This is a genomic window from Streptomyces sp. NPDC005566 (genome assembly GCF_040605575.1).
GTDB lineage: Bacteria > Actinomycetota > Actinomycetes > Streptomycetales > Streptomycetaceae > Streptomyces.
In genome coordinates this window covers 220,684-273,496 of record NZ_JBEXDB010000011.1, presented here as the reverse complement: position 1 = coordinate 273,496, position 52,813 = coordinate 220,684, and the positions used below count along the sequence as shown (strand labels likewise).

At 69.9% G+C, this 52,813-nt stretch carries 57 protein-coding genes, 1 tRNA gene, 1 pseudogene and 1 riboswitch; of the genes and pseudogenes, 33 read left to right on the top strand and 26 right to left on the bottom strand.

Features of this window, described 5'->3' with window-relative positions; translation table 11 throughout:
* Positions 1–152: 152 nt before the first annotated feature.
* Positions 153–626, bottom strand: coding sequence for a type II toxin-antitoxin system PemK/MazF family toxin (locus ABZS61_RS19855; protein WP_356422496.1), 474 nt, complete (start codon positions 624–626; stop codon positions 153–155).
* 172 nt (positions 627–798) lie between these two features.
* Between ABZS61_RS19855 and ABZS61_RS19850 the strand changes: the two genes are divergently transcribed.
* Positions 799–1,551, top strand: coding sequence for an MBL fold metallo-hydrolase (locus ABZS61_RS19850; protein ID WP_356422493.1), 753 nt, complete (start codon positions 799–801; stop codon positions 1,549–1,551).
* Positions 1,552–1,633: 82 nt separating this feature from the next.
* On the opposite strand, the gene ABZS61_RS19845 is transcribed toward ABZS61_RS19850, so the two are convergent.
* Entirely contained in the window at positions 1,634–2,902 is a 1,269-nt protein-coding gene (locus ABZS61_RS19845) for a PTS transporter subunit EIIC (protein WP_356422490.1), read from the bottom strand.
* Positions 2,903–3,154: 252 nt separating this feature from the next.
* Positions 3,155–4,474: a PTS transporter subunit EIIC gene (locus ABZS61_RS19840; RefSeq protein WP_356422487.1), complete on the bottom strand. Its 1,320-nt coding sequence runs from the start codon at positions 4,472–4,474 to the stop codon at positions 3,155–3,157.
* A gap of 163 nt (positions 4,475–4,637) precedes the next feature.
* Here ABZS61_RS19840 and ABZS61_RS19835 point away from each other — a divergent pair, with 163 nt between their 5' ends.
* The 4 genes from ABZS61_RS19835 (at position 4,638) to rdgB (ending at position 6,931) form a co-directional block, all read left to right on the top strand.
* On the top strand, positions 4,638–4,928 hold the full coding sequence (locus ABZS61_RS19835; RefSeq protein WP_329210569.1) for a PTS glucose/sucrose transporter subunit IIB: 291 nt from the start codon (positions 4,638–4,640) through the stop codon (positions 4,926–4,928).
* 149 nt (positions 4,929–5,077) lie between these two features.
* Positions 5,078–5,815, top strand: a complete 738-nt coding sequence (rph, locus tag ABZS61_RS19830; protein ID WP_329210571.1) for a ribonuclease PH — start codon at positions 5,078–5,080, stop codon at positions 5,813–5,815.
* 102 nt (positions 5,816–5,917) lie between these two features.
* Positions 5,918–6,307: a hypothetical protein gene (locus tag ABZS61_RS19825; RefSeq protein WP_356422483.1), complete on the top strand. Its 390-nt coding sequence runs from the start codon at positions 5,918–5,920 to the stop codon at positions 6,305–6,307.
* 21 nt (positions 6,308–6,328) lie between these two features.
* Complete coding sequence (gene rdgB / locus ABZS61_RS19820) at positions 6,329–6,931, top strand: RdgB/HAM1 family non-canonical purine NTP pyrophosphatase (protein WP_356422480.1); 603 nt, start codon at positions 6,329–6,331, stop codon at positions 6,929–6,931.
* Between the two features lie 59 nt (positions 6,932–6,990).
* On the opposite strand, the gene ABZS61_RS19815 is transcribed toward rdgB, so the two are convergent.
* The 5 genes from ABZS61_RS19815 to bcp all read right to left on the bottom strand — a co-directional run bounded on the left by ABZS61_RS19815 (position 6,991) and on the right by bcp (position 10,688).
* Positions 6,991–7,075: transfer RNA gene (locus ABZS61_RS19815), tRNA-Leu, on the bottom strand.
* Positions 7,076–7,085: 10 nt separating this feature from the next.
* Positions 7,086–7,793: an HNH endonuclease signature motif containing protein gene (locus ABZS61_RS19810; protein ID WP_356422477.1), complete on the bottom strand. Its 708-nt coding sequence runs from the start codon at positions 7,791–7,793 to the stop codon at positions 7,086–7,088.
* Positions 7,790–8,446: an HNH endonuclease signature motif containing protein gene (locus tag ABZS61_RS19805; protein ID WP_356422474.1), complete on the bottom strand. Its 657-nt coding sequence runs from the start codon at positions 8,444–8,446 to the stop codon at positions 7,790–7,792. The genes ABZS61_RS19810 and ABZS61_RS19805 overlap by 4 nt, the downstream gene beginning before the upstream one ends.
* Positions 8,447–8,595: 149 nt before the next feature.
* Positions 8,596–10,092 carry a glycine betaine/L-proline transporter ProP gene (gene proP, locus ABZS61_RS19800; RefSeq protein WP_356422470.1) on the bottom strand — a complete coding sequence of 499 codons (1,497 nt, stop codon included), beginning with the start codon at positions 10,090–10,092 and terminating at the stop codon, positions 8,596–8,598.
* A gap of 128 nt (positions 10,093–10,220) precedes the next feature.
* Positions 10,221–10,688: a thioredoxin-dependent thiol peroxidase gene (bcp, locus tag ABZS61_RS19795; RefSeq protein WP_356422467.1), complete on the bottom strand. Its 468-nt coding sequence runs from the start codon at positions 10,686–10,688 to the stop codon at positions 10,221–10,223.
* A gap of 129 nt (positions 10,689–10,817) precedes the next feature.
* Here bcp and ABZS61_RS19790 point away from each other — a divergent pair, with 129 nt between their 5' ends.
* The 3 genes from ABZS61_RS19790 to ABZS61_RS19780 all read left to right on the top strand — a co-directional run bounded on the left by ABZS61_RS19790 (position 10,818) and on the right by ABZS61_RS19780 (position 12,017).
* Positions 10,818–11,138, top strand: coding sequence for a DUF3618 domain-containing protein (locus tag ABZS61_RS19790; RefSeq protein ID WP_356422464.1), 321 nt, complete (start codon positions 10,818–10,820; stop codon positions 11,136–11,138).
* 62 nt (positions 11,139–11,200) lie between these two features.
* Positions 11,201–11,539, top strand: coding sequence for a co-chaperone GroES (locus ABZS61_RS19785; RefSeq protein ID WP_356422461.1), 339 nt, complete (start codon positions 11,201–11,203; stop codon positions 11,537–11,539).
* Between the two features lie 54 nt (positions 11,540–11,593).
* Positions 11,594–11,660, top strand: a riboswitch (guanidine-III (ykkC-III) riboswitch).
* Positions 11,661–11,696: 36 nt separating this feature from the next.
* Entirely contained in the window at positions 11,697–12,017 is a 321-nt protein-coding gene (locus tag ABZS61_RS19780) for a multidrug efflux SMR transporter (RefSeq protein ID WP_329210587.1), read from the top strand.
* A 3-nt stretch (positions 12,018–12,020) separates the two neighbouring features.
* Here ABZS61_RS19780 and ABZS61_RS19775 read toward each other — a convergent pair whose 3' ends face one another.
* Positions 12,021–14,417 (bottom strand): transglycosylase domain-containing protein, encoded by a 2,397-nt coding sequence (locus tag ABZS61_RS19775; protein WP_356422457.1) that lies wholly within the window; start codon positions 14,415–14,417, stop codon positions 12,021–12,023.
* Positions 14,418–14,571: 154 nt separating this feature from the next.
* Here ABZS61_RS19775 and ABZS61_RS19770 point away from each other — a divergent pair, with 154 nt between their 5' ends.
* From ABZS61_RS19770 to ABZS61_RS19755, 4 genes are read left to right on the top strand one after another with little or no spacing between them, the layout of a single operon-like run.
* A complete protein-coding gene (locus ABZS61_RS19770; RefSeq protein ID WP_356422454.1) occupies positions 14,572–15,372 on the top strand; it encodes an ABC-2 family transporter protein in 801 nt (266 codons plus the stop codon).
* Positions 15,373–15,388: 16 nt separating this feature from the next.
* A complete protein-coding gene (locus ABZS61_RS19765) occupies positions 15,389–16,249 on the top strand; it encodes an ABC transporter permease (protein ID WP_356422520.1) in 861 nt (286 codons plus the stop codon).
* Positions 16,250–16,257: 8 nt separating this feature from the next.
* Complete coding sequence (locus ABZS61_RS19760; RefSeq protein ID WP_356422451.1) at positions 16,258–17,232, top strand: ATP-binding cassette domain-containing protein; 975 nt, start codon at positions 16,258–16,260, stop codon at positions 17,230–17,232.
* A 49-nt stretch (positions 17,233–17,281) separates the two neighbouring features.
* The gene (locus tag ABZS61_RS19755; RefSeq protein WP_356422448.1) at positions 17,282–17,971 is read left to right on the top strand and encodes a DUF1707 domain-containing protein; all 690 of its coding nucleotides are present in this window, start codon (positions 17,282–17,284) and stop codon (positions 17,969–17,971) included.
* A 12-nt stretch (positions 17,972–17,983) separates the two neighbouring features.
* Here ABZS61_RS19755 and ABZS61_RS19750 read toward each other — a convergent pair whose 3' ends face one another.
* A complete protein-coding gene (locus ABZS61_RS19750) occupies positions 17,984–19,237 on the bottom strand; it encodes an SGNH/GDSL hydrolase family protein (RefSeq protein ID WP_356422445.1) in 1,254 nt (417 codons plus the stop codon).
* 141 nt (positions 19,238–19,378) lie between these two features.
* Here ABZS61_RS19750 and ABZS61_RS19745 point away from each other — a divergent pair, with 141 nt between their 5' ends.
* Entirely contained in the window at positions 19,379–20,833 is a 1,455-nt protein-coding gene (locus tag ABZS61_RS19745) for a DUF445 domain-containing protein (protein WP_356422442.1), read from the top strand.
* 186 nt (positions 20,834–21,019) lie between these two features.
* Here ABZS61_RS19745 and ABZS61_RS19740 read toward each other — a convergent pair whose 3' ends face one another.
* The gene (locus tag ABZS61_RS19740; RefSeq protein ID WP_356422439.1) at positions 21,020–21,322 is read right to left on the bottom strand and encodes a hypothetical protein; all 303 of its coding nucleotides are present in this window, start codon (positions 21,320–21,322) and stop codon (positions 21,020–21,022) included.
* A gap of 140 nt (positions 21,323–21,462) precedes the next feature.
* On the opposite strand from ABZS61_RS19740, the gene ABZS61_RS19735 reads away from it, so the two are divergent.
* The 3 genes from ABZS61_RS19735 (at position 21,463) to ABZS61_RS19725 (ending at position 24,108) form a co-directional block, all read left to right on the top strand.
* On the top strand, positions 21,463–22,929 hold the full coding sequence (locus ABZS61_RS19735) for an MFS transporter (RefSeq protein WP_356422436.1): 1,467 nt from the start codon (positions 21,463–21,465) through the stop codon (positions 22,927–22,929).
* Positions 22,926–23,507 (top strand): TetR family transcriptional regulator, encoded by a 582-nt coding sequence (locus ABZS61_RS19730; protein WP_356422433.1) that lies wholly within the window; start codon positions 22,926–22,928, stop codon positions 23,505–23,507. The genes ABZS61_RS19735 and ABZS61_RS19730 overlap by 4 nt, the downstream gene beginning before the upstream one ends.
* A gap of 61 nt (positions 23,508–23,568) precedes the next feature.
* Positions 23,569–24,108, top strand: coding sequence for a hypothetical protein (locus tag ABZS61_RS19725; protein ID WP_356422430.1), 540 nt, complete (start codon positions 23,569–23,571; stop codon positions 24,106–24,108).
* A 95-nt stretch (positions 24,109–24,203) separates the two neighbouring features.
* On the opposite strand, the gene ABZS61_RS19720 is transcribed toward ABZS61_RS19725, so the two are convergent.
* On the bottom strand, positions 24,204–25,040 hold the full coding sequence (locus ABZS61_RS19720; protein ID WP_356422427.1) for an excalibur calcium-binding domain-containing protein: 837 nt from the start codon (positions 25,038–25,040) through the stop codon (positions 24,204–24,206).
* Between the two features lie 463 nt (positions 25,041–25,503).
* Positions 25,504–26,814: a cation:proton antiporter gene (locus ABZS61_RS19715; protein WP_356422424.1), complete on the bottom strand. Its 1,311-nt coding sequence runs from the start codon at positions 26,812–26,814 to the stop codon at positions 25,504–25,506.
* Between the two features lie 361 nt (positions 26,815–27,175).
* On the opposite strand from ABZS61_RS19715, the gene ABZS61_RS19710 reads away from it, so the two are divergent.
* The gene (locus tag ABZS61_RS19710; RefSeq protein WP_356422421.1) at positions 27,176–28,177 is read left to right on the top strand and encodes a Ku protein; all 1,002 of its coding nucleotides are present in this window, start codon (positions 27,176–27,178) and stop codon (positions 28,175–28,177) included.
* A gap of 15 nt (positions 28,178–28,192) precedes the next feature.
* On the opposite strand, the gene ligD is transcribed toward ABZS61_RS19710, so the two are convergent.
* On the bottom strand, positions 28,193–29,155 hold the full coding sequence (ligD, locus tag ABZS61_RS19705; protein ID WP_356422418.1) for a non-homologous end-joining DNA ligase: 963 nt from the start codon (positions 29,153–29,155) through the stop codon (positions 28,193–28,195).
* 124 nt (positions 29,156–29,279) lie between these two features.
* Between ligD and ABZS61_RS19700 the strand changes: the two genes are divergently transcribed.
* Positions 29,280–30,017 carry an NAD(P)H-binding protein gene (locus ABZS61_RS19700; protein WP_356422414.1) on the top strand — a complete coding sequence of 246 codons (738 nt, stop codon included), beginning with the start codon at positions 29,280–29,282 and terminating at the stop codon, positions 30,015–30,017.
* Between the two features lie 64 nt (positions 30,018–30,081).
* On the opposite strand, the gene ABZS61_RS19695 is transcribed toward ABZS61_RS19700, so the two are convergent.
* The 4 genes from ABZS61_RS19695 to ABZS61_RS19680 all read right to left on the bottom strand — a co-directional run bounded on the left by ABZS61_RS19695 (position 30,082) and on the right by ABZS61_RS19680 (position 33,960).
* Entirely contained in the window at positions 30,082–30,909 is an 828-nt protein-coding gene (locus ABZS61_RS19695; RefSeq protein ID WP_356422411.1) for an alpha/beta hydrolase, read from the bottom strand.
* 233 nt (positions 30,910–31,142) lie between these two features.
* Positions 31,143–31,799, bottom strand: a complete 657-nt coding sequence (locus ABZS61_RS19690) for a class I SAM-dependent methyltransferase (RefSeq protein ID WP_356422409.1) — start codon at positions 31,797–31,799, stop codon at positions 31,143–31,145.
* A gap of 22 nt (positions 31,800–31,821) precedes the next feature.
* Positions 31,822–33,165 carry an SGNH/GDSL hydrolase family protein gene (locus tag ABZS61_RS19685; protein WP_356422406.1) on the bottom strand — a complete coding sequence of 448 codons (1,344 nt, stop codon included), beginning with the start codon at positions 33,163–33,165 and terminating at the stop codon, positions 31,822–31,824.
* Between the two features lie 198 nt (positions 33,166–33,363).
* A complete protein-coding gene (locus tag ABZS61_RS19680; RefSeq protein WP_356422404.1) occupies positions 33,364–33,960 on the bottom strand; it encodes an isochorismatase family protein in 597 nt (198 codons plus the stop codon).
* Between the two features lie 126 nt (positions 33,961–34,086).
* Here ABZS61_RS19680 and ABZS61_RS19675 point away from each other — a divergent pair, with 126 nt between their 5' ends.
* The 7 genes from ABZS61_RS19675 to ABZS61_RS19645 all read left to right on the top strand — a co-directional run bounded on the left by ABZS61_RS19675 (position 34,087) and on the right by ABZS61_RS19645 (position 38,913).
* Positions 34,087–34,656: a PadR family transcriptional regulator gene (locus ABZS61_RS19675; RefSeq protein WP_356422401.1), complete on the top strand. Its 570-nt coding sequence runs from the start codon at positions 34,087–34,089 to the stop codon at positions 34,654–34,656.
* Complete coding sequence (locus tag ABZS61_RS19670; protein ID WP_356422398.1) at positions 34,643–35,464, top strand: SGNH/GDSL hydrolase family protein; 822 nt, start codon at positions 34,643–34,645, stop codon at positions 35,462–35,464. The genes ABZS61_RS19675 and ABZS61_RS19670 overlap by 14 nt, the downstream gene beginning before the upstream one ends.
* Positions 35,465–35,556: 92 nt before the next feature.
* Entirely contained in the window at positions 35,557–35,682 is a 126-nt protein-coding gene (locus tag ABZS61_RS19665; protein WP_356422395.1) for a hypothetical protein, read from the top strand.
* 90 nt (positions 35,683–35,772) lie between these two features.
* A complete protein-coding gene (locus ABZS61_RS19660; RefSeq protein WP_356422392.1) occupies positions 35,773–36,378 on the top strand; it encodes a GNAT family N-acetyltransferase in 606 nt (201 codons plus the stop codon).
* A 191-nt stretch (positions 36,379–36,569) separates the two neighbouring features.
* Positions 36,570–36,920 (top strand): YciI family protein, encoded by a 351-nt coding sequence (locus tag ABZS61_RS19655; protein ID WP_351181475.1) that lies wholly within the window; start codon positions 36,570–36,572, stop codon positions 36,918–36,920.
* A 5-nt stretch (positions 36,921–36,925) separates the two neighbouring features.
* Positions 36,926–38,215 carry a DUF6596 domain-containing protein gene (locus tag ABZS61_RS19650; protein ID WP_356422388.1) on the top strand — a complete coding sequence of 430 codons (1,290 nt, stop codon included), beginning with the start codon at positions 36,926–36,928 and terminating at the stop codon, positions 38,213–38,215.
* A gap of 95 nt (positions 38,216–38,310) precedes the next feature.
* On the top strand, positions 38,311–38,913 hold the full coding sequence (locus tag ABZS61_RS19645) for a hypothetical protein (RefSeq protein ID WP_356422385.1): 603 nt from the start codon (positions 38,311–38,313) through the stop codon (positions 38,911–38,913).
* Between the two features lie 63 nt (positions 38,914–38,976).
* Here ABZS61_RS19645 and ABZS61_RS19640 read toward each other — a convergent pair whose 3' ends face one another.
* Complete coding sequence (locus ABZS61_RS19640) at positions 38,977–39,555, bottom strand: TetR/AcrR family transcriptional regulator (protein WP_356422382.1); 579 nt, start codon at positions 39,553–39,555, stop codon at positions 38,977–38,979.
* A 90-nt stretch (positions 39,556–39,645) separates the two neighbouring features.
* On the opposite strand from ABZS61_RS19640, the gene ABZS61_RS19635 reads away from it, so the two are divergent.
* The 6 genes from ABZS61_RS19635 to ABZS61_RS19610 all read left to right on the top strand — a co-directional run bounded on the left by ABZS61_RS19635 (position 39,646) and on the right by ABZS61_RS19610 (position 43,907).
* Positions 39,646–40,089 (top strand): DUF1772 domain-containing protein, encoded by a 444-nt coding sequence (locus ABZS61_RS19635; RefSeq protein WP_356422380.1) that lies wholly within the window; start codon positions 39,646–39,648, stop codon positions 40,087–40,089.
* Between the two features lie 101 nt (positions 40,090–40,190).
* Complete coding sequence (locus ABZS61_RS19630; protein ID WP_356422377.1) at positions 40,191–40,637, top strand: SRPBCC domain-containing protein; 447 nt, start codon at positions 40,191–40,193, stop codon at positions 40,635–40,637.
* On the top strand, positions 40,634–41,002 hold the full coding sequence (locus tag ABZS61_RS19625) for a metalloregulator ArsR/SmtB family transcription factor (RefSeq protein ID WP_356422374.1): 369 nt from the start codon (positions 40,634–40,636) through the stop codon (positions 41,000–41,002). Before ABZS61_RS19630 ends, ABZS61_RS19625 begins: the two co-directional genes overlap by 4 nt.
* Positions 41,003–41,012: 10 nt before the next feature.
* The gene (locus tag ABZS61_RS19620; protein WP_356422371.1) at positions 41,013–41,492 is read left to right on the top strand and encodes a hypothetical protein; all 480 of its coding nucleotides are present in this window, start codon (positions 41,013–41,015) and stop codon (positions 41,490–41,492) included.
* Between the two features lie 188 nt (positions 41,493–41,680).
* On the top strand, positions 41,681–42,550 hold the full coding sequence (locus tag ABZS61_RS19615; RefSeq protein ID WP_356422368.1) for an AraC family transcriptional regulator: 870 nt from the start codon (positions 41,681–41,683) through the stop codon (positions 42,548–42,550).
* A 145-nt stretch (positions 42,551–42,695) separates the two neighbouring features.
* The gene (locus tag ABZS61_RS19610) at positions 42,696–43,907 is read left to right on the top strand and encodes a serine/threonine-protein kinase (RefSeq protein ID WP_356422365.1); all 1,212 of its coding nucleotides are present in this window, start codon (positions 42,696–42,698) and stop codon (positions 43,905–43,907) included.
* A 16-nt stretch (positions 43,908–43,923) separates the two neighbouring features.
* On the opposite strand, the gene ABZS61_RS19605 is transcribed toward ABZS61_RS19610, so the two are convergent.
* The 5 genes from ABZS61_RS19605 to ABZS61_RS19585 form a co-directional block, all read right to left on the bottom strand.
* Positions 43,924–44,979 carry a MarR family transcriptional regulator gene (locus ABZS61_RS19605; RefSeq protein ID WP_356422362.1) on the bottom strand — a complete coding sequence of 352 codons (1,056 nt, stop codon included), beginning with the start codon at positions 44,977–44,979 and terminating at the stop codon, positions 43,924–43,926.
* A 372-nt stretch (positions 44,980–45,351) separates the two neighbouring features.
* On the bottom strand, positions 45,352–46,377 hold the full coding sequence (locus tag ABZS61_RS19600; protein ID WP_356422358.1) for an NlpC/P60 family protein: 1,026 nt from the start codon (positions 46,375–46,377) through the stop codon (positions 45,352–45,354).
* Positions 46,378–46,688: 311 nt separating this feature from the next.
* A complete protein-coding gene (locus ABZS61_RS19595) occupies positions 46,689–47,828 on the bottom strand; it encodes a HAMP domain-containing sensor histidine kinase (RefSeq protein ID WP_356422355.1) in 1,140 nt (379 codons plus the stop codon).
* Entirely contained in the window at positions 47,821–48,516 is a 696-nt protein-coding gene (locus ABZS61_RS19590; RefSeq protein ID WP_356422352.1) for a response regulator transcription factor, read from the bottom strand. The genes ABZS61_RS19595 and ABZS61_RS19590 overlap by 8 nt, the downstream gene beginning before the upstream one ends.
* Positions 48,517–48,584: 68 nt before the next feature.
* Positions 48,585–49,307: a VanZ family protein gene (locus ABZS61_RS19585; protein WP_356422349.1), complete on the bottom strand. Its 723-nt coding sequence runs from the start codon at positions 49,305–49,307 to the stop codon at positions 48,585–48,587.
* A 181-nt stretch (positions 49,308–49,488) separates the two neighbouring features.
* Between ABZS61_RS19585 and ABZS61_RS19580 the strand changes: the two genes are divergently transcribed.
* On the top strand, positions 49,489–50,040 hold the full coding sequence (locus ABZS61_RS19580; RefSeq protein WP_356422346.1) for a hypothetical protein: 552 nt from the start codon (positions 49,489–49,491) through the stop codon (positions 50,038–50,040).
* 228 nt (positions 50,041–50,268) lie between these two features.
* Here ABZS61_RS19580 and ABZS61_RS19575 read toward each other — a convergent pair whose 3' ends face one another.
* Positions 50,269–50,658, bottom strand: coding sequence for a DUF6415 family natural product biosynthesis protein (locus tag ABZS61_RS19575; RefSeq protein WP_356422343.1), 390 nt, complete (start codon positions 50,656–50,658; stop codon positions 50,269–50,271).
* Positions 50,659–50,783: 125 nt separating this feature from the next.
* On the opposite strand from ABZS61_RS19575, the gene ABZS61_RS19570 reads away from it, so the two are divergent.
* A complete protein-coding gene (locus ABZS61_RS19570; protein ID WP_356422340.1) occupies positions 50,784–52,133 on the top strand; it encodes a hypothetical protein in 1,350 nt (449 codons plus the stop codon).
* Positions 52,134–52,535: 402 nt separating this feature from the next.
* Here the strand turns inward: ABZS61_RS19570 and ABZS61_RS19565 are convergent.
* Positions 52,536–52,813: pseudogene (locus ABZS61_RS19565) on the bottom strand (esterase); the annotation flags it as partial.

The following is a 52,813-nucleotide window of genomic DNA, read 5'->3' as shown; positions in this document are numbered from 1 at the left end:
AGTCGTCTCGGACACGGTTGACCGCTGTGAGGCCCCGCCGAGTCCATCCCACAGTTACGCTGCTCGGGGCAGGTGACAGTGAGCAAACCTGGGGCTGGAACCCCCAGCCCGTATCCGGCGCCCATGCACTGCCGGGCAGGCCCCGCACCCCCTCACCCCAGCCCGCGCACCCGGCCCCACACCGCCGGGTCCACCTCGCCCGCCTTCCGGCGGAACCCCGACACCGCCACATCCCGCAGCTCGTCCGTCTCCAGGAAGCTCCGCCGCCCCCGCGCATCGCCCACCGCCCCCGGCGGCAACGCGATCACTCCCGGCCGCTCCTCGTGATGCTTACTGGTGATCTTGGCGACGACCGCCGTGCCACCCCGCACCGACAGCACCAGACACGGCCGGTCCTTCGACCCGGGCCCGTCCTCGTACGGCACCTCCGCCCACCAGATCTCCCCGGGCCGCGGCACCGCACCCGGCCGGGGCCGCCGCTTCCGCTCCGGCACCCGCCCCGGCGGCCGGGTCCGTCCGCCCGGACGCCGCGGCCCACGGCCACCCCGCCCCCGCGCATCGGTGACCGTCACGACGAGAGCAAGCAGGACAACGGCAGCCAGCGCCACCCACCACCACGTGTTCATATCCCGACCGTACCGGCGCCCGGAGACACACGGGCTTCCATCGAACCGGTGACAGCACAGGTGAGTTCCCCCACAACGGCAGGCTGCGGAGGAGCGACCAGCGGTTTCGCGCCTTACGCTCGACGGACCGCACGAACCCTCCCCGTTCCCACGTCTCGGAGGTTCACGCTCCATGAAGCTCACCGTCGTCGGCTGCTCCGGCTCGTTCCCGTCCGCGGGTTCGGCATGCTCGAGCTACCTCGTAGAGGCCGACGGCTTCCGGCTGCTCCTCGACATGGGCAACGGCGCCCTGGGAGAGCTGCAGCGCCATGTAGGTCTGTACGACCTCGACGCCATCTTCCTCAGCCATCTCCATGCCGATCACTGCATCGACATGTGCGCGTACTTCGTCGTCCGCTACTACCCGAACGACGGGGGACGCCCCGCCTCCATCCCCGTGTACGGCCCCGAGGGAACCGAGCAGCGCCTGACCACCGCGCACGCCGACACCCCGTCCGACCACGCGATGGGCGAAGTCTTCGACTTCCACACGCTCAAGTCCGGATCGTTCGAGATCGGCCCCTTCTCGGTCCGTACGGAGAAGCTCTGCCACCCCGTCGACGCCTTCGGCATCAGAGTCGAGCACAACGGCCGCGCGCTCGCGTACTCCGGGGACACGGGCACCTGCGACGCCCTGGCCGAACTCGCCGAGGGCGCGGACCTGTTCCTCTGCGAAGCGTCGTTCGTCGACGGCAAGGAGGACATCCCGGACCTCCACCTCAACGGCCGCGAAGCGGGCGAGTACGCCGCAGCCGCCGGAGCGGGACGGCTCGTCCTCACCCACATCCCGCCGTGGACGGACGCCGAACGCAACCTCTCCGACGCCCGTGAGGTCTACGACGGCCCGGTCGAGCTGGCCGTTCCGGGGGCGGTGTACGAGATCTAGGGTCCCGGCGCCCGGGTACGACGACGCCCCCGTCCCTCCAGCTGGAGGGACGGGGGCGTCGCCGTGGTCGTACGGGCGGGGCCTACTTGGCCTCGGCCTTCTGGAGCTCGGCGAGCTCCTCGTCGGACTCGCGGCCCGGCGTCGGAAGGTTGAACTTGGTGATCGCGAAGCGGAAGATCACGTAGTAGACCACCGCGAAGCAGAGGCCGACCAGCACCAGCAGCCAGGGCTTCGTGGCAATACCCAGGTTCAGCCCGAAGTCGACGAGACCGGCGGAGAAGCCGAAGCCGTCCTTCATGCCGAGCGCCCAGGTCAGGGCCATCGAGACACCGGTCAGGACCGCGTGGATCGCGTACAGCAGCGGGGCGATGAACATGAACGTGAACTCGATCGGCTCGGTCACACCGGTGACGAAGGAGGTCAGCGCGAGGGAGAACATCATGCCGCCGACGACCTTGCGGCGCTCCGGCCGGGCACAGTGGACGATCGCGAGGCAGGCTGCAGGGAGGGCGAACATCATGATCGGGAAGAAGCCGGTCATGAACTGGCCGGCCTGCGGGTCACCGGCAAGGAAGCGCGAGATGTCGCCGTGGGCGCCGTTGTACTCGCCGGCCTGGAACCAGGGGAACGAGTTGAGCAGGTGGTGCATGCCGACCGGGATCAGCGCACGGTTGGCGACACCGAAGATACCCGCGCCGACCGCGCCGGAACCGACCAGCCACTCACCGAAGTTGTGCAGGCCGGCACCGAGCACCGGCCAGATGAGCCCGAAGACGATACCGATGACCAGACCCGCGAAGGCGGAGAGGATCGGGACCAGGCGACGACCGCTGAAGAAGCCCGCCCAGTCCGGCAGCTTCGTCCGGTAGAACTTCTGGTACAGCAGGGCCACGACTATGCCCATCACGACACCGCCGAGCACGCCGGCGTTGACCGGTGCGTCGTTCATGACGATCTTGCCGTCCACGACGCTCGCGACCTGCGGCAGGTTGCTGTCCGTGAAGGTGGCGAGCACCTTCTGGAAGACCAGGTAGCCGGTGACGGCGGCGAGGGCCGTCGAGCCGTCGGACTTCTTTGCGAAGCCGATGGCGATGCCGACTGCGAACAGCAGGGCCATGTTGTCGAGAATCGCGCCACCACCGGCGGCCATGTAACCGGCCAGCTTCGTGATGAACGTCGGGAAGGACTCGCGGCCGAGCATGTCGGCATTGCCGAGCCGGACCAGCAGCGCGGCGGCCGGCAGCACGGCCACCGGCAGCATGAGGCTGCGGCCGATGCGCTGCATGACAGCCATCACGCCTGCGCCCCGCTTCTTCGCGGGTGCCGCCGGGGCGGCGGTATCCGTACTCATCAACTTCCTCCATGGGGCACGGTGCCGCCCAGGTCAGAGATGAGAGGAGGCGGCGACTCGAGGAACGCGGTGGAAAAAACAGCCGCGTGGTCTGGACCACTCAGTGGTGTAGACCAGTTTTAGCACGGTGAGGGTTAGATAAGGAACCTTCAATTTGTGCCGTAGTTCGGCCACCACCCTGGGTGACACGAAAAGGCCCCCGGACCAGCAGGTCCGAGGGCCGTACCGAGCCGGGTCCGAAGCCCGGCGGAACTACTTGGTGAGATCCTTCTCGATCTCCTCCCCCACCTCGTCGGGCTCCCGCCCGGGCGTCTGGAGGTTGAACTTCGTGATCGCGAACCGGAAGATCGCGTAGTAGACGACGGCGAAGGCCAGCCCGATCGGAATGATCAGCCATGGCTTGGTCGCCAGACTCCAGTTGATGACGTAGTCGATCAGGCCCGCCGAGAAACTGAAGCCGTCCTTCGTCCCCAGCGCCCACGTCACCGACATCGAGACGCCGGTGAGGAACGCGTGGATCACGTACAGCAGGGGTGCGACGAAGAGGAACGAGTACTCGATCGGTTCGGTGATGCCGGTGACGAACGACGTCAGGCCGACCGAGACCATCAGCCCGCCGACCGCCTTGCGCCGGTGCGGCTTCGCGCAGTGGGTGATCGCCAGCGCCGCCGCCGGAAGCGCGAACATCATGATCGGGAAGAAGCCCGTGGTGAACTGGCCGGCCGTCGGGTCGCCCGCCAGGAACCGGTTGATGTCACCGTGCACGACCGTGCCGTCGGGCTTGGTGTAGTCGCCGAACTGGAACCAGACGAACGTGTTCAGGAACTGGTGCAGACCGAAGACGAGCAAGGCGCGGTTGGCGATGCCGAAGATGCCGGAGCCCAGCCAGTCCAGGTCGACCAGCCATTCGGAGAAGCTGGTCAGGCCGTCACCGACCGGCTGCCACAGCCAGGCGCACAGGCTTGCGAAGAGCAGGCCGACGAACGCCATGATGATCGGGACGAGCCGGCGGCCGTTGAAGAAGCCCAGCCAGTCGACCAGCTTGACCCGGTGGTACCGCTGCCAGAACCAGGCCGACATCAGCCCCAGCACGATGCCGCCGAACACGCCGGGGTTCTGGTAGGCCGCTGCGGTCACGGTGGTGTCGTCCGCGACACAGACACCGCCCCACGTACCGGCCCCGGCGAAGTCCGAACCCTCCGCACAGTCGACCGGGAACGCGTGCAGGACCGCGTAGTAGACGAGGAATCCCGTGACGGCCGCGAGCGCGGTCGAACCGTCCGCCTTCTTCGCCATCCCGATCGCGACACCGACGCAGAAGAGCAGCGGCAGGCCGAGACCGGAGTCGAGCAGGGCGCCGCCCGCCGCCGCGAAGACCTTGGCGATGTTCGTCCAGCCGAGGCCCTCGTCACCGAAGACGTCCGGCTGGCCGAGCCTGTTGAGGATGCCCGCTGCGGGAAGCACGGCGATCGGCAGCTGGAGGCTGCGACCCATCTTCTGCAGCCCTTGGAAGGCGCTGTTCCACCACTTCTTCTGCGGCACTGCCGCGCCTGCTGCGCTGCTGGAGCTCATCGGCATCCTCCTGGAACACGCCAGGTTTGGCGGTCGTTGCAAACTGGTGTAGACCAGTTGCGATACGGTGCGGAGCCCGCCCGGAAGACAGGGCGCCGGTGATCGTCATCATTGGGGACAGCGCGGTTACCCGCCCGTGAAGTTGGGCCAACCGTGCGTTACCGTGACGAAACGGACCCACGGTGGGCCGCCCCCACACGCACAGACCAGGGAGAAGGACATGGCCAGCAAGGCAGAGAAGATCGTCGCCGGCCTCGGCGGTATCGAGAACATCGACGAGATCGAAGGCTGCATCACCCGCCTCCGCACCGAAGTCCACGACCCCAGCAAGGTCGACGAAGCCGCACTCAAGGCCGCCGGCGCCCACGGCGTCGTCAAGATGGGCACCGCGATCCAGGTCGTCATCGGCACCGACGCCGACCCCATCGCCGCCGACATCGAAGACATGATGTGACCAGCTGACCCCCCGGCCGGCCCCGCCCGGCCCACCCAGGTCCGCCCCGCACCCCGCATGCCCCGCACCCCCGGCCCTCCCCGGCCCCGGAGCGGGGCCTGCGGTGCACCCGAACGGAGCCACCCCCGCCAGCCGATAGGCTCGGCGCCATGTCTCGCATCGACGGCCGCACCCCCGAACAGCTCCGCCCCGTCACCATCGAACGCGGATGGAGCAAGCACGCCGAAGGCTCCGTACTCATCTCCTTCGGCGACACCAAAGTCTTCTGCACCGCCTCCGTCACCGAAGGCGTCCCGCGCTGGCGCAAGGGCAGCGGCGAAGGCTGGGTCACCGCCGAGTACTCCATGCTGCCCCGCTCCACCAACACCCGCGGCGACCGCGAATCCGTACGCGGCAAGATCGGCGGCCGCACCCACGAGATCAGCCGCCTCATCGGCCGCTCCCTGCGCGCGGTCATCGACTACAAGGCCCTCGGCGAGAACACGATCGTCCTGGACTGCGACGTCCTCCAGGCCGACGGAGGCACCCGCACCGCCGCCATCACCGGCGCCTACGTCGCCCTCGCCGACGCCGTCACCTGGGCCCAGGGCAAGAAGATCATCAAGCACGGCCGCAAGCCGCTCACCGGCACCGTCGCGGCGATCAGCGTCGGCATCGTCGACGGCACCCCCCTCCTCGACCTCTGCTACGAGGAGGACGTCCGCGCCGAAACCGACATGAACGTCGTCTGCACCGGCGACGGCCGCTTCGTCGAGGTCCAGGGCACCGCCGAGGCCGAGCCCTTCGACCGCGCCGAGCTCAACGCCCTCCTCGACCTCGCCACGGGCGGCTGCGCCGACCTGACGAAGATCCAGGAAGCGGCACTCGCCCGCACCCTCGGCGAGTAAAGAAGCAACCAAGTACGCACCACACAGCGTCGTAACGGATACGGGCGCACGGGTCGAACCGTGCGTCCGTCCACGTATCCACCCCCGGGGAGGGACCGCTCCATGGCCTCGCGCCGCCACCACCGCACCGCACTCGCCATCACGGCCACACTGCTCACCCTCACCGCAGCAGTCGGCTGCGGAGCCGTCGACAAGGCCCTGGACTGCGTCCGCACCGCCGACGCCATCGCCACCAGCGTCAACAACCTCCAGCAGGCCATCTCCAACGCCTCCAACGACCCGACCCAGGCCTCCGAAGCCCTGGACGAGATCGACAAGGAACTCAAGGACCTCGGCGACACCACGGACAACGCCGACCTCAGCAAGGCGGTCGACGACCTCCAGGCAGGCGTCACCAACGTCCGCGCCTCCATCGAGAAGGGCGACGCGACCCCCGACATCACCCCGGTCACCGATGCCGCGAGCGAGATCGGCAAGGTCTGCTCCCCGTGACCGTACGGCGATAATCGACGCATGACGCGCCTGATCCTCGCCACCCGCAACGCCGGGAAAATCACCGAACTCCACGCGATCCTCGCCGACGCGGGTCTCACCCACGACCTCGTCGGCGCGGACGCGTACCCCGAAATCCCCGACGTCAAGGAAACCGGCGTCACCTTCGCCGAGAACGCCCTCCTCAAGGCCCACGCCCTGGCCCGCGCCACCGGCCACCCGGCCGTCGCCGACGACTCCGGCCTCTGCGTCGACGTACTCGGCGGCGCCCCCGGCATCTTCTCGGCCCGCTGGTCCGGCACCCACGGCGACGACCGCGCCAACCTGGACCTGCTCCTGGCCCAGCTCGGCGACATCGACACCCCGCACCGCGGCGCCTACTTCGCCTGCGCCGCGGCCCTGGCCCTCCCCGACGGCACGGAACGCGTGGTCGAAGGCCGCCTGACCGGCATCCTGCGCCACACCCCGTCGGGCACGCACGGCTTCGGCTACGACCCGATCCTCCAGCCCGACGGCGAGACCCGGACGTGCGCGGAACTGACCCCGGCGGAGAAGAACGCCATCAGCCACCGCGGCAAGGCGTTCCGGGCGCTGGTGCCGGTGGTGCGGGAGTTGATGGGCTGAGAGTGGTTGACACAGAAACGGCCTGCGCATCGATCCTTCGATGCGCAGGCCGTTCTCGGTGCGGCGGAAGGGATTCGAACCCTCAAGCCGTTTCACGGGCCACAGATCCTAAGTCTGCTGTGTCGCCGGTTGCACCACCGCCGCTAGCCGTTTGTCATCGTACCGGCCCGTCGGCTGAGGTGGTGAGCGAGTTTTGAGGGTGCACTGTTCGGCGTGCGCCTCCTCGGCACCACGTGGTGGTGATGGCGTGACAGTTCGGGCACAGGAGCCTCAGATTCTCGGCTCGGTCATCACTCCAGTCACCGTTGATGTGGTCGATCTCCAGGGTGATCGGATTCCCGCGCCAGACCGGGCCACATCCACACCCGTCGCACACCTCGGGTACGCCAACCTCGGCGAGGGCGCGACGCAGAAGTGTGGTCTTGGTGCGGCGCTTCCCGTCATGCCTCACCAAAAGATCCTCCGGGCGCCTGGTGGGCGTCGGGGCGGGTTTGCCGCGCTGGTGTGCCTGACCGAGGAAGTGCGAGGTCGTCACACCTTCTTCCGCGATCCACCGGTGTAGCAGGATGCGTTGATGCCCGTTGTCCCTACGGCCAAGCATGCGCAGCAGCTCCGCCAGTGATCGAGACTTCGCCACAGCCTCACAGAGCTCGTCCCGGGACGGGCGCGATGCGACTGTGTCGGAACCCAGGCGGCGGAAGTGGGAGACGTCGATCCCGAAGTGGGCGAACCGTCGCAACAGGTATCGGCGCAGGTGCCCGTAGGGGTGAGTGCCGAAAAGGGCTATGACCTCGTCGATGTCTGAGCAGTGCTTCGCAGCACTGGTCAGCCGGTCACGGGTGTACTGCTGCCTCTGACTCATCGGCTGTCGCTCCGAGCGCGGCGGCCCTTCGCGCGGCCGCGATATGTATCGGTGGCCGAATGGCAGTTGGGGCAGAGAAGCCGGAGATTCTCGAGGCGATTGTCGCGCCAGTTCCCGTTGATGTGGTCCACCTCAAGTGGGAGCGGATGCCCACGCCAGACCGGGCCCGTCTTGCAGAGGGCGCAGCGTTCTGCAACGCCGAGTGCCGACATGGCCGGCCTGAGGCGGGTGCCCGGAACTCGGCGAGCGTGGGGTGAGGTGTCCTCCACCAGCCACTCCTGCGGGGTGCGGCGACGCTGCTTCATCCCCGCTCTGGGCGGCGGGGTGAAGTGCGAGGTGTTAATGCCGAACGCCCTGATGCGACGGCTGATGTTGGTGTGATGACCGCCCACCGCTTCGAGTCCGAGGCGTTGGAGCACCTCGTACACGCTTGTTGAGGCGGCCACGACGGGCCCCAGGATTTCCCTGGTCCATCGGGCACCCTCGCGCTCAAAGTGCCCAGTGGTAATGCCCATCTTCTTCATGCGCTCTTGAACGTACCGCCGTGTCGGACTTTTCGGGTCGACCCCGAGTTTCAGCAGTGCCTCCGAGAGCGTCCGTGACGACGAGGCCGCCTCCGCGAGGCGCTCGCGCGTGTATGGGCTTGCCTGCATGTCCCCTCCGCATCCGGCCGCGCGTTCGCGGCCTCGTACGGAGCAACGAACCGTTTATCGGATGGTCACGTCCGTAATGCGACGAGATATGGAAGGGCCCGTACCGCTTCGAGTGAAGCGATACGGGGCCCTTACTGCGGGAACGTCTGTCAGAACTTCGGGTCCGGGCTCTGGGCGTGGACCAGTTCAGCCGCTTCTTCCGCCGTTTCCACCGAGGGCGGGGAGCCGGCCAGTGGCTGGTTGGCCGTTTCCTTCATGCAGGCCACGGCGATCACGCCGACCAGGGCAGCCGCCATGGCGTAGTACGCCGGCATCAGGTTCGAGCCGGTCCAGCTGATCAGGGCCGTGATCACCAGCGGGGTCGTACCGCCGAAGAGCGAGGCGGAGATGTTGTAGCCGACCGACAGGGAGCCGTAGCGGACGTTCGTCGGGAACAGGGCCGGGAGTGCCGCGGACATCGTGCCCAGCATGCAGACCAGGGAGAGGCCCATCAGCAGCATGCCGATGGTGATGGCCGGGATGCTGCCCTGGCGGATCAGGAGGAAGGACGGCAGGGACAGGAACAGGAAGCCGAGCATGCCGGTCATCAGGAGCGGTTTGCGGCCGAAGCGGTCGGAGAGCTTGCCGAACCGGCTGATGATCAGCATCAGGAAGACCATGACGGCGAGCAGGATGAGCAGGCCGTGGGTCTCGCTGTAGCCGAGTTCGTCGGAGAGGTAGGTCGGCATGTACGACAGCAGCATGTAGTCGGCGATGTTGTACGCGCCGACCAGGGCGATGCAGAGGATCAGCGTCGGCCAGTACTGGCGGAAGATCTTGGCGAGGTCGCCCTTGGCGGTGGTCTCGACGTGGTCGGCTGCCTCCGTTGCGTGGGCGGTGCCGCCTTCGAGCTTCTGGAACGCGGGGGTCTCGTCGAGGCGCAGTCGCAGGTAGAGGCCGACGAGGCCGAGGGGCCCGGCGACGAGGAACGGGATGCGCCAGCCCCAGGACTCCATCTGCGGGGTGTCCAGGAGGGCGTACAGGGCGGTGACCAGCCCTGCGGCGCCGACGTATCCGGCGAGTGTGCCGAATTCGAGGAAGCTGCCGAAGAAGCCGCGGCGTTTGTCGGGGGCGTACTCGGCGATGAAGGTGGAGGCGCCGCCGTACTCGCCGCCGGTGGAGAAGCCCTGGAGCATCCGGAAGAGGATCAGCAGGGCGGGGGCCCATAGCCCGATGGTGTCGTGGGAGGGGATGATGCCGATCGCGAAGGTGCCGATCGCCATGAGGATCATGGTGAGGGCGAGGACCTTCTTCCGGCCGATCTTGTCGCCCATGGGCCCGAAGAACATTCCGCCGAGTGGCCTGACGAGGAAGGCCACGGCAAAGGTCGCGAAGGAGGAGAGGAGCTGGGTGGTGTCGTTCCCGGAAGGGAAGAAGACGTGCCCGATGGTGACGGCCAGGTAGGAGTAGATACCGAAGTCGAACCACTCCATGGCGTTACCGAGCGATGCCGCCTTCACCGCGCGCTTGACCGCCTGGTCGTCGGTGACGGTGATGTCGGTCCGACGGAGCCGGGGGTTCTGGCGCTTCCTGATGGCGCGGAAGAGCGCGGGGTGGCGTTTGACCGCGTCAGGGTCGGCCGCCTGGTGGGGGTCGGGGGCCGCCATGGCCGGTTCCTTTCCTCGAAGGGTGTTCCAGGAAAGGCTTCTGCGCGGTCATGGCGGTTGCAAACCGAATCCGTGGCCGATTGCGACGTCGCTCACACGTTTTCGGCCGGGTGGCGGGGTGGAACCGGTTAGATGCCGAGGTCCTTGATGATCTTCGCTACGTGACCGGTCGCCTTGACGTTGTAGAGGGCGCGCTCCACTTTGCCGTCCTCGTCGACGACGATCGTGGACCTGATGACGCCTGTCACCACTTTGCCGTAGAGCTTCTTCTCGCCGTAGGCGCCGTACGCCTCCAGGGTCTCCTTGGAGGGGTCTCCGACGAGGGTGACCTTGAGGTTCTCCTTCTCGCGGAACGTGGCGAGCTTCTCCGGCTTGTCGGGGGACACGCCGATGACGTCGTATCCGGCGCCGGTGAGGAGCTCCAGGTTGTCGGTGAAGTCGCAGGCCTGCTTCGTGCAACCGGGGGTAAGTGCGGCGGGGTAGAAGTAGACGATGACCTTGCGGCCCTTGTGGTCCGCGAGCGAGACGTCGTTGCCGTCGGCGTCCGGAAGGGTGAAGGCGGGGGCGGTGTCGCCGGTCTGGAGTCGCTCGCTCATGTTTCTCCTCGAGTGGCACGCGGGCTGTGTGGGACCGAGCGTAATAGGGGGTGCCGCCGGGTGTAGGAGCGGTCGAGCTGACAGACTGTCGATGAAGGTTTACCGGACGACGACCACGGAGGCGGCGCAGTGTCGGATACGAGGACCCCTGCGCAGATCGAGGCGGACATCATCAGCAGGCGTGAGCAGCTTGCGGTGGTGCTGGACGAGATCGGGGTGCGGGTGCATCCGAAGACGATCATCGGTGATGCGAAGGCGAAGGTGGCGTCGACGGTTGACCGGACCGCCGGTCGTGCGTTCGTCGCGGTGAACCGGTCGGTTTCGGATGTGAAGGCGCAGTTCGTGTCGGCGGAGGGTTCGCCCCGGCTGGAGCGGGTGATTCCGGCGGTGCTGCTGGTGGCCGGTGCGGTGACGTTGCTGACGGTTTCGGTGCGGGGCAGGAAGCGCTGAGGGCGGATCCCTGATGGCCCCGGAGGCGTGCGGAGCGGTTCGGGGCAGGTAGGTTTCGGGGCGTGAGCAACGACACCGACGACAAGCTGCCCATCCGGATGCTGCACGACCGTGTGCTGGTCCGGTCCGATTCGCCCGAGGGTGAGCGGCGTTCGGGTGGCGGGATCCTGATTCCTGCCACTGCGGCGGTGGGCCGGCGTCTTGCGTGGGCCGCGGTGGTCGCGGTCGGTCAGAACGTGCGGACGGTGGAGCCGGGGGACCGGGTGCTGTACGACCCCGAGGACCGTGCGGAGGTCGAGGTGCGGGGTGTGGCGTACGTGCTGATGCGGGAGCGTGATCTGCATGCGGTGGCGGCGGACCGGTTCGAGGGTTCGGTGGATTCGACGGGCTTGTATCTGTAGTCCGGCAGGTGTGGTGTGGGGCCTGGTGACCGTTGTCACCAGGCCTTTTGGCTGGGTTTTGCTAGTCTGGGGTGATCCCGACGAGACGCGCCGTACCGGGTTTCCGTAAAGACGACGCACCCGTGTTGTTCGCGTGTTTCGTGTCGGAGGTGCCGTCGTGGCGTGGGTTCTGTTGATTGTTGCCGGTCTGCTGGAAGTGGGCTGGTCGATCGGGATGAAGTACACCGAGGGGTTCACCCGGTTGTGGCCGAGTGTGTTCACGGGCCTCGGGATCGTGGCCAGCATGGTGCTGTTGTCGCATGCGGCGAAGACGCTGCCGATCGGTACGGCGTACGGGGTGTGGGTCGGCATCGGTGCGGCGGGTGCGGCGGTGCTGGGCATGGTGGTGCTGCACGAGCCGGTGACGGCCGCCCGCATCTTCTTCGTGTGTCTGCTGCTGGTGGCCGTGGTGGGTCTGAAGGCGACGTCCGGGCACTGAGTGTCAGCGGCGGGGCAGGCCGTGGCCGCGGGCTCCTTCGATGAAGCCGTCGTCCTCCGGGTTGCCGGGGGCGGGGCGGTCGCCGTCGGGAGTGTCGGGTGTTCGGGCGGCGGAGGTGCGTGAGGGGGCGTCGGCAGGCGTGGCGGTCCTGGGGGCTCGTGGGGCCCGGGAGGTTTCCGTGCCGACGTCGGAGGGGGTGTCGGACTCGGGGTACTCGGGGGAGCCGGTTTCGTTCCGGTCCTCACGGGGTCCGTCCGACTCCTCGTTCCCTTCCTCGTTTCCTTCCTCTTCCGGGTCGGCTTCTTCCGGGCCTTCCTCGGCTTCGAGTTCGAACTGCTGCACGTCGTCGTCCTTGAGTGCGGCGGCGGTGTAGGCGGCCCAGGTCTGTGCGGGTGCGCCGCCGCCGTTGATGCGGGCGAGGCCGAGTGCTCCGTACAGGGGTTTCTGTACGCCGGTGTCGGGGTCCTGGCCCATCACGGCGATGACGGTCGCGAGGTCGGGGGTGTAGCCGGCGAACCAGGCGGCCTTGTCCTCCTCGGCGGTGCCTGTCTTGCCTGCGGCGGGGCGGTTCGCCGCTTGGGCGGCGGTGCCGGTGCCGCCGTCGACGACGCTCCGCAGGACGGAGGTGGTGGTGTCGGCGGCTTCGCGGCTGACGGCCTGCCGGGTGTGCCTGGCGGGGAGTGCGATGGCGGCACCGTTCTTGCTGATCTTGGCGACGAGGGTGTGTTCGCGCTGCTTGCCGTGGTCGGCGAGGGTGGCGTAGGCCTCGGTCATGTCGAGGACGCTGGCGGTGGCGGGGCCGAGGGCGATGGAGGGGGAGGCGGTGAGGTCGGGGGTGTTCTGGGGGATGCCGAGGGAGACCGCGGTGTCCTTGACGGCGTCGGGGCCGACGTCCTGGGCCATCTGGGCGTAGACGGCGTTGACGGATTTGTCGGTGGCCTCGCGGACGGTGAGGGAGCCGTAGTCGACGTCGTCCTCGTTGGCTGGGGAGTAGCCGGTGGAGCCGCGGGCGCTCTGGACGGTGCGTTTGTTGGTGCCGTCGTAGCGGGTGTTGGGGGTGATGCCCCGGCCGTCCTGGGTGGTGGATCCGTTGGCCATGGCGGCGGTGAGGACGAACGGCTTGAAGGTGGAGCCGACTTGGTAGTCGCGGCGGGTCGCGTTGTTGACGTACTGCTTGGTGTAGTCGATGCCGCCGTACATGGCGAGGACGTGGCCGGTGGCGGGGTCGATGGAGGCTCCGCCGACGCGGACGATGCGGTCGGCCTTGCGCTCGTCGCTGGTCTTGTCGAGGACGTTGTCCTCGACGGCTTCGACGAGGGCGTCCTGCTTCTTCTTCTCGAGTGTGGTGGTGATGCGGTAGCCGCCGGTGGCGAGGGTGTTCTCGTCGAGGATCCTGTTGGCGGCGAGGTAGTCGTCGACGGCCTGGACGAGGTAGCCGCGCTGTCCGGAGAGTGCGGTGGGGGGCTTGGCCTTGCCGGGGACGGGGAAGGTCATGGCGTCGCGGTCGGAGGGGCTCAGCCAGTTCTCCTTGACCATGCCGTCGAGTACGTAGTTCCAGCGGGCGAGGGCCGCGGCCGTGTTCTCGGGGTGGGCGACGACGTCGTAGGCGCTGGGGGCGTTGAGCAGGGAGGCGAGGTAAGCGCCTTCGCCGGTGCCGAGGTCTTTGGCGTCCTTGCCGTAGTAGGCGTGGGAGGCGGCCTGGATGCCGTACGAGTTGCGGCCGAAGTAGCTGGTGTTGAGGTAGCCCTCGAGGATCTCGTCCTTGCTCTGTTCGCGGCCGAGCTTGATCGAGATGAAGAACTCCTTGGCCTTGCGTACGACGGTCTGTTCCTGGCCGAGGTAGTAGTTCTTGACGTACTGCTGGGTGATGGTGGAGCCGCCCTGGCGGCCCTTGCCGGTGAGGGTGTTCCAGCCGGCGCGGGTCATGGCTTTGACGTCGATGGCGGGTTCGGAGTAGAAGTCCCGGTCCTCTGCGGCGAGTACGGCGTGCTGGACGGTGCGGGGGATCTTGTCGAGCCGGACGTTCTCCCGGTTGATCTCGCCGTCGCGGGCGATGACGCTGCCGTCCTCGTAGAGGTAGACGTTCGACTGCGCGGTCGCGGTGGCGTTCGCTGCGGGGATGCCGACGAGTTTGTATCCGGCGATGAATCCGCCGATGAGCAGGAGCGCGATGAGGAGGGTGCTGCCGAGCACCATGCGCCAGGTGGGTACGGCGCGGCGCCAGCCGGTGCGCTTGGGCCGCTTGGAGCGTTTTGTGCGCCCCTTGCTGCCCTTTGCGCCGTCCGTGGGCTGTGGGTTCCCGTTCGGCGCCACGGTGGGATCCCGGGGCGGCCAGCCGCCGGGACCCTTTTGACCTGGCTCTCCGTTGTCTCCGCCGGGCTGCGGTGGCTCGTGGCTCATGGCTGTGGAGGCTCCTCGGCTGCGGGCAGTTATCCCATAGTGCACTTTTCGGAGTGATAACCACCGGATCCTCCGCGGATAAAGGGTCGCGGCGGCTGTCCGTCCTGGACTAGGGTCGTGCGCTTTGGCCCGATGAGCGGGGAGGGGAGGCGCGGTGCGGCTCTATGCGGTGGTGGCGGCCGGTGGGTTCCGGCGGCATGCCACGTACCGGATGGCGACGGCGGCGGGGGTGTTCACCAACACCGTCTTCGGTTTCATCATGGCGTACACCTATATCGCCCTGTGGGACGCGCGTCCGCAGCTAGGCGGCTACGACGTGTCCCAGGCCCTGACGTATGTGTGGCTGGGCCAGGCGCTGCTGATGACCAATGCGCTGATGGGCGGCGGCTTCGAGGACGAGCTGATGGAGCGGATCCGGACGGGGGACATCGCGGTCGATCTGTACCGGCCGGCGGACCTTCAGCTGTGGTGGCTGGCGGGGGACCTGGGCCGGGCGGCGTTCCATCTGCTGGGGCGCGGGATCGTTCCCATGCTGCTGGGGGCGCTGGCCTTCGATCTGGCGCTGCCGTCCTCGCCGTGGATCTGGCCGGCCTTCCTGGTGTCGGTGGCGTTGGGTGTCGTGGTCAGTTTCGCGGTGCGTTTCCTGGTGGCGCTGTCCGCGTTCTGGCTGATGGACGGGGCCGGGGCGATGCAGATCGCCTGGCTCGCCGGGATGTTCTTCTCGGGGATGCTGCTGCCACTGAATCTGTTTCCCGGGGTACTGGGCGAGGTGGCACGCGCCTTGCCGTGGTCGTCGCTGCTGCAGGTGCCTGCCGATGTGTTCCTCGGCAGGAGCACGGGGTGGGGCCTGGTGCAGGCGTACGCCTTCCAGGCCGGCTGGGCGGTGACGCTGCTGCTCGCGGGGCGGCTGCTGCAGTCGGTGGCGACCAGGAGGGTGGTGGTCCAGGGTGGCTGAGGTCCAGGCCGGGAGGGTGGCCGCCGGGGAGCCGGAGCTGTTGCCGGAGATCGTGTTCGCCGACCGGTCGCGGCTGGTGGAGGGGGTCCGGGCGTACGGGCTGATCGTGGCGATGTGGCTGCGTTCGACGATGGCGTACCGTGCGTCGTTCGTGATGACGACGCTCGGGAACTTCGTGGCGACGGCGTTCGACTTCGTCACGATCATGCTGATGTTCGCTCATGTCGACGCGTTGGGCGGCTATTCGCTGCCGGAGATCGCGTTGCTGTACGGGGCGTCGGCGACGGCGTTCGGGTTGTCCGATCTGGCGCTGGGGTCGATGGACCGGCTGGGGCGGCGGGTGCGTGACGGGACGTTCGACACGTTGCTGGTGCGGCCCGTTCCGGTGCTGGCGCAGGTGGCCGCGGACCGGTTCGCGCTGCGCCGGCTGGGTCGGGTCACGCAGGGGCTGGCGGTGTTCGGCTATGCGCTGGTGACGCTCGACATCGCGTGGACACCGCTGAAGGTGCTGATGCTGCCGCTGATGGTGCTGAGCGGGGCGGCGATCTTCGGGGCGGTGTTCGTGGCGGGGGCGGCGTTCCAGTTCTTCGCGCAGGACGCGGCGGAGGTGCAGAGCTCCTTCACGTACGGGGGGACGACGCTGCTCCAGTACCCGCCGTCGATCTTCGCGAAGGACCTGGTGCGAGGGGTGACGTTCGTGGTGCCGCTGGCGTTCGTGAGCTGGCTGCCCGCGCTGTATGTGCTGGGCCGGGACTATCCGTTGGGGCTGCCGGAGTGGGTGGCGTTCCTGCCGCCGCTGGTGGCGGGGCTGTGCTGGGTGCTTGCGGGGCTGGCGTGGCGGGCGGGGCTGCGGGCGTACCGCAGTACGGGGAGCTGAGGAGGGGCATGGGCATGGACTTCATCGAGCTCGACGGGGTCGAGAAGGTCTTCGACGTACACCGCAGGACCGGGTTCCTGCGCCGGGAGCGGCACGAGGTGCGTGCGGTGGACGGCATCAGTTTCCGGGTTCCGCGCGGCGAGATGGTGGGGTACATCGGCCCGAACGGTGCGGGCAAGTCGACGACGATCAAGATGCTGACGGGGATCCTCACCCCGAGCGGCGGCCGGCTGCGGGTCGCGGGGATCGACCCGTCGCGGGAGCGTACGAAGCTGGCGCACCGGATCGGTGTGGTGTTCGGGCAGCGTACGACGCTGTGGTGGGATCTGCCGCTGCGTGATTCTTACCGGCTGATGCACCGGATGTACCGGATCCCGGACCGCCGTTTTCGGGAGAACCTGGACCGCTGTGTGGAACTCCTCGATCTGGGTGAGCTGTTGGAGACTCCGGTGCGGCAGTTGTCGTTGGGGCAGCGGATGCGGGGCGATATCGCGGCGGCGCTGCTGCACGATCCGGAGGTGCTGTACCTGGACGAGCCGACGATCGGGCTGGATGTGGTCTCCAAGGCCAAGGTGCGTGAGTTCCTGCGGGACTTGAACGCGGAGCGGTCCACGACGGTGTTGCTGACCACGCACGACCTGACCGATATCGAGATGCTGTGCAAGCGGGTGATGGTGATCGACCACGGCCGTCTGGTGTACGACGGTGCCCTGTCCGGGCTGCACGAGGTGGGGGAGAGCGAGCGCACGCTCGTGGTCGACCTGGAGCGGGAACTGCCGCCGATCGAGCTGGCGTCGGAGCCTTCGGTGCGGGTGGTGAAGGTGGAGGGACCCCGGCAGTGGCTGGCGTTTCCCGCGTCGGCGTCGGCGGCTCCGCTGGTGGCGCGCATCGCGGCGGACTATCCGCTGGTGGACCTGTCGGTGCGGGAGCCGGACATCGAGGCCGTGATCGCGAAGATGTACGCGTCGGATTCGCGTCTCTAGGGTGTCTCGCTCTGGGCCCGTCTCCGGGTTGCTCTATAGGCTGCGGGATATGACAAGTGAACGTCCGGACATGCGTGCTTCCGATGCGGAACGTGAGCGGGTCGCCGAGACCTTGCGGGAGGCCGTGGCCGAGGGCCGGCTGGAGATGGACGAGTTCGAGCAACGGCTCGACGCGACGTACAAGGCGCGTACGCACGGGGAGTTGGAGCCGATCGTGCGCGACCTCCCGGTGCCGGGTACGGCTGTCGCGCCCTTGGGCGGGTCGTCGCCCGTGCGGGCCGCGGGGACGTCCGTCGACTGGTCCAGGCGTATCGGTCGCCCCGCGACGTCCTCGGGTGGGTTCGCCTTCTGGGGCGGCTTCAGCCGCAAGGGCCGTTGGACGGTGGGGCGGACGTTCACCGCGTTCGCGATGTGGGGCGGGGGCGAGATCGATCTGCGTGAAGCGGACTTCGAGGAGCGCGACATCGTCATCCGGTGCTTCGCGATCATGGGCGGGCTGCAGGTGAAGGTCCCGCCGAACGTGCACCTCCACGTCAATGGCATCGGTGTCATGGGCGGTTTCGACGAGCAGACGAAGGACGCCGACTTCGGCGATCCGGCGCCGGACGCGCCGCGGGTGCGGGTGACCGGGTTCGCCCTGATGGGCGGGGTCGGTGTGGACCGCAAGTGGAACAAGGTGCAGCGGCAGCGCCTCAGGGAGGCGGAGCGGCTGCGTCTGGAGAAGCCGGACGGTTCCTGAGGGCGGGCGCGGTCAGAAGGCTCCGGCCTTCGGTGTTCCGGTCACTGTCGCGAGGTCGACGAGGCGGCCCAGCGTCCGGTAGCCGGCGTCGTTGAAGTGGAGCCGGTCGCCGGAGTCGTACGAGGGCAGGAGCCGGTTGGGTGCGTAGGGGTCGCGTACGGCCCGGTCGAAGTCGATGACGTCGTCGAAGATCCGGCCTGCCCGGATCTGTTCGTTGACCGCCAGGCGTACGTCGTTGCGTTCGGGTGTCCAGGTGCCGAAGCCCTGGAAGGGTGTCAGCGTCGTTCCGACGACCCGCAGTCCGCGGGCGTGGGCGCGTTCCGTGAGGGAGCGCAGTCCGGCCACGATGCGCTGGGGGTCCTCCTCCTGGGGGGCCTGCTGCACGTCGTTGATGCCCAGGGCGATGATCACGGTCCTGGCTCCGGCGACGGACAGTACGTCACGCTCGAAGCGGTGGGTTGCGCCGATGCCGCCCCGGCCGTTCCTCTCGGGGGCGCTGTCGCGCAGCAGGCGGTTGCCCGCGATGCCCTGGTTGGCGATCCCGTAGCGGTGCTCCAGCCGGTCGGAGAGTACGTCCGGCCAGCGGTTGTTGGCGTCGGCGGTGGAGCCGCTGCCCGCGGTGAGGGAGTCGCCGATGACGACGATCGTGCCCGGTGAGGTCTCGTTGCGGACGTCCACCGCGGTGAGGTAGCGCCACCGGTCGGTCCGCCAGGTGCCGCGGTCGTCGGCCAGGTACGACGTCTGCAGGGCGTGGGCGTGGGAGGTGACGGGGCCGCTCCGGTACGGGGTGCGCAGGGTGACGACGAGATCGGTGTCGGGTGCGACGGGCACGACCACGGGGTCACTGATGATCTGCCGGCCTGCGGCGACGGTGACGACGGGCAGGCCGCGGAAGGTCACCGGCCGGGTGTTGACGGTGGCTTCGTCGATGACGAGCGGGGCCGTGCCGAAGAGGTTGGAGAGGGTGATGCGGGCGGCGTCGCCGCCGACGCTGGTGTGCACGGTGTTGCGGATGGTGCGTCCGGGGAGGCCCTGTTCCGTGTCCGGTTCGCCGCTGACGGGTGCTCCGGTCCAGGTGGCGACCCAGGTGCCGGTGGAGTGGGCCGGCGCGGCGGGATTGCGTGCGGCCGCGTGCGCCTCGGGCCCGGGGAGCGGCGCCCCGCGTTCCCCGGCGATCAGTGTCGTACCGAACGCGAGTGCGGCGGCGAGCGCGGCGGTGCCTGCTGTGAGGGCGATGAGCAGGGCATACCCCTGGCGCCTGGGCATGTGCGGTGATTCTCCTCGTGATGATCGGGTCGGTCTCATGATGCGACAGGCCGCGGGGAACTCGACGTGCGGCCCGGGAGTAGGTGAGGTAGGGACAATGCGTACGGCACTGGGTGACGCGTACGCGGACGGGTGGAGCGGATGGAACACGACGCGGGACAGGGAGCGGGGTCCGGCCCGGACTCCGGGGCGGGACCGGGGCCGAACGGTCCCGCGTCCGGGCGGCCGGGGCTGATGCGCGGGACCGGGACAGCGGCAGCCGGCACCGGGGCCGGCGCCGGTCCGGACGGGGCGGGCGGCCCGGGTGCCCGGCGGGCCGCTGCGCCGCTGGCCGGTTTCTCGTACACCGCTGCGGACGAGGAGAAACAGCGCGGAGTGCGCCGTATGAAGACCACCGCCACGGGTCTGCTCCTGCTCGTCGCGCTCGTCTACGTCCTCGCCACCTGGGCGGAGAACGAGGGTGTGGGTGGCTGGCCGGGCTACGTCGCAGCGGCTGCCGAAGCGGGCATGGTGGGTGCGCTGGCGGACTGGTTCGCGGTCACGGCGCTCTTCCGCCGCCCGCTCGGACTCCCCATCCCCCACACGGCCATCATCCCCACCAAGAAGGACCAGCTCGGGGCATCACTCGGTTCCTTCGTGGGCGAGAATTTTCTCTCCGGAGACGTCGTTCGTGACCGAATTCACGCTCTGGGCGTCGGTGCGCGGCTCGGGGCGTGGCTGGCCGAGCCGGATCACGCGGACCGGGTGACCGCGGAGCTCGCGACCGCGCTGCGCGGTGCGTTGACGGTGCTTCGGGACGCGGACGTGCAGGCGGTCGTCGGCGAGGCGATCACCCGGCGGGCGGATGCGGCGGAGGTCGGCCCCGGCATCGGCAAGATGCTGGAGAAGGTCGTCGCCGACGGCGGGCACCGCAGGGTCGTCGACCTCGTCTGTGTGAGGGCCCACGACTGGCTGGTCGAGCACGGCGAGTCCGTGATGGACGCGGTGCAGGGCGGGGCTCCGGGCTGGACGCCGCGGTTCGTCGACAAGCGGGTGGGTGAGCGGGTCTACAAGGAACTGCTGCGCTTCGTCACGGAGATGCGGGACATGCCGGGGCATCCGGCGCGCGGCTCGATCGACACGTTCCTGACGGACTTCGCCGCCGACCTCCAGACGGACTCGGACACCCGGGCGCGTGTGGAGCGGCTGAAGTCGGAGATCCTGGGGCGCGGCGAGGTGCAGGACGTCATCGCGTCGGCCTGGTCCTCGGTACGCACGATGATCATCGCGGCGGCGGAGGACGAGCGGAGCGAGCTGCGGCTGCGTGCCAGGGCCTCGCTGATGTCGCTGGGCGCCAGGCTGGCGACGGACGGGCGGCTGCAGGCCAAGCTGGAGGGCTGGCTGGAGGACGCGGCGGTGTACGTCGTCACGACGTACCGCACGGAGATCACGTCGCTGATCAGCGATACCGTCGCCGGCTGGGACGCGGACCAGACCTCGAAGAAGATCGAGGCGCACATCGGCCGCGACCTGCAGTTCATCCGGATCAACGGCACGGTGGTGGGTGCGCTGGCCGGGCTGGTGATCTATTCGGTCTCCCGCGCACTGGGCGGCTGACGGCGCTCGACGGCACCGGGCGCCCTAAGGGCGTCGGCGTGAGCCGTGGCGGGCGCGGTGTTGTGGAGGGAAGGCTCCGGGGGTGCTCCCGTCCTGTCGTACGGGAGCACCCCCGGGTCACGCGGGGGAGTTGCCGTTCAGTACGCGCCCCGTGCCGCCGGTGTTCATCGCCCGGTGCACCTTTTTTCAGGCGCTGCGCCGTGTGACCGCCCACGAGGCCGCGGCGACTCCGCCCGCGACGGCGAACACGGCGGGCCAGGCGCCGATCTTCTTGGCGAGCGGGTGCGATCCGGCGAACGCGGCGACGTAGGCGGCGGTCAGCCCGACGGCCGCGCGGGCCCCGGCCTGCCGGTTCCACTCGTACGCGGCGAGGGAGCCGGCGGCGGCGAGCGCGACACCGCCGAGCGGCCGCTTCCCGGTCCACCGGGCGACCCCGTACCCCCCGAGGAGTCCGCTCGCCGCCACTGCCGCCGCCGGGACCTTCGCCATCGCAGCCACCTTCGCTTCCTTCGTACAGGTCGAGGCTCCGAGGCTAACGCGCTGCTTCGAACTCCAGTGGCACCCAGGGGGTGCACAAGCGTTTACCCTGAAGGTGAACGCTTGTGCACCCCCCTGCGTACGGAGACCACATGACCGACCCGGCCACCGCCCCGGACCACCCCCGCTTCGCCGTAGGCGTGCTGGCCTTCTGCGGCGTCGTGGTCGCTGTCATGCAGACGATCGTCGTCCCGCTCCTCCCGCACATCCCGGCCCTCACCGGGGCCACCCCCGCCGCCGCCAGCTGGCTGGTCACCGTCACCCTCCTCACCGGTGCGGTGTTCACCCCCGTCCTCGGCCGGGTCGGCGACATGTACGGAAAGCGGCGCGTGCTCCTCGCGTCCCTCGGTGTCCTCGTCGTCGGCTCGGTGCTGTGCGCCGTCAGCTCCCACATCGGCGTGCTGATCACCGGCCGTGCCCTCCAGGGAGCGGCGATCGCCGTCGTACCCCTGGGCATCAGCATCCTGCGGGACGAACTGCCGCCCGAGCGCGTGCTGTCCGCGGTCGCCCTGATGAGCTCGACGCTCGGCATCGGGGCGGCCGTCGGCCTCCCGGTCGCGGCGCTCGTCATCGAGAACTTCGACTGGCACACGATGTTCTGGGTCTCCGGGGCCATCGGCGTCCTGGACATCGTCCTGGTGCTCCGCTTCGTGCCGGAGTCCTCGCTCCGCTCCCGTGGCCGCTTCGACGCGATCGGTGCGCTCGGCCTGGCTGCGGCGCTGGTCTGCCTGCTGCTCGCGGTCACCCAGGGCGGCGACTGGGGCTGGACGTCGGCGCGCACCCTCGGGCTGCTCGCCGTCGCCGTGATCGTCGCGCTGCTCTGGGGCGCGTACGAGCTCCGCGTGCCCACCCCCATGGTCGACCTGCGGGTCTCGGCCCGTCCCGCGGTGCTCCTCACGAACGTCGCCGCCCTGCTGATCGGCTTCGCCTTCTACGCGAACTCCCTGGTCACCGCCCAGATGGTGCAGGAGCCCGAGGCCACCGGCTACGGGCTCGGCGCCTCGCTCGTCGTCAGCGGCCTGTGCCTGCTGCCCGGCGGCCTGGCGATGGTGGCGCTCTCGCCCGTATCGGCACGGATCTCCGCCGGTCGCGGCCCGAAGACCAGCCTCGCCCTGGCCGCCGGGATCATCGCCGTGGGCTATGTCGTGCGGTACTTCACCAGCCACAGCCTGTGGCTGATCATCGCGGGCGCGACGGTCGTCTCCGCGGGCACCGCCATCGCGTACTCCGCACTGCCCGCGCTGGTCATGCGCGGGGTCCCGGTCGGCGAGACGGGCGCAGCCAACGGTCTGAACACCCTCATGCGGTCGATCGGCCAGGCGTTCTGCAGTGCCACGGTGGCGGCGGTGCTCGCCCACATGACCTTCCTGGCCGGTGGCCGCACGGCCCCGACACTCCAGGCCTACCAGCTGGTCTTCCTGATCGCTGCGGCTGCCGCACTGCTGGCCCTGGCGGTGACGCTGTGCCTGCCGGGCGGGCGGGCGGATGCGGGTACGGTCAAAGGGAGCCGCAGGAGCAGACGCCGTACGCGGGCGATGCCGATCCAGGAGGGCGCATGACCGCCCGAGTCACCGCAGCGACACCCGCACCATCCGCAACGGCTGAGCCCACGGGCAAGGACGCGATTCTGCGTGCCGCGCGCAGGGCGTTCACGCAGCGTCCGTACGCGGAGGTGACCATCCGGGGCATCGCGGCCGATGCCGGTGTGAGCGCGTCCCTCGTGGTGAAGCACTTCGGCCGCAAGGAAGAACTCTTCAACACCGTCGCGGACTTCGGCCCGGCAGCCGAGGAGCTCTTCGACGCCCCGCTCGACGGGCTCGGCCGCCACATGGTGCTGACGCTCGTACGCAGTCGCAGGGCGCACCAGAGCGACCCCCTGCTGCGTGTCGTCTTCTCCCTGGGCAACCAGGACGAGCGCTCCCTGCTGCGCACCCGCTTCCACGAGCAGGTCACCGGGCGCCTGACGGCCCGTCTTCCCGGCCGCGAACGTGCCCTGCGCGCCGAGCTGATCGCCGGCCACCTGATCGGCCTGGGCGCCACGCTCAGCCTTCACCGCGAGGGCGCCGGTTCCCGCGCCACCCCGGAACACCTCGCGGACCTGTACGCCCCCGCGCTCCAGAACCTGGTCGCGGGCTGACCGGTCGTCGGCCGGCCGGCCCCAGGCAGTAAGGTCTGGGCCAAATGACGAGGGGGGCCTCATGTTCATCCGCAGTGCTCTGCGTGCCGCCGTACCGGCCGTGATCCTGGGAGCGGTCCTGGTCGGCTGCTCAGAGGCGACCACCACGAGCGGGCCGGGCGGTGACGTTCCGCAGGCGGCGCCGGATGTGAGCGTGACGGCGAGCGCGACGGCCGACGGTGTTGAAGCGGAGGGGGAGGCGTTCCCCCCGGCGAGTCCGGAGGGGGATGCCGACGCGGGTCCGAACAGCCCCGAGCTGGTCCGCGACGCTTTCGCCGGCCTGCAGGCGACCCTGAACGAGACCTGCACCCCGGGCGCCGGTGACTGTGCCTACTTCCTGGGCAGGGTCAACGAGGAACTGGCCGGTCTGGACGCGGCCATGAAGGCGGACGCGAAGGGTCCGGGCCACTTCAAGGAGCCCTTGGCCTGGATGGGCACCCTGCGCACGGAGCTGAAGAACGACACCTCCACGGCCAACCTGGAGAAGCACCGCACCCAGCTGATCGGCACTCGCGACCGCATCAACACCTGGATGCAGGGCCACCCGGACGACTACCGCTGACCCGGCACGGCCGGTCCCCAGGACCGACACGTCGCCCGTCTCGCACACCTGGGTGACCGCCCGGCGGCCGAGCCGGCTCAGCCCGGTGACACCGTCTACTCGCAGGCGACGCCGTCGCCGTCCCGGTCGAGGTGGGAGCCGTAGCCGGGGTCCCCGCGGCGGATGGGTGCGGCCCCTGCGGCGCGCACGGCGGAGCAGTTGGCGTAGTAGGTGCCGCCGCCGCCGGAGGAACCGCCGTCCGTCGAACCGCCGCTGGAGGATCCTCCGCCGGTCGCGGCCCCGTACGGCTCGCAGCCGACCCCGTCGTTGTCACGGTCCAGATGGGCCGCGTAGCCCGGGTCCCCACGCCGGACGGGTGCGGCCCCGGCCGTCCGTACCGCGTCGCAGTTGCTGTAGTACACCGAGGGCTCGGTGGAGACCTTCACCTTCGGCTTCGGTGTGGGTGTGGGCGTGGGCGTCGGGGACGGGGTCGGGGCGGGCTCGGCCACGGTGATCCGTACGACGGCCTTGTCGCTGGGTGCCGCCTTCCCGTTGACCAGGACCTGGTAGGTGAACTTGTCCTCGCCGCCGTAATCGGCCGCGGCCGTGTAAACGAGCGAGGTCCCCTGGACGGTGACGGTCCCGTGCGGGGTCGGGCTCTCGACGGACAAGGTGAACTCGGCCGTGTCGTAGGTGCCGAGGAGCGGTGCGTCCCTGCCGTCCTCCAGGGTCACGGCATCGTTGGCGAGCGCCTCGATCACGATCTCCGTGCCGGCGTCCGCGCTCGCCACGTCGTCCACGAGGGCGAGCGTCCGCTCGCCGGAGGCCGCCCGGGACGAGTTGGCCACCGTCTTCGCGTCACTGCCGCTTCCGCCGCACCCCGCCAGGGCCATCGCCAGGACGGCGATCCCTGCGGAGATCCGGACCGGACCGCTCTTCACTCTCGAAGTCATGTGCCCCCCAAGGCATGTGCGCAGTTTCTCTGTGCAGGTGAGGCGGCGATGCTCGCAGCGGTGGGGAGCCGGGAGGAGAGCTTCGGCGAAAGGAAGCGGAATTGTGATGAAAGGATGGAGGATGTGTGGAGGGGCCTGTCGCGTGGCGCCTCACCGCCTCGTTTCCCGGCGCCCGGCCGGTGGAGGAGTGCGCACGGTGCCTGGGAGCAGCTGGACCTGCCGCGGGCGTGACGTACCTGCGGTGATCCACATGCGGTCCAGGGGTACCGGCGCGAGGATCGGAGGTACGGGCGGTGGCCCGGGTCGCGCCTCGGCCCTCTCGGGCCGGTTCTCCCTTCCAGGCGCTCCGGTCCGCCTCCCGGCCCACGTCGCCGACGCATGTCCCCGGCGGGCCGTGCCTGTGCGGGATCCCGGGTGCCCGGATGCTCGCCCTTCCTCACCGCAGGCTTCGGTCCTGCCCGGTTCAGCGCAGGCGTCGTGAGCCGGAGTGCGGTGCGGTGGAGGCTTCGGGTGTGCCCCGGGCCTCACGGAGGTCGGGGTCGGCGGCCACGGCCGTGTCGTACCAGTCGCCGTAGAGGTCGGCGAAGTACGGCGCCGACATGCCGTGCAGCAGGATGCTGAGGCCGATGGTGACCGCGATGACCTGTCCCAGGAGTTCGATTCCGGGCACACGGTCCTCGACCAGGAGAAGTCCGAAGACCACGGAAGCCAGGCCGCGGGGGCCGAACCAGCCGATGTAGGCGAGCGTGGGCACCCGCATACCGGTGCCGATCAGCGCGAGGGTCACCGGAAGCATTCTGACGACCGTCAGGCTGAGGACCGCGTACGTGATGACGCGCCAGTTCAGGTGCTCCAGCGCCGGACCGAGCAGGACCGCCCCGAAGGCCAGAAAGCTCATGGTCCCCAGCAGCCCGCCCACGTACTCGGCCAGGTCGGACGGCCGCTTCTCGGTCCGGTCCTCTGCCGCCGGCCTGCCCGTGCGCAGTGCCGTACCGAACGCGAACCCGCCCATCCAGGTGGCGATGAACCCGCTTCCGTCGATGCCGGCTGCCACGCTGTACGCGCAGAAGGCCACTGCCAGGACGGCCACCTGCTGCCATTCGCCTGTCGCCCAGTCCCTGGCCCGTGCGAGGGCCAGCAGTCTTCCTCCGGCCCAGCCGAGGGCCAGACCCACCAGGGTGCTGATGACCACCGACCGCCAGAACACTCCGCCCGCGCCTTCCTCGGAGGCGAGCGTGCCCGGGAGCGCGGCAAGGAACAGCAGGAAGAACGGCAGCGCCAGACCGTCGTTCAGGCCGCTCTCGACGTTGAGTCCCTGGCGAACGAGGGCCGGAACACGGGGACTGGAGCCGGCGGTCTTGCCGAGCGCCGCGTCGGTGGGGGCGAGCACGGCGCCCAGCAACGCGAACTCCCACATGGTCAGGCCGGGAAACAGGGGCCACGCCAGCAGCCACCCCGCTGCGATGCACAGGGGCAGGCCGATGGCCAGCAGACGCAGGGGCAGGAAGCGGCCCGCGCGAAGGGCCCGTCGGCGTACCGTCATCGCGTCGGTGAACAGCAGGAGGGCCAGGGCGGCCTCGGCCAGCAGCATCACGGGGCCCGCGTCGTGTCCCAGGTCGAGAACGTCCAGTCCGATCGGGCCGATGAGCACACCGAAGCCGGTGAACACCATGGGAGCCGATACCGGCGTCGAGCTCAGGCGGCGCGAGAACAGCGCGTAGCCGGCGGTGACGGCCGCGATCGCGGCTCCGGTCCAGTTGCTGCCACCACTCATGACGTCCCGCTCTTCCTGTCCCAAAGCACGGAGCCGAGAGCCAGTGTGGCGCGGGGCCGGATCACCGACATGGCACCGACACGCGTGCGGCACCAGGTCGGCCGCCACTGCCCGCAGCCGTCATCCGCGGCCGGGGTCGCGCAGAGGGCGGCCGGGGTCGCGCAAAGGGTGGCCGCGACGAGCGGCCACGCGCCGAGCGTCCTACGGTGAGGGGGTGCGGTGAAGGGGCGAGGCCGGGTGACACGCGTACCGCTGACCCTCCCGGCCTGCCCGTCCGGATGCGTGGCCGCTCGGCCCGGGATGCGGCCACTCGATGTGGGATCTGCACAGCCCAGCCACCAGGGGGGTCTGGAGGTACTGGATGCCGCGGCCCCTGTGGACCGGAGCGATCAGCTTCGGGCTGGTCACCATCCCGATCAAGGTGGTGTCCGCCACCGAGAACCACTCGATCTCCTTCCACCAGTACCACCTCGAGGACATGGGCCGTATCCGGACCCGCAAGGTGTGCGAGCTCGACGGTGAGGTCCTCTCCCAGGACGAGATCGGCAAGGGGTACGAGATCGCCAAGGACCGGACCGTGCCCGTCACGGACGAGGAGCTCGACCGGATGCCGTTGCCGACGGCGAAGGCGATCGAGATCGTGGCGTTCGTCGACGCGGACCAGGTCGATCCGGTACGGATCAGCGACAGCTACTACCTCGCGACCGACGGCCAGGTCGCGGCGAAGCCGTACACCTTGCTGCGCAAGGCGCTGGAGCGCAGTGACAAGGTCGCCGTCGCCAAGTTCGCCTGGCACAACCGCGAGCGTCTGGGTCTGCTGCGGGTGCGGGACAACGCCATCGTGCTGCACTCCATGCGGTGGCCGGACGAGATCCGCAGCCCCGAGTCCCTGGCGCCCGGCGATGTCGAGCTGGACGAGGACGAGATCGAGCGGGCCGTCCAGCTCACCGACACGATGGCCCTCGATGACATCTCCGGCTTCCGGGACCGCTACCGGGACGCTCTGGAGGAGCTGATCGCGGCCAAGTCGGAGGGCAAGGAGCTGCCGGAGCCGCGCGGGGGCGAGGAGGAGGAGGAGTCGGGGAAGGTCATGGACCTGATGGCCGCGCTGAACGCCTCGGTGAAGGCGGCGAAGGAGACGCGCGGCGAGGCCACCGGGGCGGAGGGCGAGCACGCGACCGTGCACGAGATGACGTCCGGCACCCGGAAGCGGGCTGCGAAGAAGACGGCCGCGAAGAAGACGACGGCCAAGAAGACGACGGCCAGGAGTGCGGCGGCCGGGAAGACGACAGCCGGGAAGACGGGGAAGACAGCCGGGAAACCGGCGCGGAAGGCGGCTGCCAGGAAGCGGACGGCGTCCTGAGTCCGGGGCGTTGCCTCACCCGAGGTCGTCCGGGGCGAGGTCGGGTCGCAGCCGGTGCCAGGAGGGCTGGCGCAGCCGCCCCGCCCTGGTCCGGGTCGCGTACCGCACCTCGCCGACGAGCCGCGGCAGCACCCATCGCGCACCCGCGATCGGAGGCACCTCGTCGAACGGGCAGGTGTCGATCTCGGCGACCCGGAGCAGCTCGCCGAGGGTGGTCCGCTCCGCGTCGCTCCACCCCGTCCCGACGTTGCCCGCGTAGCGCAGCAGCCCGCCCTCGTGCCGTTCGCCGACCAGGAGCGCTCCGGGCAGCCCGTCCAGCCGGCCGCGACCGGGCACCCAGCCGCCGACGACGACATCCACGGTGTGTACGTGGCGGATCTTGATCCAGGTGCGGGAGCGGACCCCCGGCTCGTACGCGGAGGAGAGCCGCTTGGCGATCAGGCCCTCCAGTCCGGCTTCCCGGGTCATCCCGAGGGCTTCCTCGCCGTGCCCGACGACGACCGCGGGTGTCGACCAGTGCGCCCCGCCGAGTCCCAGCCCCTCCAGGGCCGTGCGGCGTTCCGTGTAGGGCAGCGGGAGGAGGCTGGTGCCGCGGAGGAACAGGGCGTCGAACAGGACGAGGTGGGCGGGGACCCGCTCGGCCATGCGGGCGGCTCGGGCGGGCGACCCGGCGAGTCCCATGCGGGACTGCAGGCGTTCGAAGTCGCTGCGCCCCTGGCTGTCCAGTGCGACGATCTCGCCGTCCAGCACGGCCGGTACGCCGTCGAGCGCGGGGCCGAGCGCCGCGAGTTCCGGGTAGGCGGCCGTGATGTCGGCACCGGAGCGGGCCAGCAGTTCCACGGTGCCGTCTCCCGGCAGATAGACGACGGCCCGCTGGCCGTCCTGCTTCACCTCGAACGCCCATTGGTCGTCGGCGGCCGGGGGCGGCAGGGTGCCGGGCGTGGCGAGCATCGGGGCAATCCGGGGCAGAGTGGCCATGGATCCACCTTCTCAGCCCGCGGCGGTACTTTCCCGGCCGCTTTCCCGGCCGTCTGAGTAGAGTGGGAAAGTCGCGGCAAATCCGGCATATCGGATCCAGGGTTCACTCTCCGGGAGACAAGACATGAAGGTCGCAGTGATCGGCGGAACGGGACTCATCGGCTCACAGGTGGTGAAGTTCCTGAACGCGGCCGGACATGACGCGGTACCGCACTCGCTGTCCACCGGTGTCGACCTCCTCACCGGCCAGGGACTGCCCCAGGCGCTCGAAGGGGCCGATGCCGTCGTCAACCTGACGAACTCGCCCACCTTCGACGACGTCTCCCTCGACTTCTTCCGGATCACGATGGACAACCTCCTCGCGGAAGCCGAGCGGGCGGGGGTCGGCCACGCGGTGGTGCTGTCCATCGTCGGCGCGGACCAGGTGCCCGGACTCGACTACTACCGGGCCAAGGTCCTCCAGGAGGACGTGCTCAAGTCCGGGCCCGTCCCGTACTCGATCGTCCGGGCCACGCAGTTCTTCGAGTTCATGGACGCTGTGCTGTCCTGGACCGACGACGGGGAGACCGTCCGCCTGCCGTCCACTCCGCTGCAGCCCATGGCCGCGGCCGATGTCGCCCGGGCGGTGGCCGACGTCACCGTCGACAGCCCTCTCGGCGGCACCCGCAACGTCGCCGGCCCCGACGTCTTTCCGTTGGACGAGCTCGGCAGGATCACGCTGGCCGCCCGCGGCGACACGCGCACCGTCGTCACGGACGCCAGCGCCGGAATGTTCGCGGCCGTACCGGGCGACGCCATCATCGCCAAGGGCGACGTGCTCATCGCGCCCACCCACTACCGCGACTGGCTCGCGACGGCCTGACCGGCGCGGCCGGCCCGGCGGCGGGGCTGCCCCGCCGCCGGGCGGGATGGCGCGGGTGGCCCGCTCAGGCGCGGGCGAAGGCCAGCAGGTCCGCGTCGAAGACGTCCTTGAACGGGGCGACCATCGACAGGCCGTGCGGCGCTCCCTCGTACACCTTGAGCGTGGCGTGCTTGACGATCTTGGAGGACTTCTCAGCCGAGGCCACGATGGGGACGATCTGGTCGTCGCTGCCGTGGGCGATGAGGGTGGGGATGTCGAACGCCTTGAGGTCCTCGGTGAGGTCCGTCTCGGAGAATGCCTTGACGCAGTCGTACGCGCCCTTGATCCCGACCTGCAGCGACCACAGCCAGAACGCGTCGCGGGTGCCCTGGGAGACGTCCGCGCCGGGGCGGTTGGCGCCGTAGAAGGCCGCGCTGAGCTCCTGGTAGAACTGGGAGCGGTCGGTCGCGACGCCCTTGCGGATGCCGTCGAACACGTCGCGTGGCAGCCCTTCCGGGTTCGCCTCCGTCTTGAGCATCAACGGCGGGATCGCACCGAGCAGCACGGCCTTGGCGACCCGCCCCGTGCCGTGGCGGCCGATGTAGCGCGTCACCTCGCCGCCACCCGTGGAGTGGCCGACCAGGATGATGTCGCGCAGGTCGAGCTCCTCGATCAGCGCCGCCAGGTCGTCGGCGTACGTGTCGAGGTCGTTGCCGTTCCAGGGCTGTCCGGAACGGCCGTGCCCGCGCCGGTCGTGGGCGATCGCGCGGAAGCCGTTCTCCGCCATCAGCCGGGCCTGCGGATCCCACGCGTCGGCGTTCAGGGGCCAGCCGTGACTGAATACGACGGGCTGTCCCGTTCCCCAGTCCTTGTAGAAGATCGGCGTACGGTCCTGCGTGGTGATGAACGGCATGACGGGTCCTCTCGAACGAGTCGGTACGGACTGTGTGCGCCCACCGGATCGGCTGCGCGGCACGTCGGCCGGGCCGCGCGACTGCCGGGCCGCGCCCGGCACGCACGGGCCCGGAGGCGCTGATGTCGACAATTTACCGCCGCTGGGAGGATGCCGCGATCGGCGCAGTGGCGCACCGCGGCGCAGGTCCCCGTGCCCGGTGTACCGAGGTGCGGGGACCCGGGTCCCACGGCCTACCGGCTCACCGGCTTCCGGGCCACGATGCAGACATCGGGTCGTTTCGCACGCCCGACGGGTGCCTGTTCCAGGCGCGCCGCGACGACGAGACCCGCCCCGCGCAGCAGCTCCGCGAGGCGGTCCAGCGGCAGGAAGTAGGAGCGGAAGGACACCGGGTGGCCGTACGCCTCGGCGGGGCTCAGGTGTTCGTCCTCGCCGATGTAACCGCCGAGGAGTACATGTCCGCCGGGTGCCAGGGTGCGGTGGAACTCGGCGAAGACACCCGGCAGTTGCTCCGGTGGGGTGTGGTGCGTGGAGTACCAGGCCAGGATGCCGCCCAGTTCGTCGTCCGCGACGGGCAGAGCGGTCATCGAGCCCTCGGTGAACCGCAGTCCGGGGTTGCCCTCCCGGGCGATCCCGACCATCGAGGGGGAGAGGTCGATGCCGAACGCGTCCAGGCCCAGTGAGGCCAGGTGCGCCGTCACCAGGCCGGGGCCGCAGCCGAGGTCCGCGACCCGGCCGTTTCCCCCGGCCCGCACCAGTTCGGCGAAGGCGGCCAGCATCGCCCGGTTCAGAGGGTCGAGTTCGGCGGGCCGCGGGACCCGTACGGCGTAGGTGGCGGCGACGGTGTCGTACGAGTCCCGGACGGCGGCCAGGTGGGAGTGATCGGTCATGCCCCCGACCCTAGGCAGTTGGTCAGTTGTAGCCGAAGCCCCGGGGGAGCGGAGCCTGTTGGAACAGCCGGGCCGGGATCGCGTCGGCCAGCGCCCGGTAGCCCGCGGGGTTGAGGTGGAGGTGGTCGCCGGTGTCGAACGACGCCTGGAGCCGGGTGGGGGCGAGCGGGTCGCGCACGGCCCGGTCGAAGTCGAGCACGCTGTCGAAGCGGCCGCTGGTGCGGATCCAGGTGTTGACGGTCTGTCGTGCCTCCTCGCGGTAGCCGTCGGGGTCGTCGTACCCGGTGTTGGCGCCGATGGGGGTGAGTGTCGCCCCGTACACGCGGATGCCCTGGGTGTGGGCCCGGGTGATGATCTGCTCGTACGCGGCCATGACGTCGGCCGCGACCTGCTTCTGCGCGGCCGGTGTCGCCGCGGCCGTGCCGATGTCGTTGACGCCCTCGAAGACGAGCAGCCAGTCGACGCCGCTCTGTGCCAGGACGTCGCGGTCCAGGCGGGCCAGGCCGTTGGGGCCGAGGCCGTCGTTGAGCAGCCTGTTGCCGCCGGCCGCCTGGTTGACGATCGCGGCTTTCGCGGTGGCGGGGCCGGACGCGAGGCGCTTGTGCAGGAGGTCGGGCCAGCGGTCGTTCTTGTTGGTGGTGGAGCCCCGGCCGTCGGTCAGGGAGTCTCCGAGAATGACGGCGGCCGAGGTGGTGTTCCTGGACCAGACCTCGATGCCGCTGAGGAAGTACCAGTGGTCGGTGGGCGTCGCCCCGGTGAGGTCCGTGTCGCCTACGTGGTTCCCGGACTGCAGGTAGGAGGTCGTACGGGAGCCGGGGTGCGAGGTGATCGCGGTGGAGGCCTGACCGTCGGCCAGATAGGCCGTCGCGGTGAGGTTGGAGCCCGGCTCGAGCCGGAAGTCCAGCGGGTCGGAGACCGCCTGGGCACCGGCGGGCACCGAGACCGAGGAGCGACCCTGGAAGGTCACCTCGTGTGTGGTGCCCGGCTGGACCGCACTGGTTCCGGCCTTGCCGTCGCGCGGCAGGGCCACGGTCACCTTGGTGATCGGCAGCACCGCGCCGCCGAACGCGTTGGAGAAGCGCAGCCGGATGTGCTCGCCTCCGGCCGAGACGTGGACGGTCTGCCGCAGGGTGGCATCCGTCAGCACGGAGCCCTCCTGGGTGAACGGCGCAGGAGGCATGTTGCCCGGCTCCGTCAGCTGCGGCATGGACGTCCAGGTGCTCACCCAGCGGGCGTTCCGTTCCGTCGGCCCGGGGGAGCTGCCCGGCCCGTGGCCGCCTTCCCCCGCTCCGATCGCGGGGGTGGCGACGGTGGCGGCGAGCGCTGCGGTGGCGAGCAGACTGAGGATCGATGATCTTCGGTTCACGGTGGTGCTCCCTCTGGGCGGGTGGGGGAAGCAGGGCATGAAGAAGGAGGGGCAGGCGGGGAGTTCGGTCCACGTACATGGACGGCGTCCTCACTTGCGCCCAGGGATTCAGGCGGCAGGCTAGCTCTCCGACAGATTTCGGTCAACGCTTCGAAAGTTTTCGTTCGTTGCTCTCGTGCGTCGGGGGAACCCGCACCGTCAAGCGCCCGCATGGGAGTTGGGTCGGGACGGTGCCGTGAAGCCGACGTCCGAGGCCTGCGTCGTGACGTCGGCATCCCCGCTGATCGCCCACGCGGCAACCCGTGAGACCACGGCGGCCGGGATCACCCCGCTGATTCCGGGGGCCGCCGGGATGTCGTGTGTGGCGTGGGCGTCGTGCGGAAGGATGACCCGGTAGCCGAGCGCCAGGGCGGTACGGGCCGTCGCCTGGACGCACATCTCGGACATCAGCCCGCAGACGGCGAGCGATCGCACGCCCGCGCCGGTCAGCAGGCCGCCCAGTGCCGTCTCCCTGAACCCGTCGTCGTGGGTCTTGCGGACCACGGTCTCCATGGGGCCGGTCTCGACGGGGAGGTGGAGCTCCCAGCCGGGTGTGTGGGGCTCGTCGCCCGCGCCCGGCTGCCCGTCGTTCTGCAGATGGACGACGAGTGCCCCGGCCCGCCGCGCCCGTGCGATCAGGTCCGTCGTCCGGTCCAGGAGTCCGGCGGCGTCCGGCAGGGCTCCGGTACCGGTGGTGGAGGCCGACTGGACATCGACGACAAGCAGGGCCTCTACGGGAGTTGTGTCTGTGCTCATCCCGTCATCCTCGCGTTCGGCGCCGTACGCCTCCACGCGATTTCCCCGGTTGTGCTCAAAGGTATGACTAGACAATTTTTTGAGTAGGATGGAGGGTGGAACAGAAACGGGAGAAGGAGCGCTTCGATGGCCCTGCGGCATGCCGTGCTGGCAGCACTGCTGGACGGTGAGTACAGCGGATACCAGTTGGCGAAGGCGTTCGACATCGGCGTCGCGAACTTCTGGCACGCCCTGCCCCAGCAGCTGTACATGGAGCTGGCCAGGCTGGAGAAGGACGGGCTGGTCGCCGGCCGGCAGGTGATCCAGGAGACCCGGCCCAACAAACGCCTCTTCCACGTCACCGAAGCGGGCCGCGCCGAGCTGGAGCGGTTCGCCGCGGACGTGTCGAAGCCGTCGTTCATCCGCGACGACCTGCTCGTCAAGGTCCAGGCCGCCGACCGCATCGGCACCGAGCCGGTGATCGAACAGCTCCAGGAGCGGGCGTCCGCTGCCGAAGCGAAGATCGAGCTCCTCGGCAATCTGCTGCGGCAGTTCCGCGGCGACCTGGACGAGGAGGAGTACCTGCGTACGGGCGAGCGGGTCGGCCCGTACCTGACGTGCCTGCGCGGCCTCGCCTTCGAGGAGGGGCACCGGGACTGGTGCCTGCGGATCGCCAACGTACTGAGAGAGAGGCGGACGACCCGTGCCGAGCGGTGAGTACCTGCGTTACGTCGCACTGGGCGACAGCCAGACCGAAGGGGTCGGCGACGGCGACGACGCCACCGGCCTGCGGGGCTGGGCGGACCTCTTCGCCGCGCGCGTCGCGGCCGCCAACCCCGGTCTCCAGTACGCCAATCTGGCTGTACGGGGACGTGTCGCCGGCCAGGTCCGCGCGGAACAGCTGGGTCCCGCGCTGGCCCTGCGCCCCGACCTCGCCACCGTGCTCGCCGGGGTCAACGACCTGCTCAGGCCCGGTTTCGACGCCGAGGAGGTGGCGGGGCACCTGGAGGAGATGTTCGCCGCGCTCACGGCAGCCGGGGCCCATGTGGTGACGATGACCTTTCCCGACGTCGGGAAGATCGCGCCGATCGCCCGGCCGGTCAGGTCCCGCGTCTTCGACATGAACGCCCGCATCCGCGCGGCGGCGGCCCGGCACGGCGTCACGGTCGTCGACATCGCACCGCAGCCCGTCGCCACCGACCCGCGGCTGTGGAGCGAGGACCGGCTGCACGCGAGCCCGCTCGGCCACGAGCGGATCGCCGCAGCCGTCGCCCGGGCCATCGGCCTGCCCGGGAGCGACGACAGCTGGGCGCTCCCACTACCGCCGCAGGCCGTTCCCTCGGGTCTGCAGGCCGCACGGGCCGAACTGCGCTGGGCGGCCGGGTTCCTCGGCCCCTGGCTCGGACGACGTCTGCGCGGCAGGTCCTCCGGCGACGGCCGCACCGCGAAGCGCCCCGAGCTCCTGCCCCTGAGCACCGCACCGCCCGTATCCCCGGTGGACACGGGCCTCCTGGAGCCCTCGTAGTCGGGTCCGTCCGTCGTGCTCGCGGGCGCAGGGCGTGACCCGCGAGCGACAGGCGCAGGGCGCACTCGTCCTCCGACTCGACCGTGACGGTCATGCCCCAGTGCTCGCTCAGCATCCGGCCGACGTCGACGAGCCGCGCGCGCTCCTCCCGGCTGTCGCCGGACGCGTCGGAGGCGGACGCGGAACTCTGGATCCCCGTCGAGCGGAATCCGGTCTGATCCGGTCCGATCCGGTCTCTGTGATCCGGTCCGAGCCGGCCGGGGCGACGGGAGGAGCGCGCGGGGAACGACGGCGGGCACCATGGGGCCATGACCCACGTGCTGTCCACGCAGTCCGCCATCCCCGCCGGTTCTCTCGTCGCCGCTCCGCATCCCGTGCTCCGCGCCCCGGGCCTGGTGCTGCGGCCGTGGGACACCGCCGACGCCCCGGTCTTCCTCGACGCCTATCGGGATCCCGAGATCCGGCGCTGGCACACACGGAGCCCCGCATCCGAGGAGCAGGCCCGTGAGTGGTTCGCCGGCTACCGCCAGGACTGGACAGAGGAGAAGGCCGCCAACTGGGCGGTGACCCGCGACGGCAAAGAGGTGCTCGGCCGCATCGCGTTGCGCGGGATGAACCTCGAGGACGGCGTCGCCGAATGCGCGTACTGGGTCCTCCCGGCCGCACGCCGTACCGGTGTCGCGTCCGGCGCGCTCACCGCCGTGAGCGAATGGGCGCTGGGGGAGGCCGGTTTCCACCGTCTGGAGCTGGACCACTCCACCCGTAACGAGGCGTCCTGCCGGGTCGCCGCCAGGGCCGGCTTCGTCCTGGAGGGCACCAAGCGCAGCTCGGCCGTCCACCCCGACGGCCGGCACGACATGCACCTGCACGCCCGCCTCCGGGTGGGCGGGAGCCCCGCCCACCCGGAGTCCTGACGCCGCGCGAGGCGGTGTGTCCGAGAGACCGGGCTCCCGGCTCGGCCTCGCCGCACCCCGCGCGACCGGCGGACAAAGAATCTTGGAAGGGCGTGTCGATACGCCGGGGTCCCGTACGTCGTCATGGTGTACACGGAGAACGTGTACCGGACGCAAGACAGAGCATGACAAAGCACGACAGGAGCCGGACCATGAAGTACATGTTGCTGATCCACAGCGGTGCGACCGACGAGAGCGGGGGCGCCGCCGAATGCACGGTCGAGGACTGGATGGCCTACGACAAGGAGGTCAAGGACGCCGGGATCCTCGTCTCCGGTGAGTCGCTCGCCGACCTGGTCACCGCCACGACGGTCCGTGTCGGCCCCGCCGGGGAGCGGACCGTCACGGACGGGCCCTTCGCCGAGACCCGTGAGGTCCTGGGCGGTTTCCTCGTCATCGACGTACCGGATCTCGATGTGGCCCTCGACTGGGCCGCCCGGTGCCCGGGCGCGCGCGGCAGCGGGTCGGTCGTCGTGCGGCCGGTCGCCGACTTCGGGGCCTGACAGTCATGGACGAGGGAACCACCGGGCCCCGGCTGCCGGAGGACGGGCCGCCAGCGGTGTCCTCCGTCGCGTCGGTCTTCCGCGAGGAGCACGGCCGGCTGCTGGCTTCCCTCGTCCGTCGCTTCGGTGACCTGGACCTGGCCGAGGAGGTCACCTCCGACGCCATCGAGGCGGCTCTGGTGCACTGGCCGGTCGACGGCGTACCGGCCAGACCCGGCGCCTGGCTGCTGACGACGGCCCGGCGCAAGGCCGTCGACCGGCTGCGCCGCGACCAGGCGTACGCCGCCCGGCTGGCCGTCCTGCAGGTGGAGGCGGACCGGGCCGGGCACGCCCCGCCCGCCGACGTGGACGGCGGCCTCCCCGACGAGCGGCTGCAGCTCTTCTTCACGTGCGCCCACCCGGCGCTCGGCGCCGAGGACCGGAGCGCGCTGACCCTGCGCTGCCTGGCGGGTCTGACGACCCCCGAGGTCGCGCGGGCCTTCCTCGTACCGCCGACGACGATGGCGCAGCGGATCGTGCGGGCGAAGAAGAAGATCCGTGAGGCCCGCATCCCGTTCCGTGTGCCCGGCGCGGACGAGTTGCCGGAGCGCCTGCCGGGGGTGCTCCAGGTCCTCTATTCGATCTTCACGGAGGGGTACGCGGCCTGCTCGGGCCCGCAGTTGCAGCGGATCGCCCTGGCGGAGGAGGCCATCAGGCTGGCCCGGATCCTGCACACGCTGCTGTCCGCCGAGCGGGAGACGGCCGGGCTGCTCGCGCTGATGCTGCTGATCCATGCCCGACGTGACGCCAGGACAGGTCCCGACGGGGACATCGTGCTGCTCGACGAGCAGGACCGGGGCCGTTGGGACGCCGCGATGATCGAGGAGGGCACCCGTCTGGTGCTCACCGCACTGGGGGGCGGCCCGCCCGGCCCGTACGGGGTGCAGGCAGCCATCGCGGCACTGCACGACGAGGCCGGTTCCGTCGCGACCACCGACTGGCCGCAGATCGTGGCGCTCTACGACGTGCTGCAGGCACTCGCCCCGTCGCCGGTCGTCGCTCTGAACCGGGCCGCGGCGGTGGCGATGCGCGACGGGCCCGAGGCCGGGCTGGCCCTCCTGGACGCACTGGCGGACGAGCCGAGGCTGCGCGCCTATCACCCCTACGCGACCGCGCGCGCCGATCTGCTGCACCGTCTCGGCCGCCGGGCGGAGGCCGCGGAAGCGTACCGGGAGGCACTCGGTCTGGCAGGTACGGAGCCCGAACGCGCGCACGTGCGGCGGCGGTTGGACGAGATCGAGGACGACGGCCGCTGAACACCGTGGTGGATGCCGCGGCATGGGTACGGATCCCGCCCGGGGCCGCCGTATCTCCGTCGCCGACGCGGTCCGGGCCTGACAGGCTGTCCGTCATGAGCTCAGAACCCGTGCGCCCGGATCCGGTCCGCCACCACGACCACGGTCAGTGGCTCGTCCGGTTCACCGGACGGGTGCTCGTGGTCTGCCCGAAGTGCGGTGGCCGCGCGCTCGTCGTGCCTCTGCCCGTTCAGGAGGCCCCGAAGTACTTCAGCGACCTCCTCTTCCGGCCCCGCCGCCTCAGCTGCGCCGGCTGCGGGGCGGTCGCCGGGTGGACGGCCGAGGAGCGGGGCACCGGGCTGGTCGGCGCGGTGCCCGGCGGTACCGAGGACCCCTTCTTCCGGCGGCCGCTCTGGCTCCAGACCCGCTGTGCGGGACGGGTCCTGTGGGCGTACGACGAGGAGCACGTGGACGCCCTCGCCGCCTACGTGGGCGCCCGGCTGCGCGTGCGTCACGCCTCCCCGACGATGGGGATGTTCGCCCGTCTCCCGGCCTGGATGAAGTCCGCGGCGCGCCGTGACGAGGTGCTGGCCGGCCTGGTGACCCTCCGGTCCCTCGCTCGTCTCTCGGCCCCCGCCGACCGGTCGGACGCGGCCCACGAACGCGGCGACCGCCCGCGTCACAGCGGCAGCCTGCTCTTTCGCGGAGGCCCCTACTAGGGGAGCGCCCCCGCATGCCGGCAGCCGTACCCGAGAGCCCCTGCTGCTCTGCCGTACGACACGTCAGATCACGGCGAGCCGGTCCACCAGCAGCTCGGCTCTCCTCTCGGCGTCTCCTGCGGGCAGCCGTCCCGCCCGGGTCAGGGTCGCCAGCCCGTGCAGGGACGCCCAGAACACCTCGGTGAACAGTCCCGGGTGGATGCCGTCCCCGGCGACCTCGCCGAGGGTCTCCAGCAGTGCGGCGAAGGCGTCCTTGAGGGGCTCCGGGGTCGCCTCGTCCGCGAACGTCAGGCCGCCGTCGAGCTGGAACATGGCGTCGTAGACCGCCGGGTTGTGTGTGGCGAAGTCGAGGTAGGCGCGGGCGAGAGCGGTGACGCGGGCGCGCGGGCCGTCCGCGGCGGAGCTCGCGGCCCGAACCGCCGCGGCCATCTCGGCGGCGCCTTCGAGGGCGACGGCGCCGATGATCTCGCGCTTGCCGCGGAAGTGGCTGTAGAGGACGGGCTGGCTGTACTCGATGCGCTCGGCGAGGCGGCGGGTGGTGACCGCGTCCCAGCCCTGCTGCTCGGCGAGTTCGCGGGCCGTCGCCACGATGAGGCGCTCGCGGGCCGCCCGTTCGCGCTCCTTGCGTTCCTGTACCGACATGACTCGATCCTAGCACCGCTAGACAATCAAGCATCAGTAGTACTAGCGTTGCCTCATCAGCTAGCAACGCTAGAAATCAGAGGGGTCATCATGTTCAACGCACTCGAGGTGTTCACCACCGTGATCGTCGGCGTGATGGTGGGGGTGGAGTTCTCCGTCGCCTTCGTCATCAACCGGATCCTCGACGCACTCCCCGGCGACAACGGCCAGCTCGGCCGCGCCCACGGGGGCCGGATGCTCGGCGCCGTGATGCCGGTCTGGTACATCGGCTCGCTCGTCCTCGTCGCGGTCTGGGCGGTGGCCGGATGGCACGACGGCGCCGGACTCGTCGTCACCGCCGGCGGGCTGCTGATCCTCAGCGTGATCATGTCGGTCCTGCTGCTCGTCCCGATCAACAACCGTGGCAAGACGTGGACCCCTGAGAACCGGCCCGCCGACTGGAAGCAGCAGATGAACCGCTGGGACCGCTTCCACTACGTACGCGTCGCCGTCATCATCGCCGCCTTCGCCCTGCTGGTCGCCGCCCTCGTCTGATCCCGCGGGCGACGCGAGGTGCAACCGTTGAGTTGCATCCAAATAGGTGCTGTGCAACTCTGGGGTTGCAAGTAACGGGCGGCGATGAACGGAGTCATCTGATGAGCGAGGACCGGATCGAACGCGAAACCCTGATCGACGCGCCCCTGGAGCGCGTCTGGTCCCTGGTGGCCCAGCCCGGGTTCTGGGTGGCCGACAAGGCGAGCCTGCCCGGCACGGTGGCCGAGGAAGGGGCAGTGATGATCGCGAAGCACCCCGAGCACGGCGACTTCCCGGTGCGCGTGGAGAAGGTCGAGCCGCCGACGTACCTGGCGTACCGCTGGACCAGCGCCTTCCCCGGGGAGGAGCTGCGCGAGAACAACAGCACCCTCGTGGAGTTCACGCTGGCCCAGGAGGGCGACCGGACGCGGCTGCGCGTCGTCGAGAGCGGGTTCGCCGCGCTGGCAGGTACCCAGGAGCTGCGCACCCAGAACCTCAAGGACCACAGCGGAGGCTGGCCCCTGGAGCTCGACGCGCTCAAGTCCCGCGCGGAACAGCCCTCCACGTGACGGAAGAACGCCCCGGCGCGGCCGAGGTCGTCGACGGTGTCCTCGGCGCACTGGCCGACCCGACGCGACGCAGGCTGCTCGATCTGCTCGCCGCACAGGGCGAGGCCACCGCGACGACGCTCGCCGAAGGGCTCCCCGTCTCACGGCAGGCGGTGGTCAAGCACCTCGCCGTTCTGGATGCCGCCGGTCTGGTGACCGGCGGCCGGGTCGGACGCGAGGTCCGTTACACGGTGAGGCCCGCCGCGCTGGACGCGACGGCACGGTGGATGGCCACGCTCGCCACCGACTGGGACCGACGGCTCGCCGACATCAAGCGCGTCGCCGAGGCGGCCGAGCGGGATTCGCCCTCGACACCACCCGACTGAGGAGGCACCCATGGACACGACAGAACTGCGCAGCGCCTACGGCAGGTTGCTCGATGCCGCGGCGATCCCCGACCTCGGCGACGCCGACGACGGAGGCTGGGACGCCGACCAGATCCTGGCCCATGTCCTCAGTGTCGATGCCGCGACCGCGGCGGTCGCCCTCGGTGTCGTCGCCGGCTCGCGGCCCTCCTTCGACAACCGGATCTCCCTCGACACCTGGAACCTCCGGCGGATCGTCGACGAACACGCGGGCCGGGCGGATCTGATCGATCACGTCCGCAGCCAGGCCGCCGTCCTCTGCGACATCGCCGATCGGCTCGACGAGCAGGCCGTCTCCGTTCCGGTGCCGACGCTCCTCCTGTCGAACGACGCGCTGGTGCTGGACCGGCCGATCCCGCTGTCGAGCCTCATCGGCGGCCTCGCCGAGAGCCACGTGCCGGGGCACACCCAACAGCTCCTCGACCTCTCCGCCGCTCTCGGGAAGCCCTGACGGACCCGGCTCCGGCGAGTTCGGTCGGGAGCAGTCCGAGTCCACGCCCCTCCGCGCGGCTGATGGACTGCTGAGGCGGGAGTGTGTGTCTGCTGCGGGTCGGTCAAGGAACCTGATCGGATCGGTTCGCAACGGTCGGGTACGGCCGGGGTACCTGCTGCCAGGGTTGCAGTCGAAAGGGAGGCCTCGTGATCTCGGCACTCAACCAGCTCGTCGACCTTGTCGAGGAGCACCTCGTGGAGGAGCTCGACGTCGACGGGTTGGCCGGGGCGCTCGGCACGACCGAGTACCACCTGCGCCGGATGTTCTCGTCGTTGGCCGGCATGCCGCTGTCGGAGTACGTGCGGCGGCGTCGTATGACCGTCGCCGCCGCCGACGTCGTCCGGGGTGAGGAGGACCTGCTGGGCATCGCCGTCCGGCACGGATACGGCTCGAGTGAGGCGTTCGGACGCGCGTTCCGAGCGGTCCACGGTGTCGGCCCCGGTGATGTGCGCCGTGACGGAGGCCCTTTGCGCACACAACCACAGCTCAGGTTCCGCCTGACCGTCGAAGGGATTCTCCCCATGGACACCCGCCTCACCGGCCGCCCCGCGTTCAGGCTGGTAGGACACGCAGCCCGAGTTCCGCTCATCCACCGGGGCGTCAACCCGCATATCCAGGAACACATCACCGCGCTGCCTCAGGAGGAGCATGTGCGACTGAAGGCCCTCAGCGACTCCGAACCCGCGGGCCTGCTGCAGGTCAGCGACGACCTCGACCCCGACGGCAGGGAGGGCAGCGAACTGACCTACCTGCACGGAGTGGCTGTCGGCCGGGACACGCCGGTCCCGGACGGGCTCGACACCATCGACGTACCGGCTGGAATGTGGGCGGTCTTCCGTACCAGCGGACCGCATCCGGATGCCCTGCAGACGGCCTGGGCCGCGACCGCGACCGAGTGGTTCCCCTCCAACCCGTGGCGGCTGCGGCCGGGACCTTCGGTCGTCGCGGTCCTCGAGCGCGCGGACGATTTCAGCACTGCGACCTGTGAGCTGTGGCTTCCCGTCGAACCCGCGTGACGCTGTCGACCTCCTGGTGACAACCTTTGTGCATCACGTGATGAGCCGAGTCGTCCTGGGCAGGACCGCGACGCGGATCCGGCGGACCTGAGGGTGCCCGGGCGCCATACTGGGCCGCCGGAGTACAGAGGGGGACACACAGCGCATGAGGTACGGGGCAGACGGTACGGACCTGCCGGAGCACATCGGCGGGTATGCCGTGGAGCGGGAGTTGGGGGCCGGCGGGATGGGCACCGTGTACCTGGCGCGTTCGCGCGGCGGGCGGGCGGTGGCCGTGAAGGTGGCCCGCTCGGAACTCGCGGCCGACCCGCACTTCCGGGAGCGGTTCCGCGCCGAGGTCGCGGCCGCGCGCAGCGTGGGCGGCTTCCACACGGCCCAGGTGGTGGACGCCGACCCGGCCGCTGCGGCGCCCTGGCTTGCCACGGCGTACGTTCCCGGGCCCACGCTCTCCGCGCTCCTCGAGGCAGAGGGGCCGATGGGCGAGGCGCGGATTCGGCAGCTGGGTGCCGCGCTCGCCGAGGCGCTGGTGGCGATCCACAGCTGCGGCCTGGTGCACCGTGATCTGAAGCCCGGGAACATCATCATGGCCGCGGACGGCCCGCGGGTCCTGGACTTCGGTATCGCGCGGGCGCTGGAGTCGACTCGCCTGACCGCCACCGGTATGGCCTTCGGGACGCCGGGGTTCCTGGCGCCCGAACAGGCGGAGGGGCTGGAAGTCGGCGGCGCCGCCGATGTGTTCGCTCTGGGTGCCGTGCTCGTCGCGGCGGCGGGCGGCAGCGCGTTCGGGGCGGGTACGCCGATGGGCCTGATGTACCGGTCCGTGCACGCGCCGCCGGATCTGACCGCGGTGCCGGAGGGCCTGCGACCGGTCCTGGCGTCGTGTCTGGCCAAGGATCCGGCACAACGGCCCACGCCGGGGGAGTTGTTGGATCTGCTGGCCCCGGCGGTCGCGGGTGGCTCCCCGACGGTGGTGGTACCCGCACCACCGGTGGTGGTACCCGCACCGCCGTCCTATGCCCCGCTCGGCGCCGTCCCGTGGCACCAGGCTCCGACCGTACTCGCCACCGACGCCGCTGCTCCGGAGGACACCGACCTGGTCTTCGTCGCGGTTGCCCCGGAGAGTTCCCTTCTGATCGACGCCATGGGCGTCACGTGCGAATCGGCTTCAGGCGAACTGCAGTTCACCTGGACCGAGATCAGCACGGTCGAGTACGCGGCCGAGGGTTCCAAGAACCTCAAGGTCACGGTCCGCCTCCACAGCGGCGCCACCCACCTGTGCCTGATCACCGCTCGCAGGCGGGCGCGCCTCCAGGAGTGGTTGGAGGACCTGCCGCTGATCCTGGAGTGCTTCCTCTGACGCCCGTTTCCGGCGGTTACGAGGGCATGCGGTGCTTGCCGCGCAGTACGTCGACGTAACTGCGGACGTCGCGTTCGGTGGGCAGCCCGGCCGGGGCTTTCCGGTCTGCCGGGGCGGGTGTGCGGCAGGGGCGGCAGAGACCGTCGGGCAGCGACTCGGCGGGCCCCGGGCGGCCGCATTCGGTGCACTCGACCAGCAGGCGGCGTGCCGGGGTGCCCGGTGCGGGTGCGGATGCGGGTGCGGTGTCGGGAAGGCGGGCCGGGATCTTGTCGAGGAGCCGGCGGCGTACGAATCCGACGGGGGAGCCGATCCGGTCCGGGAGCCCGGAGACGAGTGCCTGGGCGAGGTAGTCGGCGCTCACGCCGCGTACGAACCAGGCTGCGGCCAGGTCTTCCAGGGCGCCGCAGTCGGAGGCGGAGAGCGCGAGCCGGGGTTCGGTGCGGCCCAGTCGGGCCAGGGCGAGGTACGCGGGGGAGGGGCCGCTGTCCGGCGCCGGGTCCGGATTCCGTTGCTGCGGTACGGAGACGGCGACCACGGGCTCAGCCGCGTCGACCGGTTCGGTGGCGACCGATTCCGCGTCGGTGGCGACCGGGGGAGTGGTGGCGGCGGCCGGTTCGGTGGCGACCGGGGGCGTGGCGGCGGCGGCCGTCGTCCCGGCTGCCCGGCCGCTTTCGGCGTCGAGGTGGGCGGCCCACCATTCGTTGTCCCGGGCGGTGCGCGACCAGAAGGTGAGGGTGACCCAGCGGCTCTGCCCGAGCGCCTCGACCCTGCACCGCACGTGGCGCAGATGCCCGGCGATGCCCAGGGCGCGCAGGGCGGTGCCGATGGCCATCTGCCCGTACAGGGGAAGGTCCTTGGCGAGCGACTTGATGTCCATGGCCGCACCGTCGGGCAGGAGGTCGACGTATCCGGCGATGTACCGCTCCCGCTCCGGCAGCAGCGCGAAATCGGCGGCACCGGACGGGCGTTGGCCGGGCGCGGAGCGCTTGCCGTAGCCGCGGTGGGCTTTCCGGTACGGGCGGGAGGGGCGTGCGGGCGCGCGCACGGCGGAGCTAGGCTGCTCGGTAGCCACGAGATCGCTCTTTTCGATCTTGGGGTGAGACCCCGGCCTGGTGCTTCCAACACCGCGTCGGGGTCGTTCAGTTGTGGGAACCGTAAGCAGGCGCGACACTCCGCCGCAAGTCGGTCACGATTAGTCATACTTGCTGGCCGTGACGGGTCGGGGAGGGTGGGGAGGTTCTTCCCAACCTTCTTTTACCCACCGGGTGAAAGGCACCGCTCGAATCCCGGGCCTCGCATCCCGACCCCCGGATCCCGAAGCTCGAGCGCCGGGCCGGGACCCCTCTCCGTACCCTCGAAAGAGCGAACGGACCCGGTCCGACGCTCGGATCCCAAGTTTCGGGACCCGGGCGTCGGACCGGGTCCGCCCGGATCGGTACGGGGATCAGATGCGCACGGCGGCCTGGTAACTGCCGACGGTGTTCATCGATTCGTAGCGGACGTAGGCGCCCGGGTAGGGGGCGTGCAGCACGGTGTTGTTGCCCGCGTAGAGGCCCACGTGCGAGGTGTTGCTGAAGAAGACCAGGTCGCCAGGCTTCAGCTGGCTGCGCGCGATGTGGGTGCCCCTGTTGATCTGGGTGAACGTGGTGCGGGTGATCTCGACACCGGCCTGGGCGTAGGCCCACTGGGTCAGACCCGAGCAGTCGAACGAGTTGGGGCCCGTGGCGGTGCGGACGTACGGCATCCCCACGCGTGTGTCGGCGGCCCGGAGGGCGGCGGCGCCGAGGGCGGACGCGGGAACCTCGTTGCCGAGCTCGACCCGGTCGCCGGCGGCGCGGCTGGCGCGCTGCTCACCCTCGGCCATCTTGGCGCGATCGGCGGCCGTCAGGGTGTTCAGCAGACGCTGGGCCTCGGCGAGCTTGCTCTGGAACTTCTGCTTGTTCTTGCCGAGGGCCTCGCGTACGTCGGCGAGGGTGCCGAGCTTCTCCTGGGCCTCCTTGCGCTGCTGCGCGAGGGTCCGCTGCTTGGCCTTGATCTTCTGGAGCGACTCGGTCTGCTTGGCCGTCAGCTGGTCCAGTGCGGAGGCCTGGTCGAGGAAGCTGTCCGGGTCCGACGCGAGGAAGAGCTGGACCGAGGGGTCGATTCCGCCGGACCGGTACTGCGCGGTGGCGATCGAACCGAGTTCGCGGCGCAGGGAGTTGAGGTCGGCCTGCTCGCGGGCGACCTTGTCCTGGATCGCGTCGACCTGCTTCTTGAGCTTGTCCTGCTTCTCCTTGGCCCCGTTGTACTTCTCGGTGGCGGCCTCGGCCTCGTGGTAGAGCTTGTCGACCTTCGCCTTGACCTCGCTCTTGGTCGGCTTGGGGTCGGCGTGGGCTGCCTGCGAGGTCAGTGCGACGGCAGCGGCGGCGGTCGCGGTGAGCACGGTCACGCGGGTGCGGCTCGGCTGTTTGGGACGACGGTGGGACGCCACGAAGGCGACTCCTTCCTCCTCGAGCCGTACCGGGCTGTGGGGCGGTGAATCCCCGGCTCCGTGCACGTCACGGACTCGACGGTGCCTTCACTGCCACCCCGGATGGGTGATCAATCGTGCGAAGACCCGAGGCTCGACCCTATGAACATCTTGTGCTCAGTTCAATCAGCAACGGTCGAAAATCGACACAGGAGGAACATCCTTTACCCACATTCCACGGTGCGTAACGTGGACCTGACGGTCCGTTCGGAGAGGCGAGAGGCCCCGTAATCTCGCTGATCGCTGATCGCGTACTGCCGCCTGCCCAGAGCCTACGGACCGTGCGTACCGGGAAGCCGGACCGTGACGAGGAGACCGCCCGCCGGGCGGGGGACGAGTTCGAGGGTCCCGTCATGGGCGCGGACGATGCTCTGCACGATGGCCAGACCGAGGCCCACCCCGGCGTGCTCGTCGGCGCGTACGCGTTCCGTTCCGCGCTGGAAGGGTTCGGTGAGGGTCGGTACCAGCTCCGGTGGGATCGGACGGCCCGTGTTCTCGACCCGCAGCACGCTCGTGTCGCCGTGCGTTCCGGTGTGGACGGTCACGGTGCCGACGGGAAGGTTGTCGGCGGGGACGGTGCCGTCTTCGGGGAGGTTGTGGACGATGGCGTTCTGGACGAGGTTCGTCACCATCCGCAGCAACAGCTCCGCGGAACCGCTGGTCCGGGCCACCCCGCCGGGGACGTCGAGGGTGATCCGGCGCTGTTCGGCGAGGGGGAGCACCGTCTCCGCGGCTTCCTCGGCGATGAGGGAGAGGTCGACGCTCTCGCGTGCGAAGTTCCCGCGGTCGCCGCGCCCGAGCAGCAGGAGGGCCTCGGTGAGGTCGATCGCCCGCGCATTGACCGCGTGCAGGCGTTCGATGAGTTCGTCCCGTTCCCGCGTGGGGTCCTTGCGGGCGACATCGAGGAGTGTCCGTGAGATCGCCAGCGGGGTGCGCAGTTCGTGGGACGCGTTCGCGGCGAACCTCTGCTGCTCGGCCACGTGGGACTCGAGTTGCTCGAGCATCGAGTCGAACACGTCGGAGAGCTCCCGGAACTCGTCCTGGCGGCCCTTCAAGCGGATCCGGTGGGACAGCGTCCCTTTCCCGGCCCTCCGTGCCGCATCCGTGATCTGTGTGAGGGGCGCGAGCATCCGGCCGGCGAGGATCCATCCCCCCAGGAGGCCGAGCACCAGCAGGAACACCAGGACCGCGGCCGCCCTCGGGGCGAAGACGCGCAGGAGGTTGGACCGGACGGGAAAGACCCCACTGGTGGGGTTGCCGGTGGAACCAGGGACGATGAGCGCCTGCTCGGGTACGTAACGCAGGAGGAACAGCCACACCGCGCCGAGCAGCAGGGCGCCGGCGATCATGAGGAACGCGGCGTAGCTGAGGGTGAGTTTGAGGCGAACACTCGGACCGGGCGTTCTATCCACGGTCTCCTCCTGCGTGTCCGGCCACCGGCTGGACGTCGATGCGGTAGCCGACGCCGGGCACCGTGGCGATGACCCATGGTTCGCCGAGCCGTTTGCGCAGTGCGGAGACGGTGATGCGCACGGCGTTGGTGAGAGGGTCGGCGTTCTCGTCCCAGGCCCGTTCCAGCAGCTCCTCGGCGCTGACGACCCCGCCCTCGGCGGCGACGAGGACTTCCAGCACGGCGAACTGTTTGCGGGTGAGCGCGACGTAACGGCCGTCGCGGAAGACCTCCCGGCGGAAGGGATCGAGCCGCAGGCCCGCGATCTCGCGGACCGGGGGCCGGGCGTACGCGCGTCTGCGGTCGAGCGCCCGCAGCCGCATCACCAGCTCCCGCAGCTCGAACGGTTTGGTGAGGTAGTCGTCCGCGCCGAGTGCGAACCCCGATGCCTTGTCGTCGATCCGGTCGGCAGCGGTGAGCATGAGGATCGGGATGCCGCTGCCGGACGCGACGATGCGCCGCGCGACCTCGTCACCGGAGGGGCCGGGGATATCGCGGTCGAGGATCGCGAGGTCGTAGGAGTTGACCCTGAGGAGCTCCAGGGCGGAGTCGCCGTCACCGGCGATGTCGGCGGCGATCGCCTCCAGCCGCAGGCCGTCACGGACGGCTTCGGCCAGGTAGGGCTCGTCCTCCACGATCAGTACGCGCATGCCCGAAGCCTAAGCAGCAGACCATGCCGTCGACGTACGCGAAGTCGCGCGCCCACCGGCCCCACGACTCAGCCCGCCGGCACCGACACCGGCTCCGGCTCCGGCTCGGGGTGAGGCCGGTCCGACGGCGCTTCCTCCCTGGTACACCACCAGCGGCGCGACGCCAGCGCGGCCAGTACGGCGCCGACGGCGTTGACCAGTACGTCGTCCACGGAGGACACCCGGTCCAGGTCCAGCACGTACTGCGCGGTCTCGACCAGGAGCGAACAGCCCGCCCCGAGGGCCAGGATCCGCGGCAGGGACGCCAGTACCGCGAACCGTATCGGGGCGAAGAACCCCAGCGACGCGAAGACCAGCAGGTTGCCGACGATCCCGAGCGTCCCCATCGTGACCAGGTCCCGCAGCGGCACCAGGCTCACCCGGGCGGGGACGACGCCGGCTCCGCCGCCCGGCATCATGGTGAGCCAGAGGAACGGCACCGTCCCGTGGACCATGCCCACCTCGGCCACCGACCTCCGCCACGCCGACGTGGCGCCGGCGGCACGCCGAAGGCGCGCCAGAACCCACACCACCAGCAGGGCCAACGGCAGCGTGACCAGGGTCATCAGCACCACACCGTTGAACGTGTCCCAGCAGCCGTGCCACCGCCCGGCCACGCACCTCGGAGCGGCCATGAACAGCATCCCCCGAAACACGAACAATGCGCTCGCCACGCCGAGGACCGCCAGGCTGAGGAACACGATCCTGCGGGTGCGGCGGGGCGGTACTGACAGGGGTGCGTTGTGGACCATGTCAGCCATTGAAGGCTGAGGCCTGTTGCCAGGGCGTATGCGATTTTCGATATGCCCGCGATACACGCAGCCTCCCGAACCGGGGAAGTGAACCAAGCCGGCGGCGAGATCACCCCACCCGTGCCCTGCCCGACGCCACCACCGGCATACCACCGACAGGGCACCTCATAAGATCCCGCTCATGGACATCACGGGTGGGGACCTTTCACAGCAGGACACGGACCGCGGCGCGATCGCGGAGTTCGTCTACCGGCCCACGGCCGCGGACTTCGAGGAGGCGCTCCGCGCACGCGCGCGCCGGACACCGGCAGGCCGCGCCCAGGCGCTGATGGCACCGCTGGTGGCCACTGCCGCAATGCTCGTGTTCCCCACGTTCCGCGAGACCTCGATGCCCGTATGGATCGTCTCGCTGGTGTTCTGCGTGGGAGTTGCGTCCTGGGGCACCGTACGAGGGTTCCGCACCACGGCACGTCGAATGTTCAGCGTCATGGAGCCCTACGGGGAGTGCCGCATGGTGGCAGACGACCGCGGCGCGGCCACCACGGGCGAGCGGATGTCCTTCACCACCGACTGGGCGGTGTACCGGGAGTACCTCGAGACCCCCGGGCTCTTCGTCCTGCTGGGTGGTGAGCGCGCGGCCGGAATCACGGTGACGCCCAAGCGGGGCGCGGAGGACCCCACGGACGTGGACCGACTCAGGGCGATCCTGGACCGGAACCTGAAGCGGCTCTAGATCCCGCGCACCGCCGATTCACCGCCGCGGGGAGGGACCTTGTGGGCGACGGATCACCACGACCGCGCTTCGCGTCGATCGCATCCGCGGGCCGGGTGCGAGATCGGTAGACCGGAGGCGTCCGTTCCCGGAGCAGGAACTCGACGGACAGCGGTGTTGATGCGCAGGAAATGTCGCAATGCTGCGCCGGGCTCCCGGACGGGTAGTGGTGCCTTCTTGCGAGTCTGGTTAGTCATTGGGCTCCTCCGCAGGATGACTCTCTCGATAGAGAGCGACGAAGCGTTTGGTCAGGCGGGCGAGGTCACGTACGTACTCGAAGGCGGTGAACTGAGGTGTCTCGGCATCGGGGCGGGCGTTCAACTCCAACAAGCGATGGGCGGTCCGGTGCATCTGTCCCTCTGGTGCCCAGGCAAACGCAGGGTCCTCGGTGAGAAACAGGTTCAGTGCACCGCGCAAACGGCCGGCCAAACGGTCGATGTCCTCCCGAGCGGGCATGCACAGCGTGATGGCCAGTGCCTCGTCCACGGAGTCACTGATCCCCTCCAGATCGAGCGGTGAGGCATCAGACCCGACGACGGGGTCCCGGCCGGGCCCATGGCTCTCTGTCACGGCGGTCATCACGTACTCCTGCCTTGTCCACTTTTGATTGCGGTGTGTGAAGAGCTAACTGCGGGAGGTGCATGTCCGGGTACCGTGAGTGGGAGGCCTGACCGTGAAAGCCGTGAATTCTCCGGGAGTTGGCAATGGCCAAGGAACCTCAGGGCGAACGCAATACGGGACTTGAGAGCCTGCTTGAGCAGGCGCAATGGTCACGTACGCAGCTCGCCAACGCTGTGAATCGCGTGGGTGCTCAGCTCGGCATGACTCTCAAGTACGACCACTCGGCTGTCTCCCATTGGCTGAGCGGGACCCAGCCGAGGGAACGGGTCAGGCGGATCATCCTTGAAGTTCTCGAGCGCAGGATCGGCCGTCCGTTGACGCACGCCGAGGCGGGCCTGCTGCAGCCGAAGAACGGCGAGACCACAAAAGGAGAGGACACGGTCGAGTCGCTCCTGGACCTGGGGAGAGCCGACATGGACCCCTCGCGACGCGGTGTCCTCGCCGCCGGAATGTATTCGGCAGCCCTTGCTGTACCCCTCTTCGCCGGTGAGGCGCACGCGGAGGAGCGGGAACGCGCCACAAAACCCACCGGCCGTATCGGAACAGCCGAAGTGGCGACCGTGCGAACCATGACTGATCGCATTGCGGACATCCTCGACGAGCTGGGTGGTGGACACGCACGGCCCATGGCTGCGGCTTTCCTCGTCAACACTGTCGCTCCGTATCTCCGCGCCCAGGCCACTGAGTCAGTCAAGAGGGACATGCTGTCCGCAGCGTCGGACCTGACGTACCTGACCGGCTGGATGGCGATGTACGAGCGGCAGCACGGCCTCGGACAGCGCTACTACGTCAAGGCGTTGAAGCTCGCCACGGAAGCCGATGACCACGTGACGTACTGCCGGACGCTGCGCGGAATGAGCCTGCAAGCGACGAGCCTGCGCCATGGCCAGACAGCCTTGAGGCTGGCGGACTCCGCGGCCGAAGCTGCGCCGAAGGCGGGCCCGAGGTTGGTTGCCTTCCTTCGCGGTCAACAAGCACACGCGGCAGCCATGGTGGGTGACCGGAAGCAGGCTTTCGCACGGCTGGGGGAGGCGGAGGCGGCCCTCTCGCAGGCGGATTCCCGACGGGAGTCCATCGGGGGGTACGACCAGACGGCGTACCAGTTCCACGTCGGCCACGTCCTCTACGAGACGAAGGACCTCCCAGGATCGATTGCGGCCCTGAAGACCTCGATCCGTTCTCAGCCGAGACAAGAGCGCCAAGGCCGGTTGCACGCCCATGCGGTGATGGCGCTACGACAGTACGAGCTGGGGCACATCGAAGAGGCCTGCTCCACCTGGAGCACTTTCCTCGACGACTACGAGGGAATGGCGACCGCCCGAGGTGACGATCACTTCGACACGATGCGGAAACGACTCGCTCCGTACCGGAAAGTCCGAACGGTGAGAGACCTCGGTGAGCGTGCCCGGCAGGTCGCTGCGCTGAAAGGGTAGTGGCGTGCGAAAGAGTGCGAGGCTCACCCTCGTGAGGTTAGGGCGAAGCGCAGATTTGGCTTAACTGCCCTGGCCCGAAGGCGGGCCGATCTGGGCTGGTCCGTCCATCGATTGGAAAGTGCGTCGGCCTCACGGCGGTAGCCCGGAGAAGACTGTTCTGACGAAGGCCGCGGGAAGCGTTCTTCGAGGCGTTTCAGGCCGTGCTACTGGTACGACGCCGTGGCCGAGCATGCATGAAGTGCTGATGCACGCGCGGCGCCCCGTACTGCTGGGTACAGCCGCCGTCGTTGCGGACGGCGTCATCTCGCGCACGGCCTGCACGAGAAGCGGACCTCTTCGTCGGACGCGTCGAATCCGGCCCGGACCCGCAGCGGGCCCGGGCCAGACTCGTGCTGCTAGGAGTTAGACGACGCTGCCGGTCCAGTGCTTGACGGGTCCGGTGAGATTGGTGCCGGTGCTGGTGAACGTGAACAGGGAGTCGAGACGGCGGCCGTCGGCGGTGGTGCTGCCTTCGTAGAGAACGCCGAGGTCGTCCTTGCCGTCCTTGTTGTAGTCACCGGAGGTCAGCAGGCTCACGTTCCAGGTGAAGGAGCCCGAGCTGGTCCAGGAGGTGGTGGGGTTGTTGAACGCGGTGCCGTTGCTGGTGAACGTGAAGGCGAGGGAGACGTACTTGCCGTCGG

Excerpts from the sequence above, each read along its gene's own strand:
- ABZS61_RS19675 (WP_356422401.1), top strand. The coding sequence starts at position 34,087 with ATGGCCCTGCGGCATGCCGTGCTGGCAGCACTGCTGGACGGTGAGTAC.
- ABZS61_RS19650 (WP_356422388.1), top strand. The coding sequence starts at position 36,926 with ATGGACGAGGGAACCACCGGGCCCCGGCTGCCGGAGGACGGGCCGCCA.
- ABZS61_RS19570 (WP_356422340.1), top strand. The coding sequence starts at position 50,784 with ATGGCCAAGGAACCTCAGGGCGAACGCAATACGGGACTTGAGAGCCTG.
- ABZS61_RS19700 (WP_356422414.1), top strand. The coding sequence starts at position 29,280 with ATGAAGGTCGCAGTGATCGGCGGAACGGGACTCATCGGCTCACAGGTG.
- bcp (WP_356422467.1), bottom strand. The coding sequence starts at position 10,688 with ATGAGCGAGCGACTCCAGACCGGCGACACCGCCCCCGCCTTCACCCTT.
- ABZS61_RS19695 (WP_356422411.1), bottom strand. The coding sequence starts at position 30,909 with ATGCCGTTCATCACCACGCAGGACCGTACGCCGATCTTCTACAAGGAC.
- ABZS61_RS19665 (WP_356422395.1), top strand. The coding sequence starts at position 35,557 with ATGCCCCAGTGCTCGCTCAGCATCCGGCCGACGTCGACGAGCCGCGCG.
- ABZS61_RS19850 (WP_356422493.1), top strand. The coding sequence starts at position 799 with ATGAAGCTCACCGTCGTCGGCTGCTCCGGCTCGTTCCCGTCCGCGGGT.
- ABZS61_RS19645 (WP_356422385.1), top strand. The coding sequence starts at position 38,311 with ATGAGCTCAGAACCCGTGCGCCCGGATCCGGTCCGCCACCACGACCAC.
- ABZS61_RS19710 (WP_356422421.1), top strand. The coding sequence starts at position 27,176 with ATGCCGCGGCCCCTGTGGACCGGAGCGATCAGCTTCGGGCTGGTCACC.
- ABZS61_RS19740 (WP_356422439.1), bottom strand. The coding sequence starts at position 21,322 with ATGGCGAAGGTCCCGGCGGCGGCAGTGGCGGCGAGCGGACTCCTCGGG.
- ABZS61_RS19735 (WP_356422436.1), top strand. The coding sequence starts at position 21,463 with ATGACCGACCCGGCCACCGCCCCGGACCACCCCCGCTTCGCCGTAGGC.
- ABZS61_RS19840 (WP_356422487.1), bottom strand. The coding sequence starts at position 4,474 with ATGAGCTCCAGCAGCGCAGCAGGCGCGGCAGTGCCGCAGAAGAAGTGG.
- ABZS61_RS19725 (WP_356422430.1), top strand. The coding sequence starts at position 23,569 with ATGTTCATCCGCAGTGCTCTGCGTGCCGCCGTACCGGCCGTGATCCTG.
- ABZS61_RS19660 (WP_356422392.1), top strand. The coding sequence starts at position 35,773 with ATGACCCACGTGCTGTCCACGCAGTCCGCCATCCCCGCCGGTTCTCTC.
- ABZS61_RS19730 (WP_356422433.1), top strand. The coding sequence starts at position 22,926 with ATGACCGCCCGAGTCACCGCAGCGACACCCGCACCATCCGCAACGGCT.
- ABZS61_RS19825 (WP_356422483.1), top strand. The coding sequence starts at position 5,918 with ATGGCCTCGCGCCGCCACCACCGCACCGCACTCGCCATCACGGCCACA.
- ABZS61_RS19760 (WP_356422451.1), top strand. The coding sequence starts at position 16,258 with ATGGGCATGGACTTCATCGAGCTCGACGGGGTCGAGAAGGTCTTCGAC.
- ABZS61_RS19635 (WP_356422380.1), top strand. The coding sequence starts at position 39,646 with ATGTTCAACGCACTCGAGGTGTTCACCACCGTGATCGTCGGCGTGATG.
- ABZS61_RS19680 (WP_356422404.1), bottom strand. The coding sequence starts at position 33,960 with ATGAGCACAGACACAACTCCCGTAGAGGCCCTGCTTGTCGTCGATGTC.
- ABZS61_RS19745 (WP_356422442.1), top strand. The coding sequence starts at position 19,379 with ATGGAACACGACGCGGGACAGGGAGCGGGGTCCGGCCCGGACTCCGGG.
- rph (WP_329210571.1), top strand. The coding sequence starts at position 5,078 with ATGTCTCGCATCGACGGCCGCACCCCCGAACAGCTCCGCCCCGTCACC.
- ABZS61_RS19855 (WP_356422496.1), bottom strand. The coding sequence starts at position 626 with ATGAACACGTGGTGGTGGGTGGCGCTGGCTGCCGTTGTCCTGCTTGCT.
- ABZS61_RS19620 (WP_356422371.1), top strand. The coding sequence starts at position 41,013 with ATGGACACGACAGAACTGCGCAGCGCCTACGGCAGGTTGCTCGATGCC.
- ABZS61_RS19590 (WP_356422352.1), bottom strand. The coding sequence starts at position 48,516 with ATGCGCGTACTGATCGTGGAGGACGAGCCCTACCTGGCCGAAGCCGTC.
- ABZS61_RS19755 (WP_356422448.1), top strand. The coding sequence starts at position 17,282 with ATGACAAGTGAACGTCCGGACATGCGTGCTTCCGATGCGGAACGTGAG.
- ABZS61_RS19585 (WP_356422349.1), bottom strand. The coding sequence starts at position 49,307 with ATGGTCCACAACGCACCCCTGTCAGTACCGCCCCGCCGCACCCGCAGG.
- ABZS61_RS19575 (WP_356422343.1), bottom strand. The coding sequence starts at position 50,658 with ATGACCGCCGTGACAGAGAGCCATGGGCCCGGCCGGGACCCCGTCGTC.
- ABZS61_RS19640 (WP_356422382.1), bottom strand. The coding sequence starts at position 39,555 with ATGTCGGTACAGGAACGCAAGGAGCGCGAACGGGCGGCCCGCGAGCGC.
- ABZS61_RS19655 (WP_351181475.1), top strand. The coding sequence starts at position 36,570 with ATGAAGTACATGTTGCTGATCCACAGCGGTGCGACCGACGAGAGCGGG.
- ABZS61_RS19580 (WP_356422346.1), top strand. The coding sequence starts at position 49,489 with ATGGACATCACGGGTGGGGACCTTTCACAGCAGGACACGGACCGCGGC.
- ABZS61_RS19845 (WP_356422490.1), bottom strand. The coding sequence starts at position 2,902 with ATGAGTACGGATACCGCCGCCCCGGCGGCACCCGCGAAGAAGCGGGGC.
- ligD (WP_356422418.1), bottom strand. The coding sequence starts at position 29,155 with ATGGCCACTCTGCCCCGGATTGCCCCGATGCTCGCCACGCCCGGCACC.
- ABZS61_RS19775 (WP_356422457.1), bottom strand. The coding sequence starts at position 14,417 with ATGAGCCACGAGCCACCGCAGCCCGGCGGAGACAACGGAGAGCCAGGT.
- ABZS61_RS19720 (WP_356422427.1), bottom strand. The coding sequence starts at position 25,040 with ATGACTTCGAGAGTGAAGAGCGGTCCGGTCCGGATCTCCGCAGGGATC.
- ABZS61_RS19610 (WP_356422365.1), top strand. The coding sequence starts at position 42,696 with ATGAGGTACGGGGCAGACGGTACGGACCTGCCGGAGCACATCGGCGGG.
- ABZS61_RS19810 (WP_356422477.1), bottom strand. The coding sequence starts at position 7,793 with ATGAGTCAGAGGCAGCAGTACACCCGTGACCGGCTGACCAGTGCTGCG.
- ABZS61_RS19750 (WP_356422445.1), bottom strand. The coding sequence starts at position 19,237 with ATGCCCAGGCGCCAGGGGTATGCCCTGCTCATCGCCCTCACAGCAGGC.
- proP (WP_356422470.1), bottom strand. The coding sequence starts at position 10,092 with ATGGCGGCCCCCGACCCCCACCAGGCGGCCGACCCTGACGCGGTCAAA.
- ABZS61_RS19715 (WP_356422424.1), bottom strand. The coding sequence starts at position 26,814 with ATGAGTGGTGGCAGCAACTGGACCGGAGCCGCGATCGCGGCCGTCACC.
- ABZS61_RS19630 (WP_356422377.1), top strand. The coding sequence starts at position 40,191 with ATGAGCGAGGACCGGATCGAACGCGAAACCCTGATCGACGCGCCCCTG.
- ABZS61_RS19690 (WP_356422409.1), bottom strand. The coding sequence starts at position 31,799 with ATGACCGATCACTCCCACCTGGCCGCCGTCCGGGACTCGTACGACACC.
- ABZS61_RS19805 (WP_356422474.1), bottom strand. The coding sequence starts at position 8,446 with ATGCAGGCAAGCCCATACACGCGCGAGCGCCTCGCGGAGGCGGCCTCG.
- rdgB (WP_356422480.1), top strand. The coding sequence starts at position 6,329 with ATGACGCGCCTGATCCTCGCCACCCGCAACGCCGGGAAAATCACCGAA.